Source organism: Aeromonas sp. 25-AL00135, assembly GCF_054052385.1.
Map to the genome: position 1 here is coordinate 228,906 of NZ_JBSTYQ010000004.1, position 57,671 is coordinate 286,576.

Below are 57,671 nucleotides of genomic sequence, written 5' to 3' on the forward strand. Positions count from 1 at the left end.
CACATATTAATCAATTAGTTGAGAGCAAAGCATGACATTTCAAATATGCTTTTCGTTGCCCGTTTGACAGAGGTATGCGTCCGAAAACAGACTGTTCGGATACTGGCCGTCCAGAAGGTAAACAATAAAAAAGCCAGCCGTTTTTAAGGGCTGGCTTTCTATGTAGCCAAATAGCACTATTTATTTTTGGTTATATTCTTGCCTGATTGGTCAACACCGGTAATCACTGCCTGTGAAGAGGATCCAGTTAAAAGGGGCTCGGTTGGATAGAGCTTGAGCGCTTCCGCTCGCATCGTATTGGCTTCCTCTGTACGACCCAATGCATTAAGCGCGATCACCATATTGGCGTATATGTTGGCACGGGGTGTATGGCGTACGAATGCCTGCCCCCACTCCAGATAAGCTTCCAGCTCGGTCTTGTTATTTGTCTGCAAACCCACCATTAGACGAACCGAGTTCACATCAAACTCGACTCGGGTCAACCAGGCCATGGGATTGACGATATCAAGTAGCAAAGTCGGCTCTTTATACCCACCCCGTTCATATTTGGTGACTATCCATGCGGTGTGAATGGCCGTAAGCATAAAGGGAACAACCAGCAGCGGGATAGCGATCGCCATAAATCGCAGTAACAGCCATGGGCGGCACTCCATATCCCACCATGATGAGAAACCCTGACTCGCCATATTGGTCTCTTCAATTTCGGTATCGATGATATGAATCAGCGTCAGCAACAGCCACCATAACACGATCGCATGGTAGAGAGGGTATTCCGTCTGGGTATGAAGCAATATCGGGGTAACCAAGGCAAGCAGCCCCATAGCATGTACCCAGCGCACACTCGCCAGACGCCATAATAATGCACCTCCCATGATCACCATACCGACCATGGGGGCAATACCGCCCTCAACAGCCCAATAAAGAAACTCGTTGTGGGGGTGGTCAAGATTGTACTCAATCTGCACCATAGACGGATTTAGTGCTTTATCAGCCATGTAGTGATGGAGAAAAACAGATTCAAAACTGCCGTATCCCCAACCACTCCAGGGTGCCTGTGCAATCAGTTTTACCGCATAAGGCCAATAAATAGAGCGCATACCACCGGACTGATAGATCTCTAATCCGCGCTTTGCTCCAGCCAGCCAATATTGTGATAACAGACCAATCGCTACAGCCAAAATAACCAGACCCAATATCCGCCATAGCAGTCGCTGTCGATAAAGCTGAGGCATCAGTAAAAACAGTGCTAGCAGACCGCCTAACTGCCCCACTCGGGATTGCAAAACAACGAGCAGCAGTACTGCTGATAGAATGACGCCATAACGCAACGCCATCAGCAATCGACCCCCCTCTCGGCGTAATTCCAGCCAGATAGCAAGGGCAAGGCCAGTTGCCATAAATGTCGCCATCACATTTGGCTGTTGAAAGATCCCGTAAGGGCGATTGGCTTTGGTGTCATAGCCAATCCAGTTTCCTGACGTTAAGAGGTAGAATTGCACCAGACCCAGCAATGCCTCCATCACGCTCGCAATCAGGATGAGATAGAGCAAGCGATCACGCTGCGCCTTATCAAAGCGCCATTGATAGAGTCCAAACAAAAACAGCAGACCAGCAAAAAGCCCTAGCAATCGGGGAATGGCATAATCCTTGAGTGCAAAACCTGGATAGAACATCGGCAACAGTAGCAAGAGTGCCCCTATCAATAAGCCCGCTTGTAATGGAGAAAAGAGCAGACGCTGGCGTAACGTCACCAGCCAAAGCCCCAATCCAATAACCAGCGAGGCAAATACCCATCCCCATGCGTTAAATGGCAGATACAGTCCTGCACCTCCGGGGTTGTGCATAAAAAAATGCATGCCCAACAACCAATAAGCGATAAAAAGTACGCCAAACACACCATTTATGTTTTTAATCATCATGCATTCCTAGCATAATTTCTGCAGATTGCCATATATCTTGGGTAGGTAATAAAAGGGCGAGCAGTTTGCAACTGCTCGCCCTGTTTGATGAAAAAAGATCGGCTCTATACAACTTTCGATTACTACAGCTCTGTCAAGCCGTAAAGACCATTCTTGCGGCTCAACATCTGGCCTCCATCCCGTGTCAAAGGAACCCATCCAATGCTTCCTTTCGCGGTTGTTGGCTTGAGCAACATCAAATCAAACGGTATCGTGACATAAATTCCTTTGGTAAAGCTACCTTCACCATACTCGTCTGCAGAAACATTGGTAAATGTTGCATACCCCCCCAAGACAACACCCGAATCAAACCGTTTTGAGAAGTCGAATGTCGCGCCTTTGTCACCAGCCAAATACTGACCTATGGAGACTTTAGCGGTGACATTACTCATGAATGGTAACTGCCAATATGCAGTAACATGTCCGGTCATCACATCGTAATCAGCCATTTTCAAGGTGTTGTTCCAGTCTCGCAGTTTCACCCAGTTTGCATCAACACCAATAGCCCAAGTCTTACCATATGGACGATAAAGCACCTCACTCCCGACCCCGGCATACATCATCTCCAAATATCCACCATAAGCTTGTCCGTACCAATCTTGAGCAAGTGGTTGCATATGGGTTAACTGCAAGTTGTTAAGTAATACATCGGAGGAGTCTACATACTCACGAATCCACGTTCGAACCCGTGGTAAGGCTGCGCCATCTGGAGGAGGAGCTTTATAATTGAACTCATCGTAGTTATTAACCAGATTAACAAACAGCGTGCTTTGCAAACTGTTGTTTTCATTTATATGCCAATCAGCATTTGCATTAATGCCTAACTGATACATATAGAAAGACTCAGCACCACCAAATGATTGCGTTAGGTCTGGGTCAAAAGAGTATGAAAATGACTTGCGCTCAGATGAGTAGATAGATTCTCCCTGAATTTTTCCTGCAGCCTGAACCGTCGATTTTTCATGTTGTTCTTCTCCCAACACTTGTACCACATTGGCACGACGAACAGATGGGAGATCGATGCGGGTTTCTTGCAACTGGAAGTTCGCCTTACGTTCAACAACATTCAGCTCATCGACCGTACCCGGCAAATAATTTGCGGCTAACAAAGAGGTTCTCTTCATCGCTTCATTCTGATCGCGATACTTGCTCTGCGTGCCGATGACAGTCACAGAATTGGTGGTTGTGTAAAATTCTGTATCCTGCCAACCAGCATTCTCTTTCAAATCGTCAGTTAGCGCCTTCCACTTCACATCAGTCATAGTGGCTGGAACTTGGTCAGGCTGATAGATGGGTCTTGGCTGGTCAATATGAGCTGGTTTCAGGTCATTAAAGTTAGTCCGAAAAGTCAGCCCCCACATCAAGGTGTTTCCTCTCTGCCAGCTTAGATGGCTATCCAGATTATCGAACACGCGGTACACCGCACCTACATTCCAAGGTGAATCTTGATGAATATGGCCAGCGAACTCCTTGCTATAATCATTGCCATCATATTCCAGCTTCAACCTGAGTCGCTGCCATGGTGTTTGATACTCAATACCACCAAAGAGTGCAGCCGGCCCATGAAACAGGCTATCAAACTCAAACTTACCACCATTACCAGAGAAGCTATTATTTCTTTGACACCAGCTATCTTTATACTCACAAAATGGGTTTTTAACATTACCACTTTCGGCCATGTTTCCCCAGCCGATACCGATAGTAAAATCAAATGGTCCATACCGCTTGCTGGCCGTCACAAATTCACTATCAAAGAGACCGGTCCCCATTAGATCTCTAAAGCCAACTGAAATCTGTGGTAGATAGTTAGATTCTTGCCAAAGACGAAACTTGAAATCCATCCCTTTGTCTTTGTAGGTTTGATCACCACTAAAATCTTCATAGTTACTATATTTTTTTGTTCTTACATCAGTATATCTCAGTGTTGCTTCAAACCAGTCAAATGGCTGCGCAGAGATAGACCATCGACGATATTGATCATTATCAACATAGTTGGCACTGAACTCACCTGTTTTAGCCATTCGTGCGGTAGGCATTTGAAGCAGACCCGCACCACCGAAATCACCTTGTGAAGGACCATAAGGATCAATAACAGACTCTGCAGCACAAACAGCTCCTGAAACAAAGATCGCAATATATTTCAATTTAGGCAGCATTATTCTGGTACTCGATTAGCAAGCAGACTGGCAATACGAATATTGATATCTTTATATTGCTCTGGAAGGATTTGGGGATCAAAACCGACAAAGAGCGTAGCACCCGCCATAGGTTCACGATGCAGTTTGTTCCAATTCGCAACAGGAACCTGGCTGATAGAACCGTCAGGCTGGATCAGAAATGCTTCATACTGCGCAGCGCCAGCCAACAAGCGGTAATCCTGCCAATAGCTTGCCAAACTGGCACCAGGCTGAAGTGGCTGTTTACTGCGACCGTTAATCAGTCCCACGAAGTAGATAAAATCGGGCCTTGAAGCAAGGAAAAGGGTGTACTGCCCTTTTAATAGTGGATTACCATGCGGGTCAATTCTGGACTTGGCAGGATCTAATGCGATTGACAAACGGCCACTGACAAGAACTTTGTCCAGCTCTTGTAGTAACTGTTGCGTTGACTGGATCAATGAACCTTTGTCACCTGCTCGCATCCAAAGTACTTGAAGTGCTTTAATATCCTTGAGCAATTGCTCTTTAGTCATCTGAAATTCCGCTATGGTCTTTTCATTCGCAATTTGTGCAGTACGCCAATAGATATCATCTGGTAATTGAACATTAAATAACAGGTCTGCAAGTCTGGCACCATCATGCAACTCAATCTTCGCTGTTGCATGACGCTCAAAAATCACGTTTACATCAGCTTGAGCCAAAGCAAAAAATGGTATGAGACCGATCGTCAGGTATCTTTTCATAATGCGTACGGCTTTAATATTGTCATTTCAATCACCGGTAATTCCGGCCCCAATTGCTGCTGGCTTTTTAATACTCTGCCCGTACTAGGCTCAAACCAATAGTAGTTATGCCAAGAGTTCTGGTCATGTCCGACACTGACCAACTCATCAATCAACATAACATCATGTGTTTTATCAAGGATTAACAACTTTTCTGGAACAGCAGATATAAACTTAGCCCGCATGTCATATCCACTCAGATAATCCTTTTCCCATTCGGCAGTATACTGCCAAGACATAGCATCCAGGTTCAAAGATATATCGGGTACATTTACCATTTTTTTCAATGGATCAGGCCAGGATGATGCCACTAAATAGAGATCATTTTCCAAACCCACCGTCTTGTGTAGCCGACCTGATTTGGTAACAAAAAGCTTATTATCAGAGCTCACCCAGCTCAATGAACCATCAGGATCTGCAAACGCAAGCACAACCAATGCCTGTGGATTATCACCCACTCGCAGATAGGCGCTCGCATAAGGTAATTCACGTATTTTTTCAGACGTAACCTCCACATCATCCATTCCCAAAAGGGCATAGCGGAGAGTTGCATAGGTATCTGAACTGGTGGCGGAACAGCCACTCAAGAGTAATAACCCCAAAGACATAAACAAACGAAGAGAAAACATAGATGGGTTACTCAGTGGAATGGGAAAATAATTGCAAAGTGACAAAAATAAGGCTGCCAATGTGGCAGCCTTATTACAATATCAAACAACTTATTTAGTAGCAGTTGTTGTGTTAGTGCTGGTACTGGTGGAGTCGTCATTGGCATTAGCAACAACAACAGCAGCCAGAGCCGCTGCACCAACGCCCACAGCAACCAGAGTGGTAGTACCTACAGCGGCAGTACCTGCTACGCCAGTGGAACCAGCAGCAGCACCTGCAGCTTCTTCAACTGCAAATGCGTTTGAAGAAACGGCCAACAAAGCAGCCAAAGTCAACGCTGATTTTTTCATTACTAATTTCCTTATTTAAAGATAACTTAACGTACTAACAGGATATCTTGAAACAGAGCACTTGGCCAGTATGAGTCGCTCAGATAGCCCTCTTATCAATGACGAGGTGTACGACCGATTGCATGACGTATCAGTACAATCATTACGCCTAACATACCACCAATCAGAGTCCCCAATACGGCGATCAACGCCCGTTTAGGTTTCGCTTTTTCCTCAACAACCACTGCAGGATCAAGGGTTTTAAATACATACTCTTGATTCACTTCTGTCAACATCAGTGTTTTTGTCTGATCCTCAATCAGCTGATAGAACACCTTCTGCATATCTGCGACCGGGGTTTTCTCAAGCTGAGCTTTGAGATAGGTAATGTTACGTGTCGCATCAGTTTGATCACGCTGCTTCATGGCCTCATTGAGATCGGCCACAAACCAGTCAACCCACTGCTTGGCAGACTCAGGAGAGTAGTACTCCACCGCCACCGTAACCAACCCTGATTTGGCATCCTTATTAATACTGGCAAGTTCACGAAATGCCTTAACTAGCTCCCAATCTGTTGGTTCCACGGACTTGCCTGGAGGTACTTCACGTACCCACTTCTTGCTGGCAACATCGTAGACATCTTCATCAATCACCAATTCACCGGTCGCCTTGTCTGTTTTGGTAACAGCCATCAACGGCACTTCCAGCTGATGTTGGCGGATAAAGTGACTTAAGAATTGGCGGGATTTCCCAATTTCGACCGCAATAGCCGTCTTGTCCTGACCACCGCCACCACTGAGATTTACACCAGCCAAGCTAGCAAGACCGCCAAATTGGGCAGCCATAGCAGCAAGCCCACCTCCTTGCTGCTCCGTAGATGGGGCAAGCAAAGCCTCTGAACGATAAATATTTGGCAGTGAGAGTGCAAAAATGACAGCAATAACCGCACCAACCAAGGTACTGGCGACTACCCACCACTTACCACGCCAAAGCGCCGCGAATAATTCACGCAAATCGATTTCATCTTCCTTCCCTCCGTTCATTGCCAAGGTTAAAGGAGGATATTCTTTTACTTGTGCCATAACAAACCAGATCTCAGAAGAGTCAGGTGACCTTCACCACCTGACTGAATAGGTGACCAAATAAACGATACAATTACTTGATTGCACTCCACGCGACACCCAGTTGATAGAGGACCTGTGTTGCAGAGGTCATGATACTCAGGTTATCCAGATAATCAGAATCAACTGGTACCACGATGGTATCCCCTGGCTCCAGGCCTTTGCGACTACCAAACCAGCTATCACCAGGCAGCATTACACTACCATTTGCTTTGATCACGTAGATACGGTCGGTATCAGCCTGTTTCTTGGTTCCCCCAGCACGGCTCAAGTAATCATTAACACTCAGGTTACCGTCATAAACATGTGAGGAGGGGAATTGCACCATCCCCTGAATAGAGACCACATTTTGCAACGCAGGCACATAAAGCTTGTCGCCATCTTGCAGCATCACGTCAGCCTGCTTGTCTCCAGACAAAACCGCCGGCATATCGATGGTCATGCGACCGACAGCCTTGCTGTTTTCCAGCTGATTTACCACCGTCATCGCCTCTGCAGGCGAGCTGTTGTAGTTAGCGATACTGGATTGACGACGCAGTGTCATCGTCGCGATCTCTTGCTTTAGCTCATCACGCAGCAACGCGATTCGTTCTGCTTCCTGTTTACGCAGGGCTTCACGGGCAAATACAGCACCATTCGGATTGGCATAGGGGGTTATACCACCAACACGCAGGATCAAATCATGCAAACTTTCTCCACGACGAACCGTATAAGTTCCCGGATACTTCACCTCGCCAAACACCTGTACAGTTGCTTCTTCACGCCACTGAGGATGAGGCAATACGTTCAAACTGTCTTTTGATTGCACCAACGGCGAACCGATTACCCGATTTGCAGTTGCCAAATCCAGACGCTGATTTTCAATTGCAATATCATTCCCTCGCTCACTCACGCGAGATAACTCAATCACATTCGCCTGTTCGTTAAACCCGCCAGCAGCCATGATCAAATCATGGGTTCGACTATAAGGCGTCAAGGGATAAACACCCGGATATTTAACCTCACCACGCACTTCAGCAATCTGTACAGGTTTACCTTGTGCTGCTTGTGCTTTCAAACGCTCAATAACCGGAGCAAGCAAAGCTTGACGAGAGGCACCAACTAACGCCTCAGTCTTGGTCGTATTAGACACACTAGCCAAAGTCATCTTATCTTCTTTAGCCAATTGAGCACGACTAACATCAGCACCTGTACTGTCGTCTACCGCATTGGCTTGCTGCTCAAGGCGTTGGTTAGCCTGATTGTCGATACTTGTCGAAGAGCTCTGAGAGCTCACCACCTGCTTCAGCCGATCGGTTGCATCATTGCTGAAAATAAGCACCTGATCCCTCGGCTGCAAACGAATGTCATCTTCCCCGCCCGGCATTTGCAACACTCGGCCCAGATTGAATTGCAGCACCTCGATATTACGTTGCGCATCCACCTCACGCACAACCAGGGCATAATTCAGGTCAGTGACCGATGTCAGATCGCGGTCGGCACTTTGCAACACGCGACTGATCCGCATTCCCGGCTGAAAGCTGAAGACACCTTCACGAACTACGGCACCTTTTACCACAATCGCCTGGCTATATTCGGTGCTGCTCGGCTTGACCGTGACTTTGTCGCCATCACGCACAACAAACAGGCGATCATGCTGATTTGACAAGTTCAGGTTAAATACCCGCATCCCGGTTTCACCATAACGGGTCACCGAGACCTCTTTAAGTGCAGCAGCCTTCATACCGCCCGCCAACCCAAGCACATTAACCAGGGCTGCGGGACCACTCAATTCATAAATAGCGGGGCGTTTAACCAAACCATCGATACTCACTTCACTGCCTTTAGCAGGGATAAACACCGTATCACCGGAGCGCAGACGGATATCCTGGCTGGTATCGCCCCAGACCAACATTTTGTAGAGGTCGACATCGATCACTTTTTGCCCTGCACGCTTGACCTGGATCTTGCGCAGCGACCCCACAGTATCTATACCACCCGCAGCCTGCAGAGCCTGGGTCACCGTAGCCATCCCATTGACGTTGTAAGCACCGGGGCGATAGGCATCACCCATCACAAAAACCTGCATAGTGCGTAGAGCGCCAAAACTGATAAATGCCTCTACTCCAATTTTTTGCTCTTTGATCCGGTTTTCCAGTTCACTGCGTAGTTGCTGGAAAGTCTGGCCACTGGCAGCAATAGGACCAAGGGAAGGGAAATCGATAAATCCCTCACGACCAATCGCCAGGGTATAACTCGCATTCTCCTTTCCATAGAGCTGAACCCGGATCTCGTCACCCGGCCCCATCACATAATCGTCTGCAACCGGCATATCCACCACGGGCACATCTGTCAGAGGTTCCCCGGCAAAAACGCTATAACCAAAAGGCTGTAATGCCCCCTCTTGCACTACACCTGCGACCAAAGGCCGCTGAGACTCTTGGCTGTAATCCACTTCACGTGGAGCAGCTACAGGAACAGTTTTGACCGGAGTGACAATGCTTTGGCTGGCACTCCCTCCCAATTGGGACGAGTCGATACCATACTGAGCAGCCAGCGCCTGCTGCTGGGCAGGAGATAATTGTTTAAATTTTGCCATCATCTCAGGCGTGATTTGTGGTGCAGCCATAACTGGCAAGCCCATCAAAGCCAGTGAGAGAAGCAATCCCTTTTGTTTCATTTTAGTTATTCCACCCAATACCCATAAAAATAAACACCATGATAACCATGAGCAAAAACAGCGGCATGGTAGCATTAAGCACTAACGAAGTCATATCCAAGTGAATAGCATTCAAACTCTATGCTCAAACAAAAACATCATGCCCCTTCTGATCGATGAAAGGCATGCCGTACCAGCACAATCGCAACGCCTAACATACCACCCAGCAGGGTTGCCAATACAATAATTAGCGGACGTTTTGGGTTGTCACGGGTAAACGGTTCTTCCGGTGAGTCGATCATGTTAAACGACGCAAACTCAACATTTTGAAGTTTCAATGCCTTTAAACTACTTAATTGCAGACGAATCTTCCCTAATTCAGGGTTAAGCAGTTCAGGGTCTTTAATCTCATTCAATATGCTCAACTTTTCAGCTAACCCTTTAGCACCTAGCTGAATATTGAAAATTTCTTGGCTATCGATCCGTTCAAGAGGCACATCTACACCGGCCGCCTTACTGATACGCAAACTATATCTAACCCGCTGAAGCTCTTCCTGCCTTTTCAACAATGTATCAGTTTTGACATTGTCATATTGTGCAGCCAGAGTTTTTATTCTGTTCTGCCATATGGATTGTAATTCTGCATTTTTGCGTTTGAGTTGCTGCTGTTGAACAAATTCAATATATTTTTTCAGTCGCTGCAGAGCAAGCGCAGGCGTTTCAGCAGAGACATTTAAAGTTATATCTTGGCTTATTTTATCCAGAGCCTTAGCAGATATGGAATCAGCTAACTTACTCATTAACAGAAGTTCACTGCGCTTATCGGATACTCCTGATTTCTCCATCTCGGCCGCGTAGACACCATCTTGTGTCAAAAATGCCCGCTTATTATCCATGCTATTAAATGCTGAAATAAAACTTTTGTAAATAGCGGATTTCTCAAGCGAAGAAAATACAGCTGCCGATGGAGGTGCCCCGTAGTTGGACATTATTACTTGTATTTTATCCACAGCCAATTGTAGTGCCTCTACTTGAGATACTGATGGCTCCGAAATAAGGGCCTGACTGGTCCATACCTGACGCGCAGTCATGGCGTAAAAAATACCCGCAACAGCAAACGCACCGGTTACTAACAATATCAATACTTTTTGACGCCACAGCACAAGCAGCAGCTCTCGCAGATCGATCTCGTCTGATGCGGGTGCCTGCGTCCACTGGCTAGGAATAACCGGTGTTTTCTCGCTCATTTTTTCTCTCTCTCGAATATCTATATTAAAATGACTGACAACAGTAAATAGTACTAAGGCATATCGATGAAATCGGTCGCCAGGCGATCTTTATCAGATAGCAGCAAGGGAAATTGCTCAGATAACGGCCATGTTATCGCCAGATGCGCGCTATCCCATCGAATAGCAGCTTCATCATCGGGAAGATAATAATCGCTGCATCTATAAAAAACATCCGCACTGTCACTTAGCACATAAAAACCGTGCGCAAAACCGGGCGGGATCCAGATAAGTTCCCCTATATCTGCATTTAATAGACAACCCAGCCATTGTCCATACGTAGGAGACGCGGGTCTAATATCAACCGCCACATCAAAAATGCTACCGCTGATGACCTGTACCAGCTTACCCTGTGGTCGGCTACGCTGGTAATGCAAACCACGCAATGTGCCCCCAACAGAACGGCTCAGATTGTCTTGCACCAGCGGATAATGGCCGCAGTGTTGTTCAAACTCATCTTGACGAAAACACTCGCGAAACTGACCACGATGATCTGAAAAAGTAGTGGGCGTAAGGATTATCACCCCTTCCAACGATGTTGTACGATATTGCATTGATAAATCCACCTAGAAAAGAATCTATTGAGCTCTTGCTGACTTTTTAAGTATCAGAACAGTAGCTTGACAGCTTCTCCTTCTGCTCGCAAATTTCTCTAAATAGCGGTTCCGAATAGTAGATCACAGGAGGAAAGGAACTCAGTCCAGTTGATTTGACTCCATAGTTCCAAACACTTTTCCCGCTTAGGGTTGTGATACCCAACTGCGCAGAAATTCCCGAGGTGAGCGGTATCCCAAGGCACTGTGCGGGTAGTGCTCGTTGTAATGCTCGAACGCGATGGCTAAATTGCCTACCGCAGTCCGGTTTTGGCATCATCTCGATATAGTCGCGCTTCACCGTCTTCACGAAGCTCTCCGCCATTCCGTTGCTCTGTGGACTTCTCACCGCCGTTGTTCTGCTACCACCCGATTTCTCGTACAAACGCTCGGGTCTCATAGGCTCGATACGCCGAACCATTATCTGTCAGCCACTCTACTGGGAATGTAGGCAATACATCCCCAAAGCGACGTTCGACAGACCTCGGCATGATATCTTGCACTGTGCTGCTATCGTAACCTCCTGTGCTGGCGGCCCAGCCCAATGTGTAGTGGTCAACTAAATCCGGGCACTTGGTTAGGCTGCGTTCTCAAAATGCTGGTTTTCTGTCCACCAATAGTTCCCGTAAGTAACGAAGGCAGAAAGGCAGCAAAACTTCCCGCCAGCTTTTCATACCGCGTTGAGGATCGGCGAAACTTTTTCAGCCATCCGAAGCACCGTTCGACCACATTTCTCCTACGATAACGAGCTTTGTCTAGCACCAGTGGACGTCCCTTATGGGGCCGTTGCTGGTCGCTGCGTTGCGGGATAACCACTTTTATCTTTCTACTCCGGAGTTCAGCCCGCAGAGCCCTTCTGCTATAGGCCTTATCTGCGGCAAGATAAGTTGGCCGAGTGCGATAAAGGCCTGATGAAGTCGGGATCCTTGCCATGACCAACGCACTTATCGCATATCTGATTTCTGCTGATTGCCCCAGCGAAAGGCAAAACCCCAGCGGTAAACCATTACCATGAGTGACCAAGTGAATTTTGCTGCCAAAACCACCACGAGAGCGACCAAGAGCTTGATTTACCGGAGTGCTTTTTTAGGCGATCCGGCAGCATCTTTTGATGCCCTGACATTGGAACAGGTCAAAGTCGATAAGCCCTTCTTCATTGAGATGCAGTTGCAGCGCAGCGCAGCGCAGCGCAGCAAGTATGGCATCGATATGACCTGTATCAGCCAACGTCGAAAGGTGTTGTAGACCGAGCTCCATGGGCCAAAACGTTCTGGTAGATCTCGCCAGGGTGCGCCGGTGTGAAGTATCCAGAGAATACCATCAAGCACTTGGCGTGGCTCACGAGTAGGGAGTCCTCTTATGCGGCAGCATAGAGGAAGGGGCTCGATAAGCCCCCATTGCTCATCGGTCAACTGATAACGACGGGACACTGCACAGTGTCTTAAGCTGTTGAGAAGATTTGAGATTTGAGATTTGAGATTTTATAATTATCACTTTAAGAACACAGCCTTGCGTCACAAATCAGACCGCGTGGTGAGCAACCGTAGCAGGTATTGACCATATCCATTTTTCGCCAGCGGATTGGCAAGCGATCTCAACTGGTCGGCATCGATAAATCCCTTGCGTAAGGCGACCTCCTCTGGACACGCAACCTTTAATCCCTGACGCTTTTCGATGGTCTGAATAAAGTTGCTCGCTTCAATCAGGGCTTCATGAGTGCCGGTGTCAAGCCAAGCATAGCCGCGCCCCATTATGGCGACCGTCAATTGCCCTGTTGCAAGGTAGTGATTGCTGAGATCTGTTATTTCCAGCTCCCCACGTAGGGACGGCTTCAGGCTCTTGGCGATCTCCACCACACTGTTGTCATAGAAATAGAGGCCGGTGACCGCATAGTTGCTCTTTGGCTCCAGTGGCTTCTCCTCCAGAGAGATAGCGGTACCCTCTTTATCAAATTCCACCACCCCATAACGCTCGGGGTCATGCACATGGTAGGCAAAGACGGTAGCGCCACTCTCTTTGGCCGCTGCGGCCTCCAGTTGCCTCTGCAAGTCGTGACCGTAGAAGATGTTGTCCCCCAGCACCAGCGCACAGGGGTCTGACCCGATAAACTCTTCACCCAGAATAAAGGCTTGTGCCAACCCGTCCGGTCTTGGCTGGACCTTGTATTGCAGGTTCAGCCCCCACTGGCTGCCATCCCCAAGCAATTGCTCAAAGCGAGGAGTATCTTGCGGTGTGCTGATGATCAAAATATCGCGAATACCGGCCAGCATCAGGGTGCTGAGCGGGTAGTAGATCATCGGCTTGTCATAAATGGGCAGCAGCTGCTTGCTCACCGCCATGGTGACCGGATAGAGACGGGTGCCTGAGCCACCGGCCAGAATGATGCCTTTACGTTTGGTCATGATGCTTGTTTCTTATTTTTAAATTGCAAAAGAAAAAGGTGGCTTGCAGCCACACCTTTTACGTTTTATCTCTTGCCAGCCAAGGATGCACTCAACACATCCCTGACCAGGGATTTACTTGCCGAGGATCTCGGTCAACATCCGCTCTACACCGACGGTCCACTCCGGCAGCACCAGATCGAAGGTGCGCTGGAATTTGCCAGTATCAAGGCGGGAGTTATGGGGGCGTTTGGCCGGGGTCGGGAAAGCGCTGGTCGGCACCGCATTGAGTTGCGTCACTGCCAGTTCAACCCCGGCCTCTCTGGCTTTGGCAAACACCAGCTGGGCGTAATCAAACCAGGTTGTGGTACCGGAGGCAATCAGATGGTACAGCCCGGCGACCTCGGGTTTGCGCTGCGCCACGCGAAGAGCATGGGCAGTACAATCGGCCAGCAACTCGGCACCGGTCGGGGCACCGAACTGGTCATTGATGACCGACATCTCGCTACGCTCTTTGCCAAAGCGCAGCATGGTCTTGGCAAAGTTGGCCCCCCGAGCGGCGTAAACCCAGCTGGTGCGGAAGATCAGGTGACGGGAACAAAGCGCGGCCCCTTGCTCACCCGCCAGCTTGGTTTCGCCATAGACGTTAAGCGGGGCGGTTGCATCGGTTTCCACCCAGGGCCGCTCACCGCTGCCATCGAATACATAGTCGGTGGAGTAATGCACCAGCCAGGCACCCAATGCTTCCGCTTCTTTGGCTATCGCTGCCACGCTGGTCGCGTTGAGCAGCTCGGCAAACTCCCGCTCACTTTCGGCCTTGTCGACTGCAGTATGGGCCGCGGCGTTGACAATCACGTCCGGCTTGATCAGACGTACAGTGTCGGCCACCCCCGCCGGATTGCTGAAATCGCCGCAATAGTCAGTGGAGTCAAAATCTACCGCAGTGATGCGGCTCAGTGGTGCCAGTGCTCGTTGCAGCTCCCAGCCTACCTGGCCGTTTTTGCCAAACAGCAGAATATGCATCAGGCACGCTCCCCATCGTTTTGTTCAATAGAGGAATAGTGCTGTTCAATCCAAGATTGGTAGGCGCCGCTCTTGACGTTGCTGACCCACTGCTGGTTATCCAGATACCACTGCACGGTTTTGCGAATACCGGATTCAAAGGTCTCTTGCGGTTGCCAAGCAAGCTCACTGCTCATCTTGGTCGCATCGATGGCATAGCGGCGATCGTGACCTGGGCGATCCGCCACATAGGTGATTTGATCGCGGTAAGAACTCGCTTTCGGCACCATCTCGTCCAGCAAATCGCAGATGGTGTGTACCACCTCCAGATTCTGCTTCTCATTATGACCGCCGATATTGTAGGTCTCCCCCACCAAGCCCGTGGTTACCACCTTGTAAAGCGCGCGCGCGTGGTCCTCCACATAGAGCCAGTCACGGATCTGGTCGCCCTTGCCATAGACCGGCAACGGCTTGTCATCCAGCGCATTGAGGATGACCAGCGGGATCAACTTCTCGGGGAAGTGATAAGGGCCGTAGTTGTTGGAGCAGTTAGTGACCATCGTGGGCAGGCCATAGGTGCGGCGCCAGGCGCGCACCAGATGGTCGCTGGAAGCCTTGGAGGCAGAATAGGGACTGCTGGGGGCGTAGGGGGTGGTCTCAGTAAAAAGCGGCAATGGTTCATCGGCAGCCACTTCATCCGGATGGGGCAGATCACCATATACCTCGTCAGTGGAGATATGGTGGAAGCGGAAAGCCGCCTTGCGTACCTCGTCCAGACCGTTCCAGTAAGCGCGAGCCGCTTCCAGCAACATATAGGTGCCGACGATATTGGTCTCGATAAAGTCAGCCGGGCCTGTGATGGAGCGGTCAACATGGCTTTCGGCAGCCAGATGCATCACGGCATCCGGCTGGTGCAGGGCAAACACCCGATCCAGCTCGGCACGGTTGCAGATATCCACTTGCTCAAACACATAACGCTCGCTTGACGATACATCGGCCAGGGATTCCAGATTGCCAGCATAGGTGAGTTTATCGAGATTGATAACGGAATCTTGGGTATCACGGATAATATGGCGCACCACGGCAGAACCGATAAAGCCGGCACCACCGGTCACGAGGATTTTTAACATATTTAAGCGATAATTTCTGCAATATAAGGGTGACTTACAATACATGGTTGAAAGCCACACACTGAAAGCGCATTGTCCCTGATGGGGACGGAGGATAGCGTCGGCCCAAACAAGCTATTGATCCTCAACATGTTGTCCCTCTGTCCATTTATCAACCCCATCATTCACGCAAAATGGTGCGTGCCGTAAGGCAAGCCGTTTAATGCATCGGCTGATGACTCTCTGAATTAAGAAAATCAATGTCCTCGACCACACCTAGGCTAGGTTCATGCGACAAAGTATTTTTTGCCTGCCACACCAGATCACAGATCCCGTCGGTAGGATTAAAACCGGTAGGCATACTTAACAGCAGGCTACGGATCTGCTCATGATCAAAGCGGAAACACGCGCTATCGAGCTCGGCCAAAAACGCCCGCAGTTGTGGCCATGGCAACATCGATTCTGAGGCTTTCATTATCCGGGGATGGGCAGTGCCCTCAACCTGCTCACCAATTAATAACTCTTCAAATAGCTTCTCACCGGGGCGCAAGCCGGTGATTTTAACCTCGATATCACCTGTGGGGTATTTGTCGCTCTTGAGCTTCAGGCCACTCAAACGAATCATCCGGTGCGCCAAATCAATGATCTTCACTGGCTCTCCCATGTCCAACACAAACACATCCCCACCCTGCCCCATGGCTCCCGCCTGGATCACCAATTGCGATGCCTCGGGAATGGTCATGAAATAACGAATGATGTCGGGGTGGGTCAAAGTCAAAGGGCCACCATCGCGGATCTGCTTACGAAACAGTGGCACAACAGAACCTGAAGAGCCCAGAACATTACCAAAACGCACCATACAAAAGCGGGTTTTCTGCTGCGCAGCTGCCAACGATTGCAGCACCAGTTCTGCCAATCGCTTGGTGGTACCCATGGTATTAGTGGGACGCACCGCCTTATCAGTCGAAATCAAAACAAAGGTTTCAACCTTGGCTCTGATAGCCGCCTGAGCACAGTAAAGAGTGCCAAAAACATTATTGCGCACCCCCTCAACCACGTTGTATTCAACCAAAGGGACATGCTTGTAAGCCGCTGCATGGTAAACCGTCTGGATCTGGAAGGTACTCATCACCGCTTGCAAACGATGTTGCCGCTGCACCGACCCCAGCAGTGGCACTATCTCAACCTGCAACCCTTCTTGCCGGCTTATTTCTTGCAACTCTTTATCAATGGCATATAGACCATATTCAGAAAGTTCAAACAACACTAGTTGCGCAGGGTTGCAACGGATTATCTGGCGACACAATTCAGAACCGATGGAGCCGCCCGCTCCCGTCACCATTACCCGTTTACCAGATATATTGGCATTGATCAGTTCAGGGATCGGGGCAACAGCATCACGCCCCAGCAAATCCTCAATACTGACCTCTTTAAGCTCATCGATATGAGCATTTCCCTCAACCAGATCTGCCATACCAGGGATAGAGAGAACCTCACATGGGCACTGCTCCAGTCGATTGATCACCGCTTGCCTGACACTACGAGAAGCACTCGGCATAGCCAGCAAGATTTTTTTAATATCAAAGCGCTCAATCAATGCCTCGATAGCGTCAGTACTGTGAACGTTCACCCCCTGAATCACGGTCTTTACCAATGCGGAATCATCGTCGACAAACGCCACTGGCAGGTACTCCTGACCTTGATTCAACGCAAGTTGCAACTGCCGCCCAGAAGAACCTGCACCATAAATCAGTACCGCCACTCGTTGCTGACCACTTCGCTGAACCAGAGCCCGGAAAAACAGCCGCACCCCACCGATCAGCAACACCGAAAAAGCAAAATAGATAACAGAAACAGTACGAGGAAGTGGAACACCCATAAAAAACGCCAGCATAACCAACGACATCGTGGAAAGTAGAGCACCAAGCGACACAGTCCACAACACCTTGAAACCGACATAACGCAATACAGCGCGATACAGCCCCAACCGTATGAATATAACGATAGTGATCGGTAGTAACAACGCCAGCATTTGCCAGTGCAGCAGACTCTGCAATGGAATATTGTCATCAAGGCGTACCCAATAACCGCCCCAGAATGCCAAAGTTAGCAATAGCAGATCAGCACAGACGCTAATTCCCCGTTTATAAACACGGGGTATAGCCAAGAAAGAGGTCAACATAATGGCATCATCTCGTTAATAGCGGTAAGTAAGATAAGGTGAAGCTACTCGGTACAAGATTATTTGGATCCAACTGCATCGCCTGCACCGCAACCAGTTGCAGTCATGATGATATAACGAAAGTAGCTAGTTAAGGTGAGGGTATCAATCATCTGCCGATCTATTTTGGCAAGCAATGCAGGGGTCGACATATCGATATTTTGTACCTGTGCCAAGCCGGTAATCCCAGGTAACACCTCATAAACCCCTAAGGCATCCCGCTCATTTATCAGCTCCTCCTGATTAAAGAGATTAGGTCTCGGCCCAACCAAACTCATCTCACCTTTAAGCACATTGATTAGTTGTGGAAGTTCATCAATTTTAGTCTTGCGTAGAAAGGCACCTAACTTGGTGATCGAACTTGTGCTCGCCAAGTGGCTCGCCACCGACTGGGTATCGACCGACATAGTACGAAATTTAATCAACTTGAATGGTTTTTTGTAACGCCCAACACGTTCTTGTACAAAAATGGGGGAACCTGTGTCAAATAAGCCAATAAAGCTAACGATGAGCAACACTGGCCATAACAACAGTAGACCGAATAATGCGGCGAGAAAATCTAAGAGACGAAACATGATTACCTGCTACTTTTTGATTGAAGAAATGCAACTGCTGTTTTTTTAAACCCCTCTTGCATTGTTTCTTTGGGTATCCAATCTAGGGTTTCTTTCGTATGGGTGATATCAACCTGCAATGAGCCGGTCAATCTATCCACTATATCCGACTTGCTAAATAGCTTACCAGCCACCGCATAGCACCAGACAGGAACAGGTATTTGCCACGTTGGTTTTCCAAGTGCTATCGCCATTTCACGGACCATCTCTGATGTTGAAACATCATGGTCATCTGAAACCAAGAAAGTTTGATTTGCAGCTTTAGGATGTTCAATACAAGTAATGATCAAATCAACTAAATTCGTAACCGAAACCAAGCTTCTCTTATTATTACAAATACATGCGAAAGGAAGTGGGATACCTTTCAAGACAATACCCAAAAGCGATGCAAAATTTGCTTTAACTGCAGGTCCATAGACCAAAGTTGGCCGAATGATAACAACTTCCATGCTTGTCTCTCGAGACAGTTCGAACAACGCTTGCTCAGCTTCCATCTTCGATTGTCCATATGCATCTAAAGGTGCTGGTATATCAAATGCAGTGAATTTAGGCTTACTTGTTGTTGACTCACCATTGACTTTAATTGAGCTGATGAAAATAAATCGTTTGACTCCATACTTTACAGCTTGCTGTGCAAGATTCAAAGTTCCGGCGACATTGACTCGTCTGTATTCAGACAATGGGTCAGGAACATCGTCCGACATAATATGAGCTCGAGCAGCACAATGAATAACCGTATCGGTATCTCTAAGTGCAACAGAAAAATCCGTAGCACCATTAACGTCACCGACAAAGATAGTGTTTACATCAGTCTCGGGTGTATCTTTCCTAGTAGTCACAACCACTTGAATTTCTGACTGTTTTTTTAGCCTTGCTAGCAAAGTTGAACCAACGAAACCTGTCGCACCGGTAAGTAGAACCTTAGCCATGTTCAAGTCCTCTATCACCCACAACCAACTCAGTCAAATCATTCACAAATACATCAAAGCCTAGGCGAGCTTTCAAGATATCTCGATCCATGTTGAGCTGCACATTACTATATTCATCATGTTCAATGGCAAAGAAAAATTGGCGTAGTGAGTCAACGCAGGGTTCAACAACGACACCAATAGCATTTGTTGTTACCCATTTTGCAACGCTGGTATTACAACCACAAACAGCAATAATCTTTGCTCCGGCAAGAATATAAGACGAAGACTTGCTAGGAAATGCAAATTTAGTTACGTCATCCTCAATGGGCAGTAGTGCCCATTCATAGTCAGCACTTAACTGTGCGGCTTCTGATGCAGAAACCAACCCTTTGTAGGTAACATTGACATGCTTTTCCGCAAGCTTCTCCAACTCACCAGCATATACGCCAGCCCCAGCAAATACAAAGGGTAATGTCCCACCAGCTTGACAATACTGATCAATCGCCTGGATTATCAGGGGTATACGTTGCAAGCGTCCCGCATTGCCACAAAAGGTAAAGCCAACCTTTTTAACATCAGGAACAATAACATGCTCAAAGGAAACAGATGGATTAACAAGAGTTTTGATCGGTACTCTTGTTGAAGAGCGCTCTTTTATTTGTTCAGCCATTTGATCTGTAATAGTGATCAGCGAATCCGCACTTCGCATTGTAAGTGAGTCCATGGACTTTAACAGGCGAAACAACATTGGCTGAACAGGCATGACAACATTCGCGGCCTCAGGATGTATATCCTGTAAGTGATAAACAAATTGCGCACGAAAAAGCTTGCAATAAATCATTACAATAAAAGGAACCAATACTGGAGGATCAGTAGAAACGTATACCTTCTTCGGACGCTTAAGCAATAAAATGGAAAATACCCACAACATGAAATAAACAGCATCTGCTACACGACGAAGAATGCTACTACCTGAAACAGAAAGCGCATGACAAGGGTAAAAATTAACACCCAAGCCACGCTTCTCGCGTGTAAGATACGCTTTAATTCCGGCATGATCCTGCAAAATAACACCCACGTTTTTGGATAGTGATTGTTGTTCGGCGAAGCGCATAAGCGCTTCACCGATAACAGGGTAAACCGGCCAGAAACTGCGATTAATAATCACCAAATCTAAACGTTTAAGCATTAATACTGTTTCCATACAGTACGCATCACATAATCCCGATAGCTATGCACAATTCGTACGATCTTATCGGAAACATTTGGCATGCTGTAATCATATACGGGGCGTAATAACCGCTCATCACCCATAGGTTGCGAGTCCAAAACCTGTAACGCTTGTAATACCCGCTCAATCTCGAGCCCAACCATCATCACCGAGGCTTCTTCAAACGCTTCCGGGCGCTCATGGGCTTCCCTGATATTCAGCGCAGGAAAGTTCATGATAGAAGATTCTTCACTTATAGTCCCACTGTCGGAGAGCACTGCCTTGGCGGATTTCTGCAGTTTGTTATAGTCATGAAAACCTAATGGCTTTAACAACTGTACCAAGGGGTTAAACTCAAGCCCTTGCTCCTCGATACGCTTACGGGTTCGTGGATGGGTGGAAACAATCACTGGATAGCCATATTTTTCAGCCAAACCATTCAAAATCTGGCCCAACTTTATCAGATTTTTTGGTGAATCGACGTTCTCTTCACGGTGAGCGCTGATCACAAAAAATTTGCGTGCTTCGAGTTGCAAGCGGCTTAATATATCTGAGCCGTCAATCTGCGACATATAGTTGTTGAGCACTTCAAACATCGGGCTACCGGTTTTAATGACGCGATCAGCAGGTATACCCTCTGCCAGTAAATAGTCACGAGCAATGCTGCTGTAGGTCAAATTAATATCGGCGGTGTGATCCACAATGCGGCGGTTAATTTCCTCCGGTACGCGCATATCAAAGCAGCGATTACCAGCCTCCATATGGAAGGTGGGAATTTTACGGCGCTTGGCCGGGATGACCGCCATACAACTGTTGGTATCACCGAGCACAAGCATGGCATCGGGGTTAACCTCAGCCAATACCTTATCCACTCCGATTATCACATTCCCTATAGTTTCAGCTCCGGTGCTGCCTGCTGCACTCAAAAAATAATCTGGCTTGCGCACGCCAAGGTCGTCAAAAAAAACTTGGTTTAATTCAAAATCATAATTTTGGCCTGTGTGTACCAAGATATGGTCGCAATGTTCATCTAACGCGGCTAGCACTCGCGATAAACGGATAATTTCTGGGCGTGTGCCCACGACTGTCATTACTTTCATTTTGTTTTTCATCATAGTCAACAGGCTCATGCTAATGGGCAGGCAATAGTGTCAGGCTTGCTACGGTCAAAAATCTCGTTTGCCCACAGCATTACGATTAACTCTTCGTTACCAATATTAGTGATATCGTGCGTCCAACCTGGTACGGTTTCGATAATTTTATTCTCATCAGCATCAACGGTGATTGAATACTCCTCACCGGTAATGATCTGCTTAAAGCGATATTTCGCAACCCCTTTAATCACTAAAAACTTTTCATTTTTGGTGTGATGATAATGGCCACCACGAGTCACTCCAGGATGAGCGGTGAAAAAAGAAAATTGCCCTGTAGATGGGGTTTTTAACATTTCAACAAAGCTGCCACGTGGATCGGTATAACCCGGTACAGTATAGGCAAAGTCACTGGGTGAAAAATAACTTAAATAGGTAGAATATAGGGCTCGCATTAGCCCAATCCCAACCTCTTCAGTGGTCAAGTTAATCCGGCTTTGTTTAAATTTCTGCAAAGTCTCAGCCACAGCCCCTACAGTGGTGTGATAAACAGGCTCTACGTCTTTATAACCACCTTGTTGATAATCATCCCTTAGCAAATTGATAAAGCTGGCACACACATCATCGATATAGACCAACGCTAAAGGCGCATTAGCATCATGTATTTTGATGGGTAAATCATGCACGGTATTGTAACAAAAAGTAGCAACTGCCGAGTTATAGTTTGGGCGACACCATTTACCAAACACATTGGCCAAGCGATACACATACGCTTGGCTACCCGTTTGATGCATATAATCAAGAGCGACTTGCTCTGCTGCCGCCTTGCTTTTTCCATAGGCATTGTCGCGATCAGCTTGAATGGATGACGTTAATACAAGCGGGATGCGGCGGCCAGTCTCACTTAACAAGGAAACCAGGCGTTGGGTTAAATCGGTATTGCCTTGGGAAAATTCAATTTCATCTTTAGGTCTGTTCACACCAGCCAAATGAAATACAAATTCGGTTTTGGCAACCATATCTGCGAGATCAGCATAAGAATGGTCTTGCTCAAAACATGTCACATCCGTAAAGCCTTGTTCGGCTAAAAATATCCGCAGGTTTTTGCCAATAAATCCATTGGCGCCAGTGACAAGAATTTTCATTTATACTCCTTCTGGCACGATCAGACTGCCAGCCTCAATATCCCTGATAAAATCGAGTTTATGCAGCAGTTTGACCATACCGGCTACATCTAAACGCTCGGTGTTGTGAGAATTGTAATCTTCAACAGCCGACAAATCCTTTTCACCTTCTTCGTTGTACTTGGAGTAGTTCAAATCACGATTATCGGATGGAATACGGTAATAGCCGCCCTGATCTTCAGCCACAAACATCTCTTCACGGCTACACAGGGCCTCATAGAGCTTTTCACCATGGCGGGTGCCAATCACATTGACCTGATGGTCAGGTTTTTTGGTGATTTGCAGCAACGCATTAACCAGCACATCGATAGTGGCCGCTGGTGCTTTTTGAACAAAGATGTCGCCGTTGGTGCCATGTTCAAAGGCGTGCAACACCAGATCGACCGCATCATTGAGCGTCATCATAAAACGTGTCATGTTTGGATCGGTAACGGTCAGCGGATCACCGTTGATGATTTGACGCAAGAACAAGGGGATTACCGAGCCACGGGAAGCCATCACGTTGCCATAACGGGTAGTACTGATTACTGTCTTGGCCGGATCAACGTTACGTGATTTAGCTACGATCACCTTTTCCATCATCGCCTTGGAGATCCCCATGGCATTGATAGGGTATACTGCTTTGTCGGTGCTTAAACAAACAATCCGTTTAACTTCATTTTGAATCGCCGCTTCCAATACATTCTCAGTACCCAATACGTTGGTCTTCACCGCCTCCATTGGGTAAAACTCACAGGAAGGAACCTGTTTTAGCGCGGCTGCGTGATAGATATAATCGACACCACGAGTAGCATTAAGAATACTCCGATAATCGCGCACATCACCAATATAAAATTTCAACTTTGAATTATTATATTTTTTACGCATATCATCTTGCTTTTTTTCATCGCGAGAAAAAATGCGAATTTCTTTTATATTTGTTTCCAAGAAACGATCTAACACTGCATTACCGAATGAACCAGTACCACCGGTAATCAGGAGGATTTTATTATTAAACATGACATCTTCCATATATTTTTTCGTATTTCTTAGTTTGAGAAGGATAGTTTATTAAAACAGCTCGATATGAACCTTTGAAAACAAATAGACTACCAGCAGCAACGCCTAAAAGACCATTTTCGAAAACAACATCCCCAAGATCATCTAAACTTCCAGCGCCCCCCATAACAGTAAAAGGAACTAAACACACCGATTTCAACATCTTAATAACATCCATCGGCATGCCTTTCATTGTACCTTCATGATCAATAAAATTGATAACTATTTCACCGGCACCTAAAGCTTGCATTTTAGTTATAACATCGAGCGGATTACATTTTGTGTTATGTTTACCGTTGTGAATCCAAACCTCATAATTCTTACTAAACAATTTTTTCTTGACATCTAAAACGACTACAACACTCTGACTACCAATTTCAGTAGCCATTTCAGAGATCAGTTGTGGATTATTCAATGCGGCAGCACTAACTGCAACTTTCTCAACACCTAGAGAAGATATTCGCTTCGCTTGTTCTACCGTTTTCACACCACCACCATAACACAGCGGCATCCGGCACTCTGCAGCAAGTAATCGGATACGCTCATAATTTGGCTCAAGATTTTGAACTGTTGCATCAATATCTAAAACAACAAGTTCATCAGCCTCTTTTTCATTGAAAATTCTAACAGCATTAATCGGATCACCTATATACTTAGCATCTTTAAACTTAGTAGTTTTAACTAAACCGTTATCATGGATAAGCAAACAAGGTATTAATCTAGGTCTGAGCATAATTATAACTCCGCAAAATTCCTTAATAATTGCTCGCCAAAATGATGGCTTTTCTCTGGATGAAACTGTACACCAAATATATTACCCTTGCTCACAGCACAGCTAAAAGAAATACCATAATCACATTGCGCGATACAAAAATCAGAATGCTCAGGCTCAAAATAATAGGAATGTAAAAAATAAAAACGTGCATCATCAGACGCAAAGTTCTTAAACAATGGTGCATTTTTATCCGCTACAACATCATTCCATCCCATATGAGGCATTGGTAAGTTAGTATGTGCTAAAACATGTTTTAACGAACGAACATGCCCAGGAATCCACCCTAGCCCGGGTTCGATACCTTCTTCACTTGCAAAGGCGAGCATTTGCATGCCAACACAAATACCTAGTATTGGTACTTTGTCATGGATCACCCTGTTAATTACAGCATCTCTCATAGGAGATGCATTAAAAAGCTGCATAGCATGGTCAAAGTGGCCAACACCAGGGAGGATAAGCTTATCAGCTTGTTCAATATGCTCTATAGTCTTCGCGACAATTACCGGAATATGTAAACGCTCGTAGAGATTCAAAAAAGCCTGTAAATTACCAATACCATAGTCAATGAGTGCTATCATCTGTAATGTCTTCTTTCTATTCCCAGAAAATTAATTAACTTAGCGCCAAGCTGAATCAACCAAAGCTTATTTTTATAATCTCGATAAGTTTTGTTAGGTTGATAAAATATATTTTGCAATTCATCAACTGTCAAACCCAGTTTATTTGCAATATATTTAAACTCATTTTTCATGAACTCTTCAGATAATTCAGGCTTCGCAATACGCTCTAAAGCTTGCTCACGCGTCATCTGCCCAGTCATAATTAAACTTGAAAAATGCGCTCGACGTTTTTCATAACCAAATTTACGTGGCATCCAATAATCTTCATAAAAACGAGTAAAACGCGACTCATGATGTTTATGTTGAAATGGCAACCAACCATATTTTTCCTGTAATAATTTTTCAGCATCTTTCTTTATATAAGGCACAAGGTTTAATGGTTTAAAGACCTTCATACCTAATACTTGATGGTGAAATACTTTGTAGACTAACACATCAATAATAGGAAAACTCTTTAACTTACGCTTTCCAAACTTTTTATGAATATCAGCAATAAAGGTTTTATCAATACCAGGGTAAGCCCCCCATTCATTTGGTTCACGACAACATTCGGTTGAATAATTACCGCCAGTTAAAACGTATTTAATTTTATTTTTACGTGCAAATTGATAAAGCGCTGAGAAAAAAGCACAATCCTGAGGAATATCTTGATCCGGAATACCTGATTTTAGGAATGCAACCTGTAAGTCCTTCATTTCTTCCCAGTTGATTACTTCGGTATATAAGTCAAGCCCCAAACCATCAACTAACTTTTCAATATTACCAACAGCTTGATCGGTATTCCATCCAGCATCGACATGAAATAATAATGGCCTCAGTCCCATAATTTCCTTGGCCACATAGGCAGTGTAAGAACTGTCTAAGCCACCACTCAAACCAATAATACAATCGAAATCTTTACCCCTTCCTTCCTTCTTAATCAACTCAGCAGCACTCATTAAGGCCGCATATCCTTGCTGCTCTGAAAGCCAGTTAGGCATTATATTCAAGTCAAAATTATTACAGTGATCGCATTCACCTATACTTGAAAATTTAATTTGTGAATCAGTAGTATCCATAATACAACGGGAACAAATTTTATTGCTTTCTGATGACATGTTTCACCTATTTACTAAATTGGCAGTATCGATCAAATATTTTAAAGTCTCTTTAGAACAACGGTTCCAAGAATACTTCGCAGCAAGATCAAATGCTAATGCAGCCTGCTCCCTTGCAATTATTTTGCTGGAACAGATCTCAATCATTGCAGCTTTAAGAGATTCGGGTAACTCCGGATCAAAAAATATTCCTTTTTCACTCATAACTTCAGGCATCGGCCCTCTATTGGAACAAATAATAGGTAGACCTGATGCCATTGCTTCTATAAGTGTATTTGGCATATTTTCACAACTTGAAGAAAAAATAAATATATCATTTTTTTTCAATAAATCAGGTATATTGGAATGTGCAATAAAATCAAGAATTGTTACCGAATGGCTTCCATCATCAAAGTCTGACATTGCCTTTAAAACTTTATCGGCACACGGCCCAGTTCCCGCTCCTACTAATGTTAAATGCGCATCTTTTCCAGTCGCTTTTCTATATTGATAAAAAGCGTCAATAACATGCCACTGATGCTTATATTTATCAGCATTTGAGACATATATGAATTTTGGATTGATGATATCAATTTCATCTTGTGGCAACTGTCTAAAATTCTCACTTACACCATGCGGGATGACAATGGCATTATTCAAAGGGCCAGTATATTTACTTATAACACTTTTTGCATAATTAGTTAAAAAAATACACCCGACAGATTGTTTTAATGAGAAAATCTGAAGATACTTTAATAAAAAAAGCCGGAGCCATGACTTTGAGAAAAAATATCTTGCCATTTCACCATCTTCGAAAGACAACATATCTCGGCTCATTACAACTGACGGAGAAAAACGACAGACAGTTCCTGCATCTGTAGACAGTAGTATATCAACTTTGTTTTTCCGTAGCTCTTTTGGTAACGTAAAACGTTGCCAAAAAATCTGCTTTAGTAAATTACCTTCTATTTCATCAGGTGTATGAATAACAAGCCAAGGTTTCTTAGAAATTTTATTAGCCAGTTCTTTATATGTCCAAAGATGGATTTTTATAAATTCGTCGCCATCAGGCTCAATTGAATCCAACACCCCAATCAAATGTGCTTTTGAACCTCCGGAACGATTTCGTGATGCATCAATTCCTATACTGAACACAACTCACCCCTTTAATAAATGCACTAATTTCATGTGTGTAATTTTCACGGCTGAAATATTTCATAGCATCTTTGGATATAGAACTCCTTACAAACTGTCGATTAATAATTGAGTCTGCTATAAAAGAAATATTATCTGGCGGTGAAACAATTCCACCATGGATATCTTTAACTACTAATGAAATATCACCAACATCATTGAGTATAATTGGACAACCATTAACTAGACTTTCCATACCCTTTGTTGGAAAGCCAGCTTTTGCATATCTTTTATTTTCCCTAAACAAAACCGAAAAGTCGGATTTTTTGTATAATTCAAATACTTTTTCTCGACTTAATAAACCATAGAAAACTAGATTAGATTTCACATTATCGAAACTGAGACCATTCTCTCGGGCCATATCAAGGAATGCTTCTTTTTTAGGGCCGACTATATGAAAAATAACTTTTTTTCCTAATTTAATTTCAAGTTCATGTATGCCTTTAATAAAATCAATGAGCAGATCTTTCTTCCCTGGTTGACCTGCATAAATAAAATCTATGGTAGATTTACCAACTTCTTTACTAAAGAAGGACTCTCTATCGCAAGCATTGTGGCTGAGAGGATAACATCTCATGACATTCACAGAGCCCCTCGATTTAAAATAGTCCTCCAAAAATTTGCTAATGACTATGATATTATCGAACATTGGATAAACAATCTTCATTCTAATCCAATTTTCAATCGATACTAGACCGTATTTACCACCGATAAGATGTGAAGATTCATACCATTCTGTTATATCTAGAGCAATTTTTCTTCCAGATAATTTTGCCCATAATAACATTAACAATGAAAAGTATGCTGGGGGGTTATATAAAATATACAAGTCAAACCTGTTATTCTTTCTTATCCATTTAAAGGTTTTAGTACCTCTAAAAATGAATCCAATAAGTCGCCTGATGGCATTACTTTCCCTTCCATCATTAAACTCATTTTGGGGATGACATTGATAACCATCATAAGTATAAGTTTTATTATTACTCTCCCATCCAGCGATTTCTATATCACATCCACGTTCACTAAATAATTTACAAACCCCATTGACTCTAAATGCGGCTGCATCTATATCTGGATATCTGAATGAGCCTGTATATAATATTTTATTTATCATTTTTCTTAACTATCTCAGATTGATAAAAATAACCAAGCACCATTATAGGTAATATCAACATTAGATAACGCGCATTTATTGTGGGATTTAATAACCAGCATATAAAAAAACTATACGTTAGCAAGAAGTACACCTTTAACTCAGAATTCAATGTCACTTTAATATTAAAAAGAGACCTAAAGAAAAAGAGAAATGATAATATTTCCAAGGGTAATGTTAATGCCCTTAATCCTGCCGCCAAATCTAACCCCTCATCACTGAAAACATAAATCAATGATTGTGGAACACTGAGAAAATACTGAATTACCCTCACTGGGTTTAGTAGTAAATTACCAATATAGTATTCGCTATTTAACATCATCAAAAAACTAGAAAAACCACTACCCATACTCTCTGCTGAGATTAACTGTAGATTTGCAGAAATATGTCCAGCTGCCAATGATGTTATAATATATGATATTATAACCCAAAATAGAGTATTCTTTACATTAATTAGAAACAAAAACGTAAACAAGCATAATGCTAGTTGTTGCCTAACCAAAAAAGCTATCGGTATAATTAATAGTATATTAATGTAGTGCCTTTTAATCCCAAAATACAAAGTATATATAAGGATAAAAATTGTTAGCATATCTTTATTGACAAGCTGTATAAAATAAACAAAAGAAAAATTTAAAAAAAACACTAAACATGCTAAATCTGGTAATTTATGTCTAGAGCATACTTTGTTATAATAAAAAAATGCAAGCCACAAAACCATCAAATTAAATATAAGCGAAAAAACATAAATATCAATAACTGAAGATATTTGTGTTTTTTCATATATCAGATGGTAAATGAAGGCAATCCCAAAATCATTATTTAGCTCGTAACTTACTTCATTGTTCGAAAGATACTCAAGTTCTTGTATATATATTCTGTGATCGTGTAAATTCACCAATGTCCCCACACGCTCAACCGAATCACTCACATTTGAGATAGCAACGTCATAGTATATATTTAAATATAGAATACTAAGTATAGCCAAGAAAAAAAAGATCGGAAATTGCAATATCAACCTGTTATAAACACTATATTTTTTCATAGCTAATAATTTCTTAAATTTTGTGATTAATATAACGCGAACGTTGCTTATTCTTTTCTTTTTTCAGTCCTGCTCAACTTCTACTTTTATTTATAAACATTATATTTCTTTAATCAAAAAGTTATTCTTTACCAACTTTAGCTAGCAGCAATATGATAGTAATCACGGAAAAGATAAAATTAGTCACAACAATTGAAGTTAGATACACTATTTCATTACTATTTATCATGATAAATAGTAAATACATACATATTAGATACAGCATATCAATCATAAGTAGATTTCGTTGTATAGAAAAAACCCTATAAGATAACCTATATACAGATGTAGCAAGAAATATCATCCCCCATACAACCATAATAGGTATCATCTTTATTGCTATAGACCACTTATCACCTAATAGAATACTGTATAAAGGTTGAACGAGAAATGCTAATAATGAAACAAATATCAATACTATAACAACGTTAATTAATCGAATACTCCTAATATAGGTAATAGACTCCAGTCGAGACATATCACCCATTTTCGCATAGAGTACTTGGCAGATACTAGAGGACACTAATACAACTGGAGCCCACACTAACCTACTTGCCATGCCATAGTTTCCTGATGCTATCTCTCCAAATTTGTGATCTATAAAGTATAATGGTAAAAAAAATGCACTAATGGCAACTAGCTCTGAAAAACTTCCATAGATATAAAAATCCTTTCTTTCTTTATATATCTTTAAAAGCTTTCGCTTAATGGACTTTATATTAAAAATGATATCTCTATAGTTATTAACAAATAGGCATTGAACCAACACTTCTGCCAGTAATACTGCCCATATTATCGAATACTCCAACTTCACTTTAGAAAATAAAATCTGCAATAATACAGTAAACAGTGCCCTTGCTATCATTACTAATGATATATAGCCAAAGCATTTATTTGAACTTAAATATGATATGTTCAAATTATAATACGAAAGCAGCAAACCCAGCAACACCCCAAATACCAGTTCGCAACTTTTAGCTAACAATGCGATAAAAATAAAAACTATAGATAACAAAAGTATTTGCATGAAAATTGATGAAAATACCAATTCCCTTTTTCTTTTCTCCGCAGTAAGTGGTATTACATGATGTAGTTGCCAAGACAGCATCACAGCAACAATTGTTGCTATTGACTGGACTATCGCTAAGCTTGAAAATTCCTCCGGATTAAATAATCGAACCAAAAGAAATAACCCGCAGAATTGGATTAGCTGTGCTAATCCATTTCCCGAAAGAATTTTTAACACATTTTTCAACAAGATAAATACCAACTATGTTAGTTCTAGATATTATTTATATACCACTTGATAGCTCTTCTTATCCCTTCATTAATACGAATCTGATCTGAATAATGCAATTTATCTTTGGCCTTACCGATATCAGCTTGTGAATGCCTAACATCACCGACTCTAAAAGCACGATAAACAGGATCTTTACTAAAAATAATACCATTTTCATTCAATGCGTTTCTTATCGCAAAATAAAGCTCATTCAATGTTGTCCTATCTCCAACAGCGACATTATAAATCTCATTTTTATGTTCCTGTTCTGCTGTTGCAGATAAAATGTTCATCTGTACTACGTTATCAACGTAACAAAAATCTCGGCTAGTTTCACCATCTCCATTAATGAAGATATCTTCACCTTTTATCATTGCCGCTGTCCATTTAGGAATAACTGCAGAATACGAACCATTTGGATTTTGACGACGACCGAACACGTTGAAGTAGCGTAAACCGATTGTTCTAAACCCATAAGCACGAGCATATACACCTGCATACAGTTCATTCACATATTTAGTTACAGCATAAGGCGACAGCGGATTGCCTATATTGTTTTCCACTTTAGGTAAAGCAGGATGGTCACCATAAGTAGAGCTTGATGCGGCGTAAGTAAAGCTTTGTACTTGTTCTTCTTTCGCAGCTTGCAGCATATTCAGAAAACCAGTAATGTTGGCTGAATTCGTGGTGAGTGGATCAGCAATTGAGCGAGGTACAGATCCAAGCGCTGCTTGATGTAAAATATAATCGACACCTTGAACAGCTTGTTCGCAGGTTGCATAGTCACGGATGTCACCTTCTATAAAGTGAAAATTAGCCCACTGTTCAGCAGAGACTAGTGATTTCACATCATCAAGGTTATGCTTATATCCAGTGGAAAAATTATCTAGACCAATTACATTTTGATTTAATTTTAGTAGCTGCTCTAATAGATTAGAGCCGATAAAGCCTGCAACACCTGTTACTAACCAAGTTTTTGGGGATTTAATTAGTTGTTGTTGAACATTAAAGTATTGAGACATAGACAGATCCTGTTATATTAAAAATCATGTAAAATTAAAAGACTAAACAAGCACTTGTTCTTGCTTAGTCTTTGCTTATATATTTTTATTTACAGGCGCATATCAATATTTTGCTTATCAAGAATGTATTTTAGATCGTACAAAACATGTTCATTCTTGCCCAGTGAGCGAATAGTTTGCGCCCCCATTTCACGAAACTCTTTATGTGCAACTGCCATGATGATCGCATCATAGTGGTTTACCTTGGGATGTTCACACAGACTTAAACCATACTCATTCTGGGCTTCGTTGTTTGAACACCATGGGTCCATGATATCAACATTAATGTTGTACTCTTTTAGCTCAGAGACAATATCCACTACTTTGGTATTACGTAGATCAGGGCAGTTTTCTTTAAACGTAAGTCCCATGACCAATACATTAGCTCCTTCAACTTGGATGCGTTTTTTGAGCATTTTTTTCACCAGTTGAGAAACCACATACTGACCCATACCATCATTGAGACGACGTCCAGCCAAAATCATTTCAGGATGATAACCGACACTTTGCGCTTTATGAGTTAGATAGTATGGATCGACACCTATGCAATGACCTCCAACCAAGCCAGGGCGAAATGGTAAAAAGTTCCACTTAGTCCCTGCAGCTTCAAGCACTTCAAGGGTATCAATACCGAGCTTATTGAAGATAATCGATAACTCGTTGATCAGCGCAATATTGACATCACGCTGAGTATTCTCTATAACTTTTGCTGCCTCAGCAACTTTAATACAAGAAGCTTTGTGCGTACCTGCAACAATGATTGATTTGTAAAGTTGATCAACGAACTCCGCCACTTCAGGGGTTGATCCACTAGTGACTTTTAAAATATTGGTGACTCGGTGATGTTTATCACCAGGGTTAATCCGTTCTGGTGAGTAACCAGCGAAAAAATCTTCGTTAAATTTCAAGCCTGATACGCGCTCTACTACGGGAATACACTCCTCTTCAGTTGCGCCTGGGTAGACTGTAGATTCATAGATGATAACATCGCCTTGCTTGATCACTTTACCAAGAGTTTCCGATGCTTTGATTAGCGGATTTAAATCTGGCTGCTTATGTTGATCAATCGGTGTCGGAACAGTAACAATAAAGACATTACAATCAAGAATATCATTTAGTTCACAGCTATACCGAAGAAAAGCAGCAGACTTCAACTCTTCAGGTGAGCATTCGAGAGTTGAATCTGCACCACTTGCTAACTCGGCAACCCGCATGCGATTAATATCAAAACCGACTGTATTAATTTTCTTACCAAACTCGACAGCTAATGGTAGTCCAACATAGCCCAAGCCGATAATAGCAATTCTCACATTTTCTATTTTAAACATAAAAAACATCCCCAATATTTATTTTCATTAGATAGATTAGATTCTTGATATTAAGGAACATTTTGATTGGTTTTAAAAATGACCAACTCAAAATCAGCCTCTGAATGCCAAACAAGTTCACAGCTCTTCATGGCTAGGTGCATCATAAAATCCGGTGGTATAGGGAAAACATCCACTCCAGCTCAGCACGACTGCAGATATCCACCTACTCAAACGCATAACGCTCGCTTGTCGATACATCGGCCAGGGATTCCAGATTGCCGGCATAGATGAGTTTATCGAGATTGATAACGGAGTCCTGAGTATCACGGATGATATGGCGCACCACAGCAGAGCCGATAAAGCCTGCACCACCGGTAACAAGAATTTTCATTGATATGCGTTCTCTTGCGAGGAGTTGATATGGATGCGGTTGCGTGCTGAGCCCAAAATACAAGACCGCGCAATAGGGACCTTTTAACATTACCAGAATGCATATTGATGAGTGTTATTCAATCAATTTAGCGACAAATGCTATGGCTACCGCCCTTGGGTTACAGCCCCCAGTTTGCTGCTTTTAACCTGATTGTGCTTGCTGTTGGTCATCATGTCCTCCAGCATTGTTATGTTTTGATGGCGTATCACCATGTTTTCATTGCGTGTTAAACGACGAAACAGAACTTCTCATGGCAAAAGAACGCACAGTACCAGCCCGATAGAACGCAGATTCTATCTCGATTCCAACAAGACTGCACACCAAAAATTGTTTCAGCATCTCGTTTTTAACCAAGATTCGATAGAAAACCAAAGGGCTGTATGACCCCTCCGAAAATGAGATTAAAAATTGAACTGAAATTGTGGTTGGAACAAAAAATGGGGCAACCATGCTGGTTGCCCCATTTGCATTACTGGTCAGTTTTGGCCTAACACTATCTTCATCTTCTGGCTGCGCAAGTTAACTGAGAAGAACAGTGCCATCAGTCATGTTTTGACTCATGGGCATGGGTCAGGCGCTCTTCTTTGCTGCTGTGTTTGGTGAAGTAACGCATCACCAACACAAAGAAGAGCGGTACGAAGAAGATGGCCAGAACGGTGGCACTGATCATCCCCCCCATCACGCCGGTACCGATGGCGTTGCGGCTACTTGCACCGGCGCCGGAGCTGATCACCAGCGGCAGCACCCCGAGGATAAAGGCGAGCGAGGTCATCAGGATTGGACGCAGACGCAGGCGCGCCGCCTCCACCACCGCCTCGCCCAGTCCCATCCCTTTGTCATAGAGCTCTTTGGCAAATTCCACGATCAAAATCGCGTTCTTCGCCGACAAGCCGATGGTCGTGAGCAGGCCGACCTGGAAGTAGACGTCGTTCTCCAGCCCGCGCAGGGTAGCAGCCACAATGGCCCCCAGTACCCCGAGCGGCACCACCAACATCACCGAGAACGGAATGCTCCAGCTCTCGTAGAGGGCCGCCAGACAGAGGAACACCACCAACAAGGAGATGGCGTAGAGCGCAGGAGCCTGTGAACCGGCCTGACGCTCCTGGAAGGAGAGCCCGGTCCACTCGATGCCCACTCCTTCCGGCAGCTGTTTCACCATCTGCTCAATCGCAGCCATCGCATCACCGGTACTCTTGCCGGGTGCCGCCTCACCAACGATCTCCATCGCCGGCACGCCGTTGTAGCGCTCCAGACGGGGTGAGCCGAAGCTCCACTCGGTGCTGGCAAAGGCGGAGAAGGGCACCATCTGACCGGCACTGTTGCGCACATACCAGAGCTTGAGATCTTCCGGGTTCATCCGGAAGGGGGCATCCGCCTGCATGTAGACCTTCTTGATCCGGCCACGGTCAACGAAGTCATTGACGTAGGACGAGCCCCAGGCGGTAGCCAGGGTGTTGTTGATATCCGCGATGGAGAGCCCCTGCGCCAGCGCCTTCTCGTAGTCAATCTTGATATCGAGCTGCGGCGTATCTTCCATCCCGTTCGGGCGTACCCGCACCAGAGTGGGATCCTGCGCCGCCATGCCAAGCAGCTGGTTGCGCGCCGCCATCAGCTTCTCGTGGCCGATACCGCCGCGATCCTGCAGGAAGAAGTCAAAACCGGTCGCCGTCCCCAGCTCCGGGATCGGAGGCAGGTTGAAGGCGAACACTTGCGCCTCCTTGATGCTGAACAGATAGCCCATGGCGCGGCCGATAATGGCATTGGCGCTGCGATCCGGGCTCTTGCGCTCGCTCCAGTCCTTGAGCTTGATAAAGGCCATCCCCGCGTTCTGGCCACTACCGGCGAAGCTGAAGCCCGATACGGTCAGCACAGAATCGACATTATCCTTCTCGTTTTTCAGGAAGTAGTCGCGCATATCCGCCAGCACCACCTCGGTGCGCTGCTTGGTCGCCCCCACCGGCAGTTGCACCATGGACATGATGACTCCCTGATCCTCTTCCGGCAGGAAGGAGGTGGGCATCCGCATAAAGAGCACTGCCAGTACCGCCAGCATGGCACCGTAGATCAGGCTGTAGCGCACGCCCTGCTTGATCACCTTGCGCACGCCGCTCTGATAGCGGTTGGTCCCCGCATCAAAGGCGCGGTTGAACCAGCCAAAGAAGCCGCGCTTGGCCCCAAACTCGCCATGTTTCATCGGCTTGAGCAGGGTGGCACAAAGGGCCGGAGTCAGGATCAACGCCACCAGCACCGACAGCACCATGGCCGAGACGATGGTCAGCGAGAACTGGCGATAGATGGCGCCGGTCGAGCCGCCGAAAAAGGCCATCGGCACAAACACGGCGGAGAGCACCAACGCGATCCCCACCAACGCACCGGTGATCTGGGTCATCGACTTGCGGGTCGCTTCCAGCGGGGAGAGATCCTCCTCGCTCATCAGCCGCTCCACGTTCTCTACCACCACGATGGCGTCATCCACCAGCAGGCCGATGGCCAGCACCATGCCGAACATGGTGAGGGTATTGATGGAGAAGCCAAACGCCGCCATCACCCCGAAGGTACCGAGCAGCACCACAGGCACCGCAATGGTCGGGATCAGGGTGGCGCGGAAGTTCTGCAGGAACAGATACATGACGCAGAACACCAGGAAGATCGCCTCGATCAGGGTCTGCACCACCTCCTCGATGGAGATCTTCACAAACGGCGTGGTGTCGTAGGGGTAGACGATCTCCATGTTGGCCGGGAAGTAATCCGACAGCTCATTGAGCTTGGCACGCACCTTCTCCGCGGTATCCAGCGCGTTGGCGCCGGTCGCCAGCTTGATGGCGACCGCGGCGGTAGACTGGCCGTTGTAGAGCGCATCGGCGTCATAGCTTTCACCCGCCAGCTCGACCCGGGCCACATCTTTCAGCCGCACCTTGGAGCCATCCTGATTCACCCGCAGCAAGATGTCGTTGAACTGTTCCACGGTAGAGAGACGTGTCTGCCCCATGATGGTGGCGGTGAACTGCTGATCTTCCACCGACGGAGTACCACCCAGCTTGCCGAACGCCACCTGGGCGTTCTGCGCCTTGATGGCCGCCTGCACATCACCCGGGGTCATCTGCACCCTGTTGAGCTTGTTGGGATCGAGCCACACCCGCATGGAGTACTGGCTGCCGAACAAGGTGATATCCCCTACCCCGTCCAGACGGCTCAGGGGCTCCTTGATATTGGAGACCACATAATCCGCCAGGTCGTCGTTGTTCATACTGCCATCGCTGGAAATGAACGCCGCGACCATCAGGAAGCTGCTGGAGGTCTTCTGAACCCGGATCCCCTGCTGCTGAACCTCTTGTGGCAGCAGCGACATCGCCTGCTGCAGCTTGTTCTGCACCTGCACCTGGGCGATATCGGGATCGGTACCCGGCTGGAAGGTGAGGGTCACCGACACCCGCCCCGCGGAGTCAGACTGGGAGGACATGTAGAGCAGGTGATCCAGCCCGGTCATGTTCTGTTCGATGATCTGGGTTACCGAGTCTTCCACCGTTTTGGCGGATGCGCCCGGATAGCTGGCAGAAATACCGACAGCAGGCGGCGCAATGCTCGGATACTGGGCGACCGGCAATTTGATGATGGCCAGGCTACCCGCCAGCATGATCACCAGCGCGATCACCCAGGCAAAAATGGGTCTGTCTATAAAAAATCGAGCCATGAAGCGACTACTCCATCCTACTTGTTGGCCGGGGTGTTGGACGCAGCTTGAGCAGACGGTGCATCAGCACCCTGCTCGGCGGGATTGACCACGGCGCCCGGTCGTACTTTCTGCAAGCCAGCCACGATCACCCGCTCGCCGGAGGTGAGCCCTGACTCCACCACCCAGTTGCTGCCGACGACACGGCTCAGTTGCACGTTGCGCAGCTCCACCTTGTTGTCAGCGGTTACCACCATCACGGTGGCACCGCCATTGGGGGTGCGAGTCACGGCAGTTTGCGGCACCAGCAGCCCTTGCGCCCGCTCACCCTCTTGCAGGGTGGCGCGCATGAACATGCCGGGCAGCAGCAGCTGGTGAGGGTTGGGCACAATCACCCGCAGGGTCACCATGCCGGAGGTCTCATCCACGGTCACATCGGAGAACTGCAGCGAGCCCTCTTCGCCATAAGTGGAGCCATCTTCCAGCTGGAAGGTCACCTTGGCCCCTTTCTGCTCGTCCTGGGTCAGCTTGCCCTCGGCGACCAGTCGCTTGAGGCGCAGCAGATCGGCGGTGGACTGACGCACATCCACATACATGGGATCGAGCTGCTGAATGGCGGTCAGGCTGTCAGCCTGCTGGGCTGTCACCAGCGCCCCCTCGGTCACCGCGGATTTACCGATGCGGCCACTGATGGGGGCGGTGATGCGGGTGTAACCCAGATTGATCTCGGCAGTGCGCAAAGCCGCCTTGCTCGCCATGATCTCCGCCTTGGCCTGCTTCCAGCTGGCGTCGGCGTCGTCATAGTCCTGACGGCTGATGGATTTGACCTTGAGCAGCTCCTGATAGCGCTGCGCCTTGAGGCGGGCACTCTGCTCGTTGGCCTCGGCCTTGGCCAAATTGGCCTTGGCGCTGGCAACCGCCGCCTGATAGACAGCCGGGTCGATCTGATAGAGCAGATCGCCCGCCTTCACATCGCTTCCCTCGGTAAAGAGGCGCTTGAGGATGATGCCGCTCACCTGCGGACGCACTTCGGCCACCCGCAACGGGGCACTGCGACCGGTCAATTCGGTGGTCAACATCAGCGGACCGCTCTGCAGGGTCACCACGTTGACCGCCGCGGGGGGCATGCCGCCCTGTCCCTGGGGTGCGCCCCCCTTGTCACCACAACCTGCCAGCAAGCCTGTAGCCAGCAAGGCAAGACCAACTGAACGAGCAAGAATATGTTTATGCATGAAACACCTGAGCCTTTGCCAGTCAATGAACAATCAGGGCCACACGGGCCCTGTTGGTAAATAGTCGAAAGATGAGGCAATATACATACATTCATAAATGTATGTAAGTGACTTTTTGCTTGCATGAGGCACAAATTTCGATGGCCAGACGAACCAAAGAAGAGGCGCAGCAAACCCGCTGCCACATCATGAGCACGGCGCTGGATCTGTTCTGCTCTCAGGGCCTGGCCAAGACCAGCCTGACCGACATCGCCAGGGCGGCAGACCTGACCCGCGGTGCCATCTATTGGCATTTCAAGAACAAGGATGAACTCTTCATTTCGCTCTGGCAGGAGCTCTGCAGTCCCCTCGCCCACCAGCTCGATGCCTGCCTCAATCCAGATGAGCCGGATCCGCTGGGGCAACTGCGCCTCTTCTTCGAAGGGGTGCTCCACAGCTTCATTCACAATCCAGCCCAGCGGCAGATGTTCACCATACTGTTCAATCTCGAATCGCTGGAGGGGGGAAGCCATCTCATTGCGCGAGCATATCCGCAGCCAGTCCGCCAACTTCTTTCGAGACCTGGAGACCACCCTGGCCAATGCGGTACGGCGGGGCCAACTGCCCGCCAACCTCAACCTGCAGCGCGCCGCCACCCTGCTCCACTGCACTCTGGATGGCTACATCATCAACTGGCTCCACTTTCCGGGGCGGATCGACCTGCAGGGCGAATCCGCCTTTATGATAGAGAGCATGTTCACCATGCTGGCCCAGCCCCACGGGCCTGCCTGCGGCCGCTAATCAGCTCCGGCAACTTCCTCACATCCAAATCGGGGACTGACCGCACGTTTTGGCAGTCAGGCCCCGATTTGTTACCCTGTGCGCCCCCTGCTTGAGGTAACCCCTGTGCCACACTCTGACGCCATCCCCGCTTCCCGGCTATTTAACGACCAGCACGCCCACGTTCGAGCTGCCTTTGTGGCGCGTCTCAAACCCGGTGCTCACCTGCTCAATGGTCAGTGCGGTACGGGGGAGGATCTCTGCTGGCTGCGTGCAGAAGGGTATGTAGTCACTGCCTGTGACGCTGTGCTGGCTGACGCCAAAGTCGCCTCGCAGCAATCCGGACAAGCAGTGCGGGTCTGCCCACTGGCGAAGATGCACTCGGTGCTCCCTTACGATGGCATCTGGCTGAGCCGCCCGCTTGATGGCGACGCGGCCACCCTTGTTCCCCAGTTGCAACAGCTGGCGACCCTGCTCAAAGCGGGCGCTCCGCTCTGCTTCCCCCTGCAGCCAAGCGGCAAAATAAGTCACGCTCAGCTACAGCAACTGGTCACCACATCCGGGATAGCGCTGCAACTGGCGCCGATGGAAGCCGTATCAGCCAGTACGTCAGATTCCGCAAGTCAACACGCCAACCAGTACGTCATGTTGCTGCATGGCGATCATCAGGCCACCTAACGGGCTAATTCATCACGGATTTTCCCGTTCAACGCCAAGCCGACAGCTAGTCGGCGATCTTGGCTTTCGACAATATTTAACTCGGCGTTAACGCAGAAAAGGCAGACATAACACGGCTTACGTGTTAAAAAGTGTGATTAATATCAAATTTTAATAACAAAACAGACAATACAACCAACTCCGGATTTCCTTATGAAACTTGTCCTGAAACTCATTGCTGGCATCCTTGCCGGTCTCTTGCTCGGTCTCTACGCCCCTGAGTGGGTGGCGCGCGTGCTGTTTACGGCCAAGACAGTGATAGGTCAGCTGATCACCTTCACCATTCCGCTCATCATTCTGTTCTTTATCATGAGCGGCATCGCCAGCCTGCCGAAAAACTCCGGCAAGCTGCTGGGCAAAACCGTGGCCCTCTCCTACTGCTCCACCATTCTGGCGGGGCTGTTCGCCTTTACCGTGGCGAGCCACTTGATCCCGCAGTTCACCACCGCCGCCGAGCCCACCACGGCCACGGCTATCAAGCTCGCCTCCTACGTCAATCTGGAGATCCCGCCGCTGTTTGGCGTGATGTCGGCACTGGCCGCCGCCTTCGTGTTCGGCATCGGCATCAGCGCCACCCAGGCCACCGATCTGCGCCGGGTCGCCGATCAGGGTCGTGACATCATCGACCGCCTGCTGGCCAAGGTGATCATCCCGCTACTGCCGTTCTATATCGCCGGGGTCTTTGTCGAGATGACGGTAGAAGGCACCGTATTCGCTACCCTGAAAACCTTCGGCGTGGTGCTGGTGATGGCGATCCTGATGCACTGGATCTGGCTCTCCGTGCTGTTCGTGGGCACCGGTCTGGCCCTTGGCCGCTCGCCGGCCCAGCTCATCAAGAACATGCTACCCGCCTACTTCACCGCGCTGGGGACCATGTCGAGCGCCGCCACCATTCCGGTCGCCCTGCAGTCGAGCAAGAACAACGGGGTGAGCGACGGTATCGCCAACTTCACCGTGCCGCTGTGTGCCACCATTCACCTCTGTGGCTCCACCATTACCCTGGTCACCTGCGCCACCGCGGTGATGTTCCTCTCCGAGCATCTGGCCATTCCGGGCATCGAAACCATGCTCCCCTTCATCATGATGCTGGGGGTGATCATGATCGCCGCCCCGGGCGCCCCGGGTGGTGGCGTGATGTCGGCGCTGGGCCTGCTCACCTCCATGCTCGGCTTTGGTGAAGCCTCCATCGCCCTGATGATCGCCCTCTATCTGGCGCAGGACAGCTTCGGCACCGCCTGCAACGTCACCGGTGACGGCGTGATTGCCCTGTGGGCGGATCGCTTCGCCAACGGTAGCGAGAGCGCAGCTCCAGTGGCCGAGGCCGAACAGGCATAAGCTCGCCGAGAAGGCCCGACCATCCTCTGCAAAAACCGCAGGCCCGAACCTCTGTTCGGGCCTGCGTCGTTTCTGCCACCTTCACTGCTTTTGTACGTATTCCTCTTCCCTCTCTTTACTCCTCTCTACCGTAAACAACATTCGCGTAGCTCTCTACACCCGACAAAATTATTGGCATATGCCACATATGAGCGTATAAATGGCTTATGCCAATTAGGAGCCACCATGCCAAGACCCAAGATTGCCCGCCAGATCTGTGGCCGCCCCGCCAACAGCTGCTTCAAACCCAACGGCCGCCCCATGCATCAGCTGGAACAAGTCACGCTGGCCCCTGACGAGTTCGAGGCACTGCGCCTCGTCGACCTTCAAGGAATGCAGCAGCAGGAGGCCGCCCTGGTGATGGGGGTCTCCCGCCAGACCTTGGCCAATATCCTGAAAAAAGGGCGTTACAAGGTGGTGGAGTGTCTGAGTCTGGGCAAGGCATTGATGATGCAACCCGCCGATCCCGACCACCCAACCAGTGGAGAAGAGCCGACATGAATGCTGTCACAACCATGACCACCACCCCCAACAACAGCGCCTTGATGCTGAGTCAGGGGCTGCTGGCTGGCCACTTTACCCGTGCAGAGCAGTTGCAAATTCTTAACCCCGAAGGAAACGTCATCGCCACCCTGGCCAACCCGGCCGCCGCCGAAGGCTGCCACGGCAAGCAAGCGCTGCTCGACGCCCTCGCCCATCATCAGGTGGGTCAGGTGGTGGTGCGCAATATCGGCGAGCGAATGCTGGGGCGCCTGCTGGCGGCCAATATCCGGGTGCTGCAGTGCCGCTCTGCCCGCCTGCCGCTGCCCGCGCTGCTGGCCCCCGCCAATCTGCAACCTCTTACCGCGGCAAGTCAGGGGCGTCCGTCTCGCCGTCATCAGAGTAAAGCGACTATCCGTGCCATCCAGCCCGTCGGCGCAGGCCACAGCCATGCGAATTGTCACGGTGGTTGCAACAGTGGCTCCGATCACTGTTGCGCCAGTAGTAGCAATCAGGTAGAGAGCTCACGACAAGGCCATACTTGTTGTCATGGCAGTGAAGGCGCCAACCAGCAGGGCGGTTGCTGCCATCATCACTGATGCCATCGCCGTGCATGTCATCACCATCAAGGAGAAGAGATCATGTCCATCTGGTTGTTGAGCCTGCTCGCCTCGTTTGTGCTGATCCTGGCCATGGGCACCATCATCTGGTGGCGCCAATACCAGCTTGCCCAGAAGCGGGAAGATAAAGAGGTACGCCCCTGTGGCTGCTCCAGCGCCTGCGCGGATCACCTCTATCAGATCAGCGAGCCGACGCCCAAAAAGTAACCTGACCGCAGCCGCCCTAGCCGCAGATAGAAGGTCGGCAAAAAAAGGGCGCATGAAATAGAAAAGGCGCATAAAAGAGAGGGGGCACCTGCTGGTGCCCCCTCTCTATTTACTTCTCGTCATGCTTGAACAGCCTCTCTCCCCCTTACGCTCATCACACGAGCTCAACCCGGCTCGGCGCCGCTGGCCGCCACGCTCGCAGAGCAGGCCGGATCCTGATACTGCTGATAGATGGCATAAAACTCGGCCTTGTTGTGCAGGGCAGCGGCGACACAGGCGGGATCAAACTGGCTGCCGGCATGCTCCTCCAGATAGGCAAACGCCGTCTCGAACGGCCATGCCTTCTTGTAGGGGCGCTCGCTGGTCAGGGCATCAAACACATCGGCCACCGTCACGATGCGCGCCGCCAGCGGGATCGCCTCCCCCGCCAGCCCCAGCGGATAGCCGGTGCCGTCGAAGCGTTCGTGATGGCTGGCGATGATATTGGTCAGCATGTCGGTGTGGTGAATGCCATCGAGACCAAACTCGTTGATCATCAGGCTGATCATCTCCCGCCCCTTGCCGGGGTGGATCTTCATGATCTCGAACTCTTCCGGCGTCAGCTTGCCCGGCTTGAGCAAAATGGCGTCCGGCACCGCGATCTTGCCGATGTCGTGCAGCTCGGAGAAGAGGTAGATAAACTCCACCTCCTCATCGCTCAGCCCGCAAGTCGGGGCCAGCGTCTTGGCAATCAGCCGGGAGTAGGCAGACATCCGGTGCAGATGGTTGGCGGTCTCCTCATCCCGATAACGGCTGAACTCCCGCGCCGTGGTCAGCGCGCCGCCAAGGGTCTGGATGGAGAAAAACTCCACCGCAATGATGGCCGAGAGCGCCTGGGCATAGGCCGACAGCTCGCTTCGGATCGGCTCCTCGAAGTATCCCGGCTCCATGGCATCGCAAAACAGAAAGCCAAACAGCTTGCTGTTGAACAGCAGCGGCTCGGTATAGCTGGAGGCATAACCTGCCTCCAGCACCTTGCGGCTGTGCTCCGACGCAGAGCCACGCAGGGCATCCAGATTGCTGAGCACCCGAGGCTGCTTGTGCTCCGCCAGATAACTCAGGGAGGGGACATCGCTCAGCTTCACCTCATACTGCACCAGTGGCGAGGGCCCCTCGGTGCTATGGGCAAAGGTCTTGAGCTGATCGGTATGCGGGTCATAAATCGCGATGGCCACCCGACTCAGCTTGTCAAAGCGCTGCCTGAGCGTGGCATGTACGCTCTGCATTTTTTCGCCAAATGAACTTTCCATCGCCTTCTCCAACGGGACCCCGTGATGGAAGTATAGTGACTCCCTTTGACGCTCTCCCCGCCACAGCGTCAAAATTGACAGAAAAATCAACAAAGCAGCTTCCCCACAACAAGCCTGCATGGCAGAGGCAATAGCCCTACCAAGGGCACGTCATCAGCGACTGCTGGTGCAGCCCAATCTTGCCTGGTCGGAGATATTGTTCGGTTCTGCCATGCTGGCTGTATAGTTTTTGGTTAACCATTCCGGTAAAATCCGCGCCCTTAAAGAAGAGCCACCTAAGAGTGATTGAGCGATGTCCAACACAAAACAGGCCCCCAAAGTAGGATTCGTCTCCTTGGGTTGCCCCAAAAATCTGGTCGATTCAGAACGCATCCTGACCCAGCTGCGTACCGAAGGGTACGATGTGGTGCCCAGCTATGACGATGCCGAGCTGGTCGTCGTCAACACCTGCGGCTTTATCGACAGCGCGGTGCAAGAGTCGCTGGAAGCGATCGGCGAAGCGCTGGCCGAGAACGGCAAGGTGATCGTCACCGGTTGCCTCGGCGCCAAAGAGAATCAGATCCGCGAGATCCACCCCAAGGTGCTCGAGATCACCGGCCCCCACGCCTACGAAGAGGTGCTGGGTCACGTCCACAAATATGTGGAGAAGCCGCAGCACAACCCCTTCACCAGTCTGGTACCGGCCCACGGCGTCAAGCTGACCCCGCGCCACTACGCCTATCTGAAGATTTCCGAGGGCTGCAACCACCGCTGCACCTTCTGCATCATCCCCTCCATGCGCGGGGATCTGGTGAGCCGCCCAATCGGCGACGTGCTGGCAGAAGCCAAGCGCCTGAAAGAGGCGGGCGTGAAGGAGCTGCTGGTCATCTCCCAGGACACCTCCGCCTACGGCGTCGATGTGAAGCACCGCACCGGTTTCTACGACGGCATGCCGGTCAAGACCAGCATGGTCGCCCTGTGCGAAGAGCTGGCCAAGCTCGATATCTGGGTACGTCTGCACTACGTCTACCCCTACCCGCACGTAGATGACGTCATCCCGCTGATGCGCGATGGCAAGGTACTGCCCTACCTCGATATTCCGCTGCAGCACGCCAGCCCGCGCATCCTGAAACTGATGAAGCGCCCGGGTTCGGTCGAGCGTACGCTGGAGCGGATCCAGAAGTGGCGCGAGATCTGCCCGCAGATCACCCTGCGTTCAACCTTTATCGTCGGCTTCCCGGGCGAGACCGAAGAAGATTTCCAGATGCTGCTGGACTTTATCGACAAGGCGGAGCTGGATCGGGTCGGCTGCTTCAAATACAGCCCGGTCGAAGGGGCGCTGGCCAACGAGCTGCCGGATCCGGTACCGGAAGAGATTCAGGAAGAGCGCTTCCAGCGCTTTATGGAGCTGCAACAGCAGGTCTCCATCCGCAAACTGGCCCGCAAAGTGGGTCAGGAGATGACCGTTATCATCGACGAAGTGGACGAAGAGGGTGCCACTGGCCGCTCCTTCGCCGATGCACCGGAGATCGATGGTCTGGTTTACCTCAACGGCGAAACCGGCCTCAAGCCGGGGGACATGGTCAAGGTGCGGATCGATGAATCCGACGAATATGACCTGTGGGCCAGCCTGATCAGCTAATTGAGGCTTTACCCGCCAAATGAAAAAAGCGCCTGTGGGCGCTTTTTTATTGGCTCAATGTCGCAGGCAAAACCGCTGGCCTAGCTCAAATCATGGAGCGCCTTGCCAAGGGGCGGCGTGAGGCGCAAGTCAGAGAATCGCACCGCCAGTCCCTGCCGCTCCGGCGTGCAGCACATCACCCCGATAAAGCAGCGTTCGCTTGGCGGGAACGGGGCGAGGCGCAGCAGCGGCCACACCTTGCCATCGGTGGAGTATTGCAAACGCAGGCAATCTGCCAGCCGGGTCAGCCGCAGCCAGAAGCGGCGCGGATTACCGCTGAAAATACCGGTGGCCCAGTCAGAGCGCGGATTGGTCAGCACGCTGCCGATCATTGGCTGGGCATCGTTGTACTCGATCCCCGCTTTCAGCCAATGCGCCTCGTCTTGCAGCAGCATCAGCCCCGCCTGATCGTAGAGGGTGGTGAACTCCCCCTCGACGCAGACCTGAAAGGTAAACTCCCCCGCCACCTCGCAGCCATAAACATGCCCGCTATGGCGCTCGAAGCCATACCAGGTGCTGCGCCAAAAATCGGTCTGCTGGTCTGTCACCACCTGCAAGCCGTCGCTGGTCTTGTGCCACTCGGCCGGTTCATTGAGCCAGCGCCACGCCGTCCCTTCCATCATCCTGCTCTGCTCCCTTTTATCCCGCGTTATCCCGCATAAAATCTGCTCGCCAACGCCTCGCCCGGTAACGACAGGTCATGGCTGCGCCTCTGCGGAACCCATAAAAGGAGTCAATAGTGTCGCTATTGTCGCCCCGATACAAGGCTTGTGCGTTGCGCCATCACTGCGCCCCAAAAGCGCGGGGGGCCTGATGGCCCCCCGCAAACACACCGGATGAGAAAATGCCTTACTTGGCGGCGCTATCCTTCACGCACTTCTGGACAAAGCTGTTCTTGGCCGCGCCAGCCAGCTTCTTGTCGGCTGCCGCCTTCTCGCACTTGGCCGCCAGATCCATCGCCGCGCCCGTCTTCACGCATTTCTGGATAAAGCTGTTCTTAGCCGCACCGGCCAGCTTCTTGTCGGCGGCCGCCTTCTCGCACTCGCCGGTCGCGGCGCCCGCGGCATCTTTCACGCACTTGCCGACAAAGCTGGTCTTGGCGGCGCCGTTAAGCTTTTTGGCTGCGGCCTGCGCCTCGCACTGCAACTGGGCTGTGCCGTTGGCAAAGACCGGATTGGCCAGCAGCACGCTGCCGCAGAGCAGGCCGAACAGGATGGTACGCTTCATGGGTGATCTCCTCTCTATCTGGTGATGTGTTTGCATGGTCATATTTGCATGACGATGTGTTGCAAATGGCTGTAATTGCAACAGCTGATTGTTGCCGCAGATCCCCCACCTCGCCAGCTTGGGAGACGGAGCAGAGGGCAACCAGCGCCCGTACTATAGCGCCGATTGGCTGAGCGGGATTGTCCCCGTAAAGCCTTCTCCAACAGCAAGCCTACCCCCTACCTTCCCGCCACCCCCGCCAACCCCAATAGAATCAAGGGTCATGGGAATCCTGCCTCCGCCCACACCCTTTTATTGAGCCAGCGCAAAAAATCAGTCATTACTGACACTTACGTCACTTTTTGACTGGTGTGGCCAGATTCGATTGGCTTATCATAGCCATCCGGTGCCTATTCATCAGTGATGGACCGAAGCCCTCGCTGGTTAATTGAGCATTTTGGAAGCTGTAATCCACGGGCGGTAGCGTGAAATTTTTTAGATTACCTACAACTAAATATGTGCTTACCAAATTTGTGAGCTAAAAATTAATTTTTAAAGATACAAAGATTCAATTCATGAAATATTATTTATGATGACCTTAGAGTACATTTCAATTTGCACTTTTGTACAATATTATTAGTGCACTCGATATTTTTATAACAGGCCAACGTATGCTAAAGTCAATAAAAATTGAAAATTTCAAATCAATAAAAGATAAGGCAGATATAAGACTTGCACCGATAACCCTGATTTTTGGCCCAAACTCATCGGGGAAAACGTCTATATTACAAGCGCTTGGTGTTTTAAAACAAACCTATAGCGGAAAACCAAAAGGTAGTAGAGGACTAGTAACTAGTGGGGAGATTTTTGATTTAGGTGGATATCGTTCAGTTATTCATGAACATGAAATTTTTAATAGTATTAGAATCTCAATATGTTACGACGGTCTAAATGTAAACAAAAGACAAAATGAATTTGTTAGCCTAAAAGAATACAGAGAGTTATCTTTCCAATACCAGTGGTATGATGAAAGCTTCAACTATAATGAATATGATTCAATATTAAATGAATTACGAATGCGGTTTATCGAAAAAACCTCAAAAGAAACTACATTTGATATTAGATTAGAAAGATCTGACCATTTCATTAGCGATAATGAAGAATTTATATTCAATAATACCAATGACTTCTTTTTACTATCTGATAAAGAAAGTGAAGCTTCATTATTAGATTTGCTATTCCGAAGATACAACAAGGAATCAGAACTTTTCGATCACCATGTAACAGAAAAATTTATAAAATCGATATATTTTAAAACGTCAAGCGGCGATGATTTTCCATTTGTTTTATCCACACCCACATCAACTCTCGACTCCAACTTTAATTTTTTCGATTCTTATTTAAAGTCATTTAGTCGTTTAAGAGGATTTTTCTACAACATTCATTCAGAATTTATTGAGCTAATGAGTTCAATATCTTATCTTGGCCCACTTCGCTCAGCTCCAGAACGATTTTATAGTAAAAACCAATATAGCTTAAATACAGTAGGTGTTTCAGGAAAGGATACCCCTCAAATAATATACAAAGAAAAGGATGTTATAATCCCTGAATTAAACTCATGCTTCCAAAAATTCAATATTCCATATGAGATAGATGTCGAAAATGTTGGAACTTCTCTAACAGGAGAACTAATTTCAATATCTCTACGAGACACTAGAACAGATGTTATTGTAACTCCATCTGATGTTGGTTTTGGTATAGGTCAATTACTCCCTATTTTAGTTGAGGGAATAGTAAGGAAAAATAGTATTATTTGTGTTGAACAGCCAGAGATCCATCTACATCCTAAACTACAAGCTGAACTAGCAGATTATTTTATTTCGACAACCGAAACTCATGATTTTGGAAAGAACAATAATCAATGGATAATTGAAACTCACAGCGAAGCTCTACTGCTACGGTTACTAAAAAGAATTAGAACTGGGACTATAACTCCAGAAATGCTTTCAGTTATATATGTGCAACCAACAAATTTTGGAGCAGACATATTTGAATTAGAAATAGATGAGTCGGGAGAACTCATTGATGAATGGCCAGATGGATTTTCTGAACTGACGTTCAAGGAGATCTTTAATGACTAGTGCAGTTCAGATTTTTGGCATTAATACGAACAGCTTAAATGTAAATCCTGAACATCATGCATTAATATCAGTGCATAAGAAGGCTATAAAATTAATTCTAAAACAAGGCGTTTTAATTTTTAATCGTAGTGATGATTATGCACTAACTATACAAGAAAAGATTAATAAATTACCCCCAAAAATAAATCAAAAATGGACTTTCGCGATATCGAATGCCAGAAGAATAGAGACTGATTGTAATGTCATTAAAAAAACCTCAATATTTGAAGATACAGACGAAATGCAGGAGCTTGATGAACGTTGCAACTATTTAATGATAGATGATGAAAACTTATCATTGCTAAATATTAAAGACGCATCATTTACAACAAATAAAAGAAACAGTATCACCAGTTTTGATCGACTGTTTAATATTGAATCAATCGAAGATTCCCTTCATATTGCTAATGCATCTATTTCAATAGGTGAATGTAGAGACGCGATCTGGAATACACGCTTCAAACATATAATACCCCTATCAAAGAGTATTATTATAACTGACCGATACATAATTAAAAACACAGTGGAGCAGTGGCAAAAAAACATTGCAACAAACAAGAGAGAGCTATATTACATATTTAGTAGAATTTCATCTGAAAATACTACCACATCCATCACCATTTATTCATCCATATCAACACTAGACATAAATTTTGCATTGGATGACATAACAAACGCTTTAAATGAAATTATAACGACAGGTAGATTTTCCTTCAGAAGGATAACAATAATAATTTCACCTGACTCGTGTTTTGCAACAAATTCACATGATAGATACATTAGATTTGATAAATTCCACGCATTTTATTTTGGTGCAGGTCTATCAGTATTTAGAAATTCACGAGCAAGCGTAAACTCCACGTTTTCTATCACCTCGCTTGCCGAGTGTGATTTTTTATCCATAGAAGATACGTTAAAGCAAAATCAAGCCATAAGACGCATCTCTCTAACATATTAAATTTCCCCTATCCCCCTTCTGGGGGATTTTTATTTTTACGAGGATATAACTACCGTTCACCTTTACTACATAAATCATTATCTATACGCTTGGAGTTTTGAACGCTGAAAAGATTAACAGCTAGCAAGAGAATAAATTTCACTCGCTGCACTCATGTTACTGATACCAGCTGGCAGATTAACACCTTCCACACACAACACTCCCTTTACGTCACTACTCCAGCAATAAAGTCGGAAACGAGATCGACCAGCAACCGCTCCAATTTCAGCCGCCACTTTCCAATCCAGAAAATAAAAATCCCCCGTTACCGGGGGATTTTTATTTCTATCGATTATCTCAGCTCAGCGGCTTAACCCACCAAAAACGCCCTTAACCGGGCAAACTCCGCAGGCAAATTAACAGAGAGCAGCGGCAGCTCGGCGTGCTTGGCCAGCGGGCCGGGTAGCGGTACATCAAGATTGAGGATCTCGTCTACCGACTCCTTGAACTTGGCGGGATGGGCGGTGCAGAGGAACACCCCCACTTCATCCTCGGCCAGCTGTTCCCCCAGCAGATCCCAGGCAATGGCGCCGTGGGGTTCGCACAGGTAATCCAGCTGGTGCAGCCGTTTCAGGGCAGCGCGGGTCTGGGCGTCGTCACGCATGCCAGAACCCAGGGTCTCCAGCGCCCAGCCTTTGCGACGGCACAGTTCTTCCACTCGTGGCCAGTTGTTGGGGCGACTCACATCCATGGCGTTCGACAGGGTAGCCACTGTCTGATGCGGCTCCCACTGACCGGTTTTCAGGTAGCGCGGCACGGTATCGTTGGCGTTGGTGGCAGCGATAAAGCGCTTCACCGGCAACCCCAGCGCCTTGGCAATCAGCCCCGCAGTGAGGTTGCCAAAGTTGCCGGACGGCACGCTGATCACCGCCTTGGCACGATCGGCTTTCGGCAGCTGGGCCACCGCTTCGAAGTAGTAGCAAACCTGCGCCAGCAGACGGCTGATATTGATGGAGTTGGCGGAGTTGAGGCCAATGGCCTTTTTCAGCGCTTCGTCGTCAAAAGCCTGTTTTACCAGCGCCTGACAGGCATCGAAGTCGCCATCGATGGCGATGGTACGGATATTGCCGCCGAGGGTGCAGAAGAGCTTCTCCTGCAAGGGGCTGATCTTGCCCTTGGGATAGAGGATCACCACTTCAATCCCCTCCAGCCCGTAGAAGGCGTGGGCCACGGCGGCGCCGGTGTCGCCGGAGGTGGCGGTAAGGATAGTAATTTTGTCGTTGGTTCTAAAGGCCGCGAGACACTGGGCCATAAAGCGGCCGCCGAAATCCTTGAACGCCAGGGTCGGGCCGTGGAACAGCTCAAGGGCATAGGTGCCGTCTTTCAATTTGACCAGCGGCGCTGGGAAGGTGAAGGCGGCATTGATCAGCTCGCTGACCTTGGCAGCGGGCACTTCATCCCCCAGCAGGTGGCTCAGGATGCGGGCAGAGCGTTCGGCCAGCGGCAGATCGAGCAGGGCATCCACATCGGCGAGCGGTTCGAGTTGTTCGGGGAAGAAGAGCCCCTGTTCGCGACCCAAGCCCTGACGCACCGCCTGCGCAAAGCTCACCTGTTCGCTGTTGTCCTTGATGTTGTAGAGATTCATAGCTCGCTTCCTGTTACCCGTGCCCCGGCCATGTCCAGTTTGCAGACCCGGGCAAATCCATCTTCGTTCTGCACGAAATGTGCTTCCATCCAATCTTTCATCCGCTCGGCCTGCGCCAGCTCCTTCATCACCACAAACACGGTGGGGCCGGAGCCGGAGATGCCGGTAGCGAGCGCCCCATTCTGGGCCGCCTGCGCCCGCACCTCGGCAAAGCCTTCGATCAGCGCCGCGCGGTAGGGCTCGGCAATCACGTCTTTCAGTACGCTCGCCGCCAAGCCCTCCTGTCCGGTGTAGCTGGCGTGCACAAAGGCAGCCAGGCGGCGGCCATAGGTGAGGCAATCCTGACGGCGATATTGGGCCGGCAGAATGGCGCGGGCCGCGGCGGTGGAGACCACAGTGCCCGGGTAGCAGACCACCCAGTACCACTGATCGAACACCGGAATGCCCTGGCTGATAACGCCCGCCTCCTCCACCACCAGCTGCATGCCGCCGAGATAACAGGGGGCCACGTTGTCGTAGTGAACGGAGCCGGAGATCTTGCCTTCCATCTCCCCCATCAGCAGCAGCAGGTCGTGCTCGTTGAGCGGCTCGCCGTGAAAGGCGTTGAGCCCCTCCAGCGCCGCCACCACGCTGCAGGCGCTGGAACCCAGCCCCGAGCCCACCGGCAAGTTCTTCTCCAGCACCATCGCCAGCGGCTTGAGTGTCAGACCGCGCTTCTCCAGCGCCTCGCCATAGGCCACCCAGCAGTCATGGAGGATATTCTTTTTCGGATCGTCCGGCAGCTTGTGGGCGTAGCGGCCCACGGCGGAGAGGGCAAAAGGCACGTCAGCCGCTTTTACCTGCACCCGATCGCCCAAGAGGGAGCCATCCACGGGGGCGAGCGCCGCCCCCAGTACATCGAATCCCACGCTCAGGTTGGCGCTGGAGGCGGGTGCATAGGCGACCACGCTACTGCTCTGGTACATGTCTGAACTCATGCTTATAGCTCCTGCTTCCAGTTCTGGGTGCGCAGCACGTCGGCAAAGACGCCAGCCGCAGTCACTTCGGTACCGGCGCCATAGCCGCGCAGCACCAGCGGGATCGGCTGGTAGTAGGTGGAGAAGAAGGCGAGCGCGTTCTCCCCGTCTTTGACCTTGAACAGCGGCTCGTCGCCACCGACCGCCTTGATGGCCACCTTGCACTTGCCACCCTCGATGGAGCCCACATAGCGCAGCACCTTGCCTTCACGCTGGGCCGCGGCGAACTGGTCGCGGAACCAGCCGTCGGCTTCGGGCAGGCGGGCCATAAAGGCTTCCACGTCGCCGCTCACATCAAAGCCGGGCGGCAGCGCCTGCTCGACTTCGACATCGGAGAGCTCCAGCGCCATGCCGGCTTCGCGGGCCAGAATGAGCAGCTTGCGCGCCACATCCATGCCGTTGAGATCGTCGCGGGGATCTGGCTCGGTAAAGCCGTTGCTGCAAGCGATTTGGGTCGCCTCGGAGAAGGCCATCCCCTCGTCCAGCTTGCCGAAGATAAAGGAGAGCGAACCGGACAGAATGCCGTCGAAGGCGCGCAGCTTGTCACCGGCCTTGATAAGGTTTTGCAGGTTCTCGATAACCGGCAGACCGGCGCCCACGTTGGTCTCGTACAGGAACTTGCGGCGAGTCTGGCGGGCAGTGCGACGCAGCGCCTTGTAGTAATCGAGCGAGCCGGTGTTGGCCTTCTTGTTCGGAGTGACCACATGGAAGCCAGCAGCGAGGAAGTCGGCGTACTGGACGGCCACCGCCTCGGAGGAGGTGCAGTCAACGATCACCGGGTTGATGATGTGGCTATCTTCCACCAGCTTTTTCACCCCTTCAAGCGAGAAGCTGTCACGGGCTTCCGCCAGCTGTTCACGCCAGTTGGCGAGGTTCAGGCCATCCTTGTTGACCGCCATCTGGCGGCTGTTGGCGATGCCGACCACGCGAAGGCCAGTGCCCTGCTCGGCCAGTACCGGTTGCTGGCGGGCAATCTGATCCACCAGCGCGGCACCGACGCCACCGACCCCGACCACAAAGAGATCGATAAACTGCTGGCTGCCAAAGAAGTTCTGGTGGCACGCCTTGATGGCTTCCGCCACCTTGCGATCCCGCACCACCGCCGAGATGGAGCGCTCGCTGGAGCCCTGTGCGATGGCGACGATGTTGATGGAGGCTTGCGCCAGCGAGGTGAAGAAGCGGGCCGCCATCCCTTTGCTGGTGCGCATGCCGTCACCGATGAGGGAGATGATCGCCAGATCGCTGATGATATCCAGCGGCTCCAGCAGCTGGTTTTTGAACTCCAGCTCGAACTCGCGCTCCAGCACCTTGCGAGTCTTATCCTGGTCGTAGCTGTGGATACAGAAGCTGACGCTGTACTCGGAAGATGACTGGGTGATCAGCACGATACTGACCCCGGCGCGGGAGACGGCGGAGAAGATGCGACCGGCCATGCCGACCATTCCCTTCATGCCGGGGCCGGAGACGTTGAACATGCACATGCCGGAGAGATCCGAGATGGCCTTCACTTTCAGGTCATCGTCGCCGCTCTCCGGGCCGATCAGGGTGCCCGGCCCCTGCGGGTTGAAGCTGTTCTTGATGAGGCAGGGAATATGGAACTGGGCCACCGGCGCGATGGTTTTCGGGTGCAGCACCTTGGCGCCGAAGTAGGAGAGCTCCATCGCCTCCTTGTAGGAGAGGGTTTTCAGCAGGTAGGCATCCGGCACCAGACGGGGATCGCAGCTGTAGCAACCCTCGACGTCAGTCCAGATCTCGCAGCACTCGGCATCGACGCATGCAGCCAGGACGGCGGCGGAGTAATCGGAGCCGTTGCGACCCAGCAGCACGGTCTCGCCCTTGTCGCTGCCACCGGTAAAGCCCGGCATCAGGTAAAGACAGTCGCTACGCAGCCCCTTGGCGGCAAAGCGCAGGCGGGAGGCTTCGATATCGACGTGGGCTTCCAGATAGCCGCCGTCGGTGACCAGCAGCTCTTCCGGCACGATCAGCGCCAGATCCAGACCGCGCACCCGCAGCAGTTCGTGCATAAAGGCGATGGAGAGGTTCTCGCCACGGCTCAGGATGCGCGCCTGCACGTTGTCCGGGCAGAGGCCCAGCAGACGGATGCCCTGCATCAGCCGCTCCACCTGATCCAGCTCGGCGGTGAGACGGGCCAGCAGCGCCTTGTCATCGAGCGCCGGATAGGCCGCCTTCAACCCGGCCAGCAGGCGGGAGAAGATGCCGTTGACTTCAAACAGGGTGGAACTGGCATCCATGCCGCGGCTGGTCTGTTCCACCAGCGCCACCAGATGATTGGTCACCTTGGCAGGTGCAGAGAGCACCAGGGCTACCTGAGATTGGCCGTGGGTGTTGACCGCGATATCGGCCACCCGTAAAAAACGTTCTGCATCGGCCAGTGAAGACCCGCCAAATTTCAACACTCTCATCGCTTTCTCTCCCTGTAAATCCATGAAATTCAATCTAAAAACCAATCCAACAAAAAGGCCCGTACTGGGTGGGTACGGGCCTTTTCTGATTTCTGTGCTTGTTCGTCAGCGCATCAACCGGCCCCAGTGCCACCTGTGGTGGTACCGGTAATAATGGTGGTGGTGATGACGTTGGTGAATAACTGCATGACGAACACTCGTTGACGAAGCTGGCTTTTAGCAATACCGCGGCGGGCGATGGGCTGTCAACTTAAACCTCTTTGCCAAGTTTGCGAGCAAGGTCTTTGCAGAGCAGGTGGAGCATGTTCAAATCCCGCTGCGGCAGCATGGGTACTCGGTCCATCACCCATTGATGCAGTTTTTCATCCTGCGAAACTCCGAGTTCGCCAAGCAATTCTGCTGTTTTGCATTTAAGCACCCGAACCTGCCCAGCGTTATCAAAATTTTCTGCTACCGCAGCGGCGCCGTCGGCGTTCAGCTCATCCATCAGCTGACTCATCTCATAGGCGTAGAGCATGATCGCCTGCCCCAGATTGAGGGAGGGGTAGCTTACCTTGAGGGGCAGATAGCTGATGAGATCGACCTCGGCCAGCTGCTCGTTGGAGAGCCCCGACTCTTCGCAGCCAAAGACGATGGCGACCTTGTTGAGGGAAGGCTTGGCGCGGATCTGGTCGCGAATTTCAGCCGGGGTGAGGTAGTGCTGATAGCGACCACGCTGGCGGGCGGTGGTGGCGATCACCAGATCCATGTCGGCCAGCGCCTCGGGCAAAGTCTCGAACGCCTCGGCCTGAGTCAGGATCTCCTGGGCGCCGTGAGCCACCCAGCTCGCCTCCTCCTCTTCGTGTACCCGGCTCGCCACCAGTCGCATGGCATCGAATCCCATGGTTTTCATGGCACGGGCAGCCGCCCCCACATTTGCAGGTCGGGCAGGTGCCACCAGGACAAAATAGAGCTTCATCGGGTTTCCTCACAGGCCGGACGGCCTCTCAAACAGACAGCAAACAGTCGCTAAACCATCACCAAAACAGGGGCGCAATCTACCGTTTATCCCCGAAAATTGCCACTTGAACAGACGTTTGAATGTTGCGATAGTGGCCTGACGTGTGAACAAATTACACCCAATCCTTCGCGCTATCGGCCCGACAGATCACAAGGAAGAGAGAGATGCAGCAGCCATTGGAACAGGCCGTCGCCGAGACTATCTTGCAACGCTTCGAGTCGTTTTACAGCCGGTTTCTCGAGATAACCCAGGGCAGCAAGAGCCGCTTCGAGAACAGTGACTGGCTGGGGGTACAGCTCGCCGGGCGCGAGCGAATTCGCCTCTATGACCACCATGTGGGGGCTACCGCCAGCTCCATCCGCCAGATGATGGGGGAGCACCACGCCACCCAGGAGCTGCTCAAGCGGGTCAAAAGCGCCTTCAGCGATCTGCTGCCCAAGTGCGAGAACTTCGAGGTGGCGGAGTCCTTCTTCAACTCCGTCTATCGCCGGATCTTTCGCCATCGCAATATCCGCGACGAAAACCTCTATATCCACCCCTTCGTCAGCCGTGGCGAAAAACCGGACCTGAGCGCCCTGCTGCGCATCTATCGCACCGATCTGGCCCACCTGCCGCAGACCCTGAGTCAGCTGCTGGGGGATTACAGCTTCACCCTCCCCTATGAGGACAAGCAGCGGGATATTGTCGACATCCACCGCCATCTTGCCGAGAACGGCCCGCACATCCTTCATGATGAGCCGTTTGCCATCGAGCTGCTCAAAGAGGTGTTCTACCGCAACAAGGGGGCCTATCTGGTGGGGCTTATTCGGGTCAAGGATCAGGTGTTCCCCTTTATCCTGCCCCTGCTCAGCACCGGCCACAGCATCTATGTGGATACCGTCATCTTCGAGCCGGATCTCGCCTCCATCGTGTTTGGCTTCGCCCGCGCCTACTTTATGGTCTATGCCCGCGAACCGGCGCTGTTTGTCGCCTTCCTGCGTCAAATCATGCCCCACAAGCCCGATTACGAGATCTACAACGCCATCGGCTGCCAGA

The 57,671-nt window shown here is 49.0% G+C and carries 46 protein-coding genes and 4 pseudogenes (1 of these 50 only partly in view); 10 read left to right on the forward strand and 40 right to left on the reverse strand.

What is annotated here, in order from left to right; translation table 11 throughout:
• Positions 1–176 precede the first annotated feature (176 nt).
• The 33 genes and pseudogenes from ACW5XC_RS05210 to ACW5XC_RS05370 form a co-directional block, all read right to left on the reverse strand.
• Positions 177–1,916, reverse strand: a complete 1,740-nt coding sequence (locus tag ACW5XC_RS05210; protein WP_042053019.1) for a PglL family O-oligosaccharyltransferase — start codon at positions 1,914–1,916, stop codon at positions 177–179.
• Between the two features lie 125 nt (positions 1,917–2,041).
• Positions 2,042–4,114, reverse strand: a complete 2,073-nt coding sequence (locus ACW5XC_RS05215; RefSeq protein WP_080771374.1) for a YjbH domain-containing protein — start codon at positions 4,112–4,114, stop codon at positions 2,042–2,044.
• Positions 4,114–4,860 carry a capsule biosynthesis GfcC family protein gene (locus tag ACW5XC_RS05220; RefSeq protein WP_042053017.1) on the reverse strand — a complete coding sequence of 249 codons (747 nt, stop codon included), beginning with the start codon at positions 4,858–4,860 and terminating at the stop codon, positions 4,114–4,116. Before ACW5XC_RS05220 ends, ACW5XC_RS05215 begins: the two co-directional genes overlap by 1 nt.
• A complete protein-coding gene (locus ACW5XC_RS05225; RefSeq protein WP_042053015.1) occupies positions 4,857–5,528 on the reverse strand; it encodes a YjbF family lipoprotein in 672 nt (223 codons plus the stop codon). The genes ACW5XC_RS05220 and ACW5XC_RS05225 overlap by 4 nt, the downstream gene beginning before the upstream one ends.
• A 90-nt stretch (positions 5,529–5,618) precedes the next feature.
• Positions 5,619–5,858, reverse strand: coding sequence for a hypothetical protein (locus ACW5XC_RS05230; protein ID WP_074042675.1), 240 nt, complete (start codon positions 5,856–5,858; stop codon positions 5,619–5,621).
• Positions 5,859–5,953: 95 nt separating this feature from the next.
• A complete protein-coding gene (locus tag ACW5XC_RS05235) occupies positions 5,954–6,919 on the reverse strand; it encodes a Wzz/FepE/Etk N-terminal domain-containing protein (protein ID WP_042053013.1) in 966 nt (321 codons plus the stop codon).
• Between the two features lie 73 nt (positions 6,920–6,992).
• Positions 6,993–9,617 carry an SLBB domain-containing protein gene (locus ACW5XC_RS05240; protein ID WP_042053011.1) on the reverse strand — a complete coding sequence of 875 codons (2,625 nt, stop codon included), beginning with the start codon at positions 9,615–9,617 and terminating at the stop codon, positions 6,993–6,995.
• A gap of 137 nt (positions 9,618–9,754) precedes the next feature.
• A complete protein-coding gene (locus ACW5XC_RS05245) occupies positions 9,755–10,843 on the reverse strand; it encodes an LPS O-antigen chain length determinant protein WzzB (protein WP_042053010.1) in 1,089 nt (362 codons plus the stop codon).
• Between the two features lie 53 nt (positions 10,844–10,896).
• On the reverse strand, positions 10,897–11,436 hold the full coding sequence (gene rfbC, locus ACW5XC_RS05250) for a dTDP-4-dehydrorhamnose 3,5-epimerase (protein ID WP_074042674.1): 540 nt from the start codon (positions 11,434–11,436) through the stop codon (positions 10,897–10,899).
• A gap of 186 nt (positions 11,437–11,622) precedes the next feature.
• Positions 11,623–12,032, reverse strand: a pseudogene (locus ACW5XC_RS05255) (integrase core domain-containing protein); the annotation flags it as partial.
• A 33-nt stretch (positions 12,033–12,065) separates the two neighbouring features.
• A pseudogene (locus ACW5XC_RS05260) lies at positions 12,066–12,905 on the reverse strand (IS5 family transposase).
• Positions 12,906–12,989: 84 nt separating this feature from the next.
• Positions 12,990–13,877, reverse strand: a complete 888-nt coding sequence (gene rfbA, locus ACW5XC_RS05265) for a glucose-1-phosphate thymidylyltransferase RfbA (RefSeq protein ID WP_042053007.1) — start codon at positions 13,875–13,877, stop codon at positions 12,990–12,992.
• A 114-nt stretch (positions 13,878–13,991) separates the two neighbouring features.
• Positions 13,992–14,879 carry a dTDP-4-dehydrorhamnose reductase gene (gene rfbD, locus ACW5XC_RS05270; protein ID WP_042053006.1) on the reverse strand — a complete coding sequence of 296 codons (888 nt, stop codon included), beginning with the start codon at positions 14,877–14,879 and terminating at the stop codon, positions 13,992–13,994.
• On the reverse strand, positions 14,879–15,988 hold the full coding sequence (rfbB, locus tag ACW5XC_RS05275; RefSeq protein WP_042053005.1) for a dTDP-glucose 4,6-dehydratase: 1,110 nt from the start codon (positions 15,986–15,988) through the stop codon (positions 14,879–14,881). Before rfbB ends, rfbD begins: the two co-directional genes overlap by 1 nt.
• Before the next feature lie 199 nt (positions 15,989–16,187).
• A complete protein-coding gene (locus ACW5XC_RS05280) occupies positions 16,188–18,149 on the reverse strand; it encodes a polysaccharide biosynthesis protein (RefSeq protein WP_042053004.1) in 1,962 nt (653 codons plus the stop codon).
• Positions 18,150–18,208: 59 nt separating this feature from the next.
• Complete coding sequence (locus ACW5XC_RS05285) at positions 18,209–18,763, reverse strand: sugar transferase (RefSeq protein ID WP_042053002.1); 555 nt, start codon at positions 18,761–18,763, stop codon at positions 18,209–18,211.
• 2 nt (positions 18,764–18,765) lie between these two features.
• Complete coding sequence (locus ACW5XC_RS05290) at positions 18,766–19,731, reverse strand: UDP-glucose 4-epimerase family protein (protein WP_074042673.1); 966 nt, start codon at positions 19,729–19,731, stop codon at positions 18,766–18,768.
• Positions 19,724–20,917 carry a glycosyltransferase family protein gene (locus ACW5XC_RS05295; RefSeq protein WP_236727553.1) on the reverse strand — a complete coding sequence of 398 codons (1,194 nt, stop codon included), beginning with the start codon at positions 20,915–20,917 and terminating at the stop codon, positions 19,724–19,726. Before ACW5XC_RS05295 ends, ACW5XC_RS05290 begins: the two co-directional genes overlap by 8 nt.
• Positions 20,902–22,038 carry a non-hydrolyzing UDP-N-acetylglucosamine 2-epimerase gene (wecB, locus tag ACW5XC_RS05300; RefSeq protein WP_235695387.1) on the reverse strand — a complete coding sequence of 379 codons (1,137 nt, stop codon included), beginning with the start codon at positions 22,036–22,038 and terminating at the stop codon, positions 20,902–20,904. The genes ACW5XC_RS05295 and wecB overlap by 16 nt, the downstream gene beginning before the upstream one ends.
• An 11-nt stretch (positions 22,039–22,049) precedes the next feature.
• The gene (gene wbjC / locus ACW5XC_RS05305; protein WP_042053000.1) at positions 22,050–23,159 is read right to left on the reverse strand and encodes a UDP-2-acetamido-2,6-beta-L-arabino-hexul-4-ose reductase; all 1,110 of its coding nucleotides are present in this window, start codon (positions 23,157–23,159) and stop codon (positions 22,050–22,052) included.
• Complete coding sequence (locus ACW5XC_RS05310; protein WP_042052999.1) at positions 23,160–24,197, reverse strand: polysaccharide biosynthesis protein; 1,038 nt, start codon at positions 24,195–24,197, stop codon at positions 23,160–23,162. It lies immediately after the preceding gene.
• On the reverse strand, positions 24,190–24,969 hold the full coding sequence (locus ACW5XC_RS05315; RefSeq protein ID WP_042052998.1) for an AglZ/HisF2 family acetamidino modification protein: 780 nt from the start codon (positions 24,967–24,969) through the stop codon (positions 24,190–24,192). The genes ACW5XC_RS05310 and ACW5XC_RS05315 overlap by 8 nt, the downstream gene beginning before the upstream one ends.
• 2 nt (positions 24,970–24,971) lie before the next feature.
• On the reverse strand, positions 24,972–25,589 hold the full coding sequence (gene hisH / locus ACW5XC_RS05320) for an imidazole glycerol phosphate synthase subunit HisH (RefSeq protein ID WP_042052995.1): 618 nt from the start codon (positions 25,587–25,589) through the stop codon (positions 24,972–24,974).
• Complete coding sequence (locus tag ACW5XC_RS05325) at positions 25,586–26,728, reverse strand: N-acetyl sugar amidotransferase (RefSeq protein ID WP_042052993.1); 1,143 nt, start codon at positions 26,726–26,728, stop codon at positions 25,586–25,588. The genes hisH and ACW5XC_RS05325 overlap by 4 nt, the downstream gene beginning before the upstream one ends.
• A 3-nt stretch (positions 26,729–26,731) precedes the next feature.
• Positions 26,732–27,862 (reverse strand): glycosyltransferase family 4 protein, encoded by a 1,131-nt coding sequence (locus tag ACW5XC_RS05330; RefSeq protein ID WP_074042672.1) that lies wholly within the window; start codon positions 27,860–27,862, stop codon positions 26,732–26,734.
• Positions 27,843–29,015, reverse strand: coding sequence for a glycosyltransferase (locus tag ACW5XC_RS05335; protein WP_080771371.1), 1,173 nt, complete (start codon positions 29,013–29,015; stop codon positions 27,843–27,845). Before ACW5XC_RS05335 ends, ACW5XC_RS05330 begins: the two co-directional genes overlap by 20 nt.
• Positions 29,005–30,099, reverse strand: coding sequence for a hypothetical protein (locus ACW5XC_RS05340; RefSeq protein ID WP_042052992.1), 1,095 nt, complete (start codon positions 30,097–30,099; stop codon positions 29,005–29,007). The genes ACW5XC_RS05335 and ACW5XC_RS05340 overlap by 11 nt, the downstream gene beginning before the upstream one ends.
• Before the next feature lie 121 nt (positions 30,100–30,220).
• Positions 30,221–31,396: a lipopolysaccharide biosynthesis protein gene (locus ACW5XC_RS05345; protein ID WP_143182590.1), complete on the reverse strand. Its 1,176-nt coding sequence runs from the start codon at positions 31,394–31,396 to the stop codon at positions 30,221–30,223.
• A 23-nt stretch (positions 31,397–31,419) separates the two neighbouring features.
• The gene (locus ACW5XC_RS05350; RefSeq protein ID WP_074042670.1) at positions 31,420–32,439 is read right to left on the reverse strand and encodes an NAD-dependent epimerase/dehydratase family protein; all 1,020 of its coding nucleotides are present in this window, start codon (positions 32,437–32,439) and stop codon (positions 31,420–31,422) included.
• An 89-nt stretch (positions 32,440–32,528) separates the two neighbouring features.
• Positions 32,529–33,806 carry a Vi polysaccharide biosynthesis UDP-N-acetylglucosamine C-6 dehydrogenase TviB gene (gene tviB, locus ACW5XC_RS05355; protein ID WP_042053032.1) on the reverse strand — a complete coding sequence of 426 codons (1,278 nt, stop codon included), beginning with the start codon at positions 33,804–33,806 and terminating at the stop codon, positions 32,529–32,531.
• 122 nt (positions 33,807–33,928) lie between these two features.
• A pseudogene (locus ACW5XC_RS05360) lies at positions 33,929–34,179 on the reverse strand (NAD-dependent epimerase/dehydratase family protein); the annotation flags it as partial.
• Positions 34,180–34,762: 583 nt separating this feature from the next.
• Entirely contained in the window at positions 34,763–37,912 is a 3,150-nt protein-coding gene (locus tag ACW5XC_RS05365) for an efflux RND transporter permease subunit (RefSeq protein WP_042052989.1), read from the reverse strand.
• A 17-nt stretch (positions 37,913–37,929) separates the two neighbouring features.
• Positions 37,930–39,123 carry an efflux RND transporter periplasmic adaptor subunit gene (locus ACW5XC_RS05370; protein WP_021231193.1) on the reverse strand — a complete coding sequence of 398 codons (1,194 nt, stop codon included), beginning with the start codon at positions 39,121–39,123 and terminating at the stop codon, positions 37,930–37,932.
• A 140-nt stretch (positions 39,124–39,263) separates the two neighbouring features.
• On the opposite strand from ACW5XC_RS05370, the pseudogene ACW5XC_RS05375 reads away from it, so the two are divergent.
• From ACW5XC_RS05375 to ACW5XC_RS05400, 6 genes and pseudogenes are all read left to right on the forward strand, one after another.
• Positions 39,264–39,903: pseudogene (locus ACW5XC_RS05375) on the forward strand (TetR family transcriptional regulator).
• 105 nt (positions 39,904–40,008) lie between these two features.
• On the forward strand, positions 40,009–40,560 hold the full coding sequence (locus ACW5XC_RS05380) for a methyltransferase domain-containing protein (RefSeq protein WP_042052987.1): 552 nt from the start codon (positions 40,009–40,011) through the stop codon (positions 40,558–40,560).
• 192 nt (positions 40,561–40,752) lie between these two features.
• Complete coding sequence (locus ACW5XC_RS05385) at positions 40,753–41,934, forward strand: dicarboxylate/amino acid:cation symporter (protein WP_005359180.1); 1,182 nt, start codon at positions 40,753–40,755, stop codon at positions 41,932–41,934.
• A 225-nt stretch (positions 41,935–42,159) separates the two neighbouring features.
• A complete protein-coding gene (locus tag ACW5XC_RS05390; protein WP_042052985.1) occupies positions 42,160–42,474 on the forward strand; it encodes a DUF134 domain-containing protein in 315 nt (104 codons plus the stop codon).
• A complete protein-coding gene (locus ACW5XC_RS05395; protein WP_042052984.1) occupies positions 42,471–43,052 on the forward strand; it encodes a NifB/NifX family molybdenum-iron cluster-binding protein in 582 nt (193 codons plus the stop codon). Before ACW5XC_RS05390 ends, ACW5XC_RS05395 begins: the two co-directional genes overlap by 4 nt.
• Positions 43,053–43,094: 42 nt before the next feature.
• The gene (locus ACW5XC_RS05400; RefSeq protein ID WP_005338109.1) at positions 43,095–43,280 is read left to right on the forward strand and encodes a hypothetical protein; all 186 of its coding nucleotides are present in this window, start codon (positions 43,095–43,097) and stop codon (positions 43,278–43,280) included.
• A gap of 164 nt (positions 43,281–43,444) precedes the next feature.
• Here ACW5XC_RS05400 and ACW5XC_RS05405 read toward each other — a convergent pair whose 3' ends face one another.
• Positions 43,445–44,569, reverse strand: a complete 1,125-nt coding sequence (locus ACW5XC_RS05405; protein WP_042052982.1) for an HD-GYP domain-containing protein — start codon at positions 44,567–44,569, stop codon at positions 43,445–43,447.
• A 292-nt stretch (positions 44,570–44,861) separates the two neighbouring features.
• Here ACW5XC_RS05405 and rimO point away from each other — a divergent pair, with 292 nt between their 5' ends.
• Positions 44,862–46,190: a 30S ribosomal protein S12 methylthiotransferase RimO gene (rimO, locus tag ACW5XC_RS05410; RefSeq protein WP_042052981.1), complete on the forward strand. Its 1,329-nt coding sequence runs from the start codon at positions 44,862–44,864 to the stop codon at positions 46,188–46,190.
• Positions 46,191–46,270: 80 nt separating this feature from the next.
• Here the strand turns inward: rimO and ACW5XC_RS05415 are convergent, their stop codons facing one another.
• Together ACW5XC_RS05415 and ACW5XC_RS05420 are read right to left on the reverse strand one after the other, a co-directional pair.
• Positions 46,271–46,852, reverse strand: coding sequence for a DUF1349 domain-containing protein (locus ACW5XC_RS05415; RefSeq protein WP_042052980.1), 582 nt, complete (start codon positions 46,850–46,852; stop codon positions 46,271–46,273).
• A gap of 226 nt (positions 46,853–47,078) precedes the next feature.
• Positions 47,079–47,456: a hypothetical protein gene (locus ACW5XC_RS05420; protein WP_042052979.1), complete on the reverse strand. Its 378-nt coding sequence runs from the start codon at positions 47,454–47,456 to the stop codon at positions 47,079–47,081.
• Between the two features lie 650 nt (positions 47,457–48,106).
• On the opposite strand from ACW5XC_RS05420, the gene ACW5XC_RS05425 reads away from it, so the two are divergent.
• A complete protein-coding gene (locus ACW5XC_RS05425) occupies positions 48,107–49,576 on the forward strand; it encodes an AAA family ATPase (RefSeq protein ID WP_005350249.1) in 1,470 nt (489 codons plus the stop codon).
• Entirely contained in the window at positions 49,569–50,573 is a 1,005-nt protein-coding gene (locus ACW5XC_RS05430) for a hypothetical protein (RefSeq protein ID WP_074042669.1), read from the forward strand. The genes ACW5XC_RS05425 and ACW5XC_RS05430 overlap by 8 nt, the downstream gene beginning before the upstream one ends.
• A gap of 349 nt (positions 50,574–50,922) precedes the next feature.
• Here ACW5XC_RS05430 and thrC read toward each other — a convergent pair whose 3' ends face one another.
• The 4 genes from thrC to ACW5XC_RS05450 all read right to left on the reverse strand — a co-directional run bounded on the left by thrC (position 50,923) and on the right by ACW5XC_RS05450 (position 56,594).
• Complete coding sequence (thrC, locus tag ACW5XC_RS05435) at positions 50,923–52,197, reverse strand: threonine synthase (protein WP_042052978.1); 1,275 nt, start codon at positions 52,195–52,197, stop codon at positions 50,923–50,925.
• Positions 52,194–53,174 (reverse strand): homoserine kinase, encoded by a 981-nt coding sequence (gene thrB / locus ACW5XC_RS05440; protein WP_042052977.1) that lies wholly within the window; start codon positions 53,172–53,174, stop codon positions 52,194–52,196. The genes thrC and thrB overlap by 4 nt, the downstream gene beginning before the upstream one ends.
• A gap of 2 nt (positions 53,175–53,176) precedes the next feature.
• Positions 53,177–55,636, reverse strand: coding sequence for a bifunctional aspartate kinase/homoserine dehydrogenase I (gene thrA, locus ACW5XC_RS05445; RefSeq protein WP_042052976.1), 2,460 nt, complete (start codon positions 55,634–55,636; stop codon positions 53,177–53,179).
• Positions 55,637–55,886: 250 nt separating this feature from the next.
• Positions 55,887–56,594, reverse strand: a complete 708-nt coding sequence (locus tag ACW5XC_RS05450; protein WP_042052975.1) for a tRNA/rRNA methyltransferase — start codon at positions 56,592–56,594, stop codon at positions 55,887–55,889.
• A gap of 206 nt (positions 56,595–56,800) precedes the next feature.
• On the opposite strand from ACW5XC_RS05450, the gene aceK reads away from it, so the two are divergent.
• A protein-coding gene (gene aceK, locus ACW5XC_RS05455) for a bifunctional isocitrate dehydrogenase kinase/phosphatase (protein ID WP_042052974.1) crosses the window boundary here: on the forward strand, positions 56,801–57,671 show its 5' portion. Its footprint extends 857 nt past the window's final position; only the first 871 of its 1,728 coding nucleotides appear in the window; it begins with the start codon at positions 56,801–56,803; its stop codon lies off the right edge, out of view.

Coding starts and splice junctions, on each gene's coding strand:
- ACW5XC_RS05210 (WP_042053019.1), bottom strand. CDS start 1,916: ATGATTAAAAACATAAATGGTGTGTTTGGCGTACTTTTTATCGCTTAT.
- ACW5XC_RS05215 (WP_080771374.1), bottom strand. CDS start 4,114: ATGCTGCCTAAATTGAAATATATTGCGATCTTTGTTTCAGGAGCTGTT.
- ACW5XC_RS05220 (WP_042053017.1), bottom strand. CDS start 4,860: ATGAAAAGATACCTGACGATCGGTCTCATACCATTTTTTGCTTTGGCT.
- ACW5XC_RS05225 (WP_042053015.1), bottom strand. CDS start 5,528: ATGTTTTCTCTTCGTTTGTTTATGTCTTTGGGGTTATTACTCTTGAGT.
- ACW5XC_RS05230 (WP_074042675.1), bottom strand. CDS start 5,858: ATGAAAAAATCAGCGTTGACTTTGGCTGCTTTGTTGGCCGTTTCTTCA.
- ACW5XC_RS05235 (WP_042053013.1), bottom strand. CDS start 6,919: ATGGCACAAGTAAAAGAATATCCTCCTTTAACCTTGGCAATGAACGGA.
- ACW5XC_RS05240 (WP_042053011.1), bottom strand. CDS start 9,617: ATGAAACAAAAGGGATTGCTTCTCTCACTGGCTTTGATGGGCTTGCCA.
- ACW5XC_RS05245 (WP_042053010.1), bottom strand. CDS start 10,843: ATGAGCGAGAAAACACCGGTTATTCCTAGCCAGTGGACGCAGGCACCC.
- rfbC (WP_074042674.1), bottom strand. CDS start 11,436: ATGCAATATCGTACAACATCGTTGGAAGGGGTGATAATCCTTACGCCC.
- rfbA (WP_042053007.1), bottom strand. CDS start 13,877: ATGACCAAACGTAAAGGCATCATTCTGGCCGGTGGCTCAGGCACCCGT.
- rfbD (WP_042053006.1), bottom strand. CDS start 14,879: ATGCATATTCTGCTGTTTGGCAAAAACGGCCAGGTAGGCTGGGAGCTG.
- rfbB (WP_042053005.1), bottom strand. CDS start 15,988: ATGTTAAAAATCCTCGTGACCGGTGGTGCCGGCTTTATCGGTTCTGCC.
- ACW5XC_RS05280 (WP_042053004.1), bottom strand. CDS start 18,149: ATGTTGACCTCTTTCTTGGCTATACCCCGTGTTTATAAACGGGGAATT.
- ACW5XC_RS05285 (WP_042053002.1), bottom strand. CDS start 18,763: ATGTTTCGTCTCTTAGATTTTCTCGCCGCATTATTCGGTCTACTGTTG.
- ACW5XC_RS05290 (WP_074042673.1), bottom strand. CDS start 19,731: ATGGCTAAGGTTCTACTTACCGGTGCGACAGGTTTCGTTGGTTCAACT.
- ACW5XC_RS05295 (WP_236727553.1), bottom strand. CDS start 20,917: ATGGAAACAGTATTAATGCTTAAACGTTTAGATTTGGTGATTATTAAT.
- wecB (WP_235695387.1), bottom strand. CDS start 22,038: ATGATGAAAAACAAAATGAAAGTAATGACAGTCGTGGGCACACGCCCA.
- wbjC (WP_042053000.1), bottom strand. CDS start 23,159: ATGAAAATTCTTGTCACTGGCGCCAATGGATTTATTGGCAAAAACCTG.
- ACW5XC_RS05310 (WP_042052999.1), bottom strand. CDS start 24,197: ATGTTTAATAATAAAATCCTCCTGATTACCGGTGGTACTGGTTCATTC.
- ACW5XC_RS05315 (WP_042052998.1), bottom strand. CDS start 24,969: ATGCTCAGACCTAGATTAATACCTTGTTTGCTTATCCATGATAACGGT.
- hisH (WP_042052995.1), bottom strand. CDS start 25,589: ATGATAGCACTCATTGACTATGGTATTGGTAATTTACAGGCTTTTTTG.
- ACW5XC_RS05325 (WP_042052993.1), bottom strand. CDS start 26,728: ATGTCATCAGAAAGCAATAAAATTTGTTCCCGTTGTATTATGGATACT.
- ACW5XC_RS05335 (WP_080771371.1), bottom strand. CDS start 29,015: ATGATAAATAAAATATTATATACAGGCTCATTCAGATATCCAGATATA.
- ACW5XC_RS05340 (WP_042052992.1), bottom strand. CDS start 30,099: ATGAAAAAATATAGTGTTTATAACAGGTTGATATTGCAATTTCCGATC.
- ACW5XC_RS05350 (WP_074042670.1), bottom strand. CDS start 32,439: ATGTCTCAATACTTTAATGTTCAACAACAACTAATTAAATCCCCAAAA.
- tviB (WP_042053032.1), bottom strand. CDS start 33,806: ATGTTTAAAATAGAAAATGTGAGAATTGCTATTATCGGCTTGGGCTAT.
- ACW5XC_RS05365 (WP_042052989.1), bottom strand. CDS start 37,912: ATGGCTCGATTTTTTATAGACAGACCCATTTTTGCCTGGGTGATCGCG.
- ACW5XC_RS05370 (WP_021231193.1), bottom strand. CDS start 39,123: ATGCATAAACATATTCTTGCTCGTTCAGTTGGTCTTGCCTTGCTGGCT.
- ACW5XC_RS05385 (WP_005359180.1), top strand. CDS start 40,753: ATGAAACTTGTCCTGAAACTCATTGCTGGCATCCTTGCCGGTCTCTTG.
- ACW5XC_RS05390 (WP_042052985.1), top strand. CDS start 42,160: ATGCCAAGACCCAAGATTGCCCGCCAGATCTGTGGCCGCCCCGCCAAC.
- ACW5XC_RS05395 (WP_042052984.1), top strand. CDS start 42,471: ATGAATGCTGTCACAACCATGACCACCACCCCCAACAACAGCGCCTTG.
- ACW5XC_RS05400 (WP_005338109.1), top strand. CDS start 43,095: ATGTCCATCTGGTTGTTGAGCCTGCTCGCCTCGTTTGTGCTGATCCTG.
- ACW5XC_RS05405 (WP_042052982.1), bottom strand. CDS start 44,569: ATGGAAAGTTCATTTGGCGAAAAAATGCAGAGCGTACATGCCACGCTC.
- rimO (WP_042052981.1), top strand. CDS start 44,862: ATGTCCAACACAAAACAGGCCCCCAAAGTAGGATTCGTCTCCTTGGGT.
- ACW5XC_RS05415 (WP_042052980.1), bottom strand. CDS start 46,852: ATGATGGAAGGGACGGCGTGGCGCTGGCTCAATGAACCGGCCGAGTGG.
- ACW5XC_RS05420 (WP_042052979.1), bottom strand. CDS start 47,456: ATGAAGCGTACCATCCTGTTCGGCCTGCTCTGCGGCAGCGTGCTGCTG.
- ACW5XC_RS05425 (WP_005350249.1), top strand. CDS start 48,107: ATGCTAAAGTCAATAAAAATTGAAAATTTCAAATCAATAAAAGATAAG.
- ACW5XC_RS05430 (WP_074042669.1), top strand. CDS start 49,569: ATGACTAGTGCAGTTCAGATTTTTGGCATTAATACGAACAGCTTAAAT.
- thrC (WP_042052978.1), bottom strand. CDS start 52,197: ATGAATCTCTACAACATCAAGGACAACAGCGAACAGGTGAGCTTTGCG.
- thrB (WP_042052977.1), bottom strand. CDS start 53,174: ATGAGTTCAGACATGTACCAGAGCAGTAGCGTGGTCGCCTATGCACCC.
- thrA (WP_042052976.1), bottom strand. CDS start 55,636: ATGAGAGTGTTGAAATTTGGCGGGTCTTCACTGGCCGATGCAGAACGT.
- ACW5XC_RS05450 (WP_042052975.1), bottom strand. CDS start 56,594: ATGAAGCTCTATTTTGTCCTGGTGGCACCTGCCCGACCTGCAAATGTG.